Genomic DNA, 57,671 nt, shown 5'->3' with positions numbered 1-57,671 from the left:
AAAATTGGCGCAGCACGCGGCGCACTTTTTTACTTTTTGCATCGACAAATTGCAAGACGTTCGCATGGACAAGATCGTGGAGCGGCAATTCAAACGTTCGGCTTGCCGCAGGGTTGGCGCGCAAAATGTTGCCACAATCATCGCAAATGAAAATCGCTTCGTGAGCTTGTTCAAAAATGGCACGAAACCGCTCTTCACTTCGCTGTAAGTTCATTTCCATATTTCGTTTTTCGGTGACGTCGCGCATAATCGCCATAAAAAAGCCGCTATGTACGTTCGCCGTAAGGGTAATTTCAAACAGCTTTTGCATGCCGTCCGCTAAAATAAACGGCAGTTCGCTCGATACTGTCCCTGTGCGCTTTAACGTCAGCAACAGTTGTTCGAACAAATGATGATATTCGATCGGGATAAATGTTTGAATGGAAAGCTTGCACAGCTCCTCTTTGTTTACGTTGACGCTCGCGCAAAAGGAAGGATTCGCATCAATAAATCGCCCTTGTACATCAAAAATGACGATGCCGTCGCCTGCGCGGTTAAACAAATCTTTAAATAACGTTTCGTTAATCGAACGTTCACGCTCAAGCACTTTTTTTGAGGAAATGTCGCGGATGATGTATAAATCAAATGATGGGTGGCGGCGCATAAACAATTGCACATGCTTCGTTTCGCCATCAGCTAAACGGATAACAAGCTCGTCATCGTATGACCCGAACTTATGAAGCATTTGTTTTTGAAATTGGAAAACATGTTCAGGAACAAGATGCAAATAGTCTTGAAAATGTTTTTGTAGCAGTTTTTCTTTTGACGCACGAAACAGGCGGCACGCCGCTTCATTCATGTCGATGAACGCACCGTCTTTATTCACTAACGCAATCGCATCTGTCGCTTGTTCAAAAATAAAACGATATTGACGAATTTTCTCCTCCATCGCTTCTTTTTCTTGTTTGGCCATGTGGATGGATTGTGGTTTTTCAATCATATTTCCTTTCGCACTCAAATGGTTTCCCTCCCCGACTAACTCCCTCTCTACTATATTTTTGATTATATTCGCTACATTTTTTGCTATTCCTTCTTAACTTTCTGATAATTTCACTAATCTGATCGGAATAAAAAAGAGCAGCTTGTTCGCTGCTCATCGGTCGGTGATGACGATATATGTCGCTTTCACCGGTCCGTGCACGCCGACGACTAAATTCATTTCAATATCTGCGGAGTTGCTCGGACCTGTAATGAAGTTGATGCATGATGGTACGTGTCCTCGTTCGCGAATAGTGCGAGCCGCTTGCGTCATGCGCGGAACGATAGTACTTCTCGGGATGATCGCAACATACGTTTTTGGCAAAAAGCTAATCGTCCGCCCTTGATCGCGGTTGTTTAATAGCACAACCGTTCCTGATTCAGCTAATGTTATATCGCTAAAGGTGATGCCAATATTGGCTCGCTCAGCCGCTTCGATATTCGCCCGTCCGAGCGTATGATCCCATACGTGTACATCTTCGCGCGTGAAAAGCGAGCTTAATCCAAACTGCTCGTAACGCTCATCGTTGGCGACGACAATCGGGCCGCCGCCATGTGCCGCTATAACGTCGTCTATCGCGTCAACGAGACGACCCGCTGTCGTTTCGACAAGCGTCGTATGAATGCGCGTACATTGCTTTTTTAATTCATCAAGCAACTCGTCTTGGCTATACCCTTGAAATACGGTATGTTGCGGGGCATGTTTCCATTTCGGGCGTTCTACAGACGTACGCACATCGCGTCCAAGTCGTGAAGCAATTCGTTGTAAAAAAGCTTCCATTTATTCGTTCCCCCTTTGTTTCAACCAGTCGCGGAATCGCTCTTTTTCTGGCGCTGGAAACTCGCGAATGTCCGTCCACGCTTTTAACGGTCCAGGTCCTTTCGAAATGCGGTCGTTTGTCGTAAACGGATTGACGGCAGTCGGGGCAATTTTTGAACCAAGCTTATATAACAGCGATGATGCTGCACCTAATCCGAACGCTTTCATCGCTAATTTTTCCGAAATCGGCGCTTTTCCTTCGCGCTCGACGATCGTTTGGCGATGTTTTAATAGCAGTTCATGAAGCGGAATTTTAACCGGGCACGCTTCCGTACATGCCGCGCATAACGTGGACGCATACGGCAATTCTTTATAATCATCGTAACCGCCAAGAAGCGGGGACAATACCGCCCCGATCGGCCCGGAATAAATCGAACCGTATGAATGACCGCCGATATGGCGATATACCGGGCAGACGTTGACGCAAGCCGCGCAGCGAATGCATTGTAACACCGACTGAAATTCCGTTCCTAAAATGTCAGAACGCCCGTTATCGACAATGACGAGATGAAATTCTTCTGGTCCATCCACTTCCCCTTCCTCGCGCGGACCGGTTAATACGGTAATGTAGCTCGTCAACTTTTGCCCGACCGCACTCCTCGTCAGTAAACTAACGAGCACTTCCATTTCTTCAAACGTCGGTACGATGCGCTCCATTCCCATGACTGTAATTTGTGTTTTCGGCAATGCGGTGACTAAATCGGCGTTTCCTTCGTTCGTCACGAGCGTAATCGAACCGGACTCGGCAATCGCAAAATTGCATCCGGTAATGCCCACATCAGCTGTCATATATTCATGGCGAAGCATATGGCGCGCATGAAGGGCAAGCTCTTCCGGCTTTTCCGTTTTTGTGTACGCTAACTTTTCCTTAAATACGTCGCGAATTTGTTCTTTATTTTTATGAAGCGCCGGCGCAACGATATGAGACGGTGGATCGTGGTCGTCGACTTGCAAAATGTATTCGCCAAGATCCGTTTCAATGACTTCACAGCCAAGCTTCTCTAATGCGGCATTCATATGAATTTCTTCCGTCACCATCGACTTCGATTTCACAATTTTTTTCGCTTGTTTGCTTGCGACGACGCGGCAAATGTAGTCGTTTGCTTCTTCTGCCGTTTGCGCAAAAAACACATGGCCGCCGCGTTTTTTTACATTTTCGCTCAGTTGCATTAAATAATAGTCTAAGTTTTCAAGTGTATGTTGGCGAATTTCTTCTCCGAGCGCGCGCCATTCTTCCCAGTTGCCGAGTTCTTCGGCTGCTTCTAATCGGCGCGTGCGCAGTCGCTCTTGCGCCCCTGCCACTGCCCCGCGCATAAACGTATTATGAATCCCCTTTTCCACCCGTTCGTGAAACTCTCCCATGTTAATTTTCAATGCCATATAAATCCCCCCTTATCGACAGTTCAGCACTTCGGCAATATGCATGACGCGAATCGGCTTCCCTTTTCGTTCGATGCGCCCGCCGATGTTCATTAAACAGCCGCAATCGGCGCCAATTAAGTAGTCCGCTTCGACTTGTTCAATGCATTGAATTTTTTCATCGACCATTTGTTCTGAAATCGGCCCCATTTTTACGGAAAACGTGCCGCCAAATCCACAGCAATTGTGCGCGTTTGGCAAAGGGACAACTTCCAGCCCTTTCACGTGTTGTAATAACGTAAACGGCGCGTCTTTCACGCCGAGCAGGCGCGTCATATGACATGACGTATGGTACGTCGCCTTCCCTTCTAACCGCGCGCCAACATCTTCCACTTTTAGCACATCAACAATAAATTGCGTCAGTTCGTACGTTTTATCGGCGAGGCGTTGCGCGCGTTCTTCCCATTCCCCATCACCTTGAAAAATGTGCGGATATTCTTTAAACATCGTTGCACACGAACCGGATGGGGTCACGATATATTCTGCATGTTCAAACGTGCGAATCATATGTTTCATCGCTTCCTTCGCTTCTTTTACATACCCGCTATTGTACGCGGGCTGACCACAGCACGTTTGCCCTTCTGGAAAATGAATTGTGCATCCAAGCCGCTCTAACAGCTCTACTGTCGCTTTTCCGACATTGACGTGAAATAAATCGACTAAACATGTAACGAATAATGTGACGTTCATCCGAAATCCCCTCTCCAAGAAAACGTTTTCTTTTCCTTCACTTTACATGCAATTGCCAAATTAGTCAACCGGTCATCTGATGAGTATGTGTGGAGGGAGCCCCCCCATCATAAAGAAATGTAGTCAGAAAGCACTTTTTCTACGTGTCCTAAATGGTCTTTCATTCGCTCTTGCGCAAGTTCGATGTTTTGTTCGCGAATCGCTTCAAAAATGGCGATATGGTCTTCAAGCAGCTGCTCCGTCGTCGCTTGTTTCGCAAACAGCCAAATGCGTCGCGTTTCACGCATCGTTTCCATCATCATTCCCGACACGTTGTTCATTAAGCTAACTAATAACGGATTTTTCGTCGCCGCCGCAATCGCCATATGAAATAAAAAGTCGGCCTGTTCCCCAAGCTCTTCATCGCCGATCACCTCACGCATTTGCGTAAGGGCGCTTTGCATCGCGCGCAAATCTTCTTCCGTCCGTTTTCGCGCCGCCACTCCAGCTGCGCCAACTTCAAGCAGTTTGCGCACTTCTAATAAATGGGCAACGTCTTCTTTATTCATCAGCACAGCAGCAGAAATCGGAAACGATAACATCGCTGGGTCAAATTCGCGCACGTATGTGCCTTCCCCTTGTTTCATTTCAATAAGCCCCATCGCCCTAAGCGCCGTTAACGCTTCGCGAATGGCCGCGCGGCCGACTTGAAAGTTTTCGGCAAGCTGCTGGACGGAGTCGAGTTTATCTCCGGGCTTTAACTGTCCCGTTTGAATCATATGTAAGATGGCTTCGGCTACTTCTTCATATATTTTTTTCGGCTTAATTTGTTTGTACACATTGTCCACCCCATCATCTCTTGTTTACTCCCCCACACAAATAGAATATCATATCATATTTTTGTACAAAAGAAATGTGAAAAATTTTTAAATTTTTGTATTGAAAAATGATTGCGCTTACATTATGATATACTCATCAGATGATTGTATGACCTTATGAGGAGGGGATAAGGAATTACGTCATCACATATTGTTATATCATTCACATAAACAAAGGGGGATTTGTATGAGTATCGGTATGTTATCTTTTATCGCACTATTGCCAATTTTAACAGTTTTCTTATTTCTCGTCGTGCTGAAATGGCCAGCGAGCCGCGCGATGCCTGTTGCGCTCGTTGTCACCGCAGCTATTGCGCTATTTGTTTGGGGAACGAAAATGAACGTTGTCGCCGCCGCAAGCGTCAACGGTATAAAAACAGCGATTGAAATTATGTTTATCGTCTTCGGTGCGGTGTTGCTTTTAAATACGGTGAAAGAAAGCGGCGCAATTGAAACGATTCGTCAAGGGTTTATTCACATTTCGCCAGACCGCCGCATTCAAGCGATCATTATCGCTTGGTTGTTCGGTTCATTTATTGAAGGTGCAGCAGGTTTTGGTACGCCAGCAGCCATCGCTGCCCCGCTTCTTGTCGCAATCGGTTTTCCTGCGATGGCCGCCGTACTAGTTGCGCTTATTATTCAAAGTACGCCTGTTTCTTTCGGGGCAATCGGTACGCCAATTCTCGTTGGAGTTAATACAGGGCTTGCTAACCAAGAAGCGGTTATGAAAGCGATTGGCGATATGGAGTTTACGGATTATTTGTTGCAAATTGCCGCAAACGTCGGTCTCATTCATGCGTTAGTCGGAACGTTCATTCCGCTCATTATGGTCGGCATGATGACGCGCTTTTTCGGTAAAAATCGTTCATTCCGCGAAGGATTACGCGTATGGAAGTTTGCGTTGCTTGCCGGATTGGCGTTCACCGTTCCGTATGCGATAATCGCAAACGTGCTCGGACCAGAGTTTCCATCGTTAGTCGGGGCGTTAATCGGCCTGATGATCGTCGTACCAGCCGCAAAAGCAGGCTTGTTTATGCCAAAAGATACGTTTGACTTTGAAAAGCGGAGCGAATGGGAACAAGATTGGATCGGCCGCTTAAACAACGAACAAGTGAACTTGCAACAAGGGAACAAGCGCATTTCGCTTTTAAACGCATGGTTCCCATACGTATTAGTTGCGATTTTGCTCGTCATTACGCGCACAGTAACGGAAGTAAAAACATTTTTAACAGGAGAAAGCGTCACCATTTTAATCGACAACGTATTTAACTCCGGCATCGCGATTAAATCGACGCCACTTTACTTGCCGGGTACAATTTTCTTAGTCGTTTCGCTCATCACATACGTGTTACATCGCATGGATGCAAAAAGCTACAAAAAAGCGTTTAGCGATTCATTTAAAACGGCATTAAGCGCAGGTTCAGCGCTCATTTTCGCCGTACCAATGATCAACATTTTCATTAACTCAAAAACAGAAGAACTTGCAAGCATGCCGCTCGTTTTAGCAGAAGGGGTATCGTACATCGCTGGTTCAGCATGGCCGGTCGTTGCGCCGCTCATCGGTGCGCTCGGCGCGTTTATCGCTGGAAGTAACACATTTAGCAATATGATGTTCTCTCTCTTCCAGTTCGGTACGGCAGAAAGCATCGGCTTGTCAGCTTCAGGTGCTGCGGTCGTCGTTGCGCTGCAAGCTGTTGGTGGAGCAGCAGGAAATATGATTTGCGTCCATAACGTCGTCGCTGCTTCTGCAACAGTCGGCCTCGTCGGTCAAGAAGGAAATTTAATTCGTAAAGCACTCATTCCGATGACATATTACATTTTAGCTGCGGGTATGCTTGGCATGGGGCTTGTCGTTGGCGGCTTCAACATATGGTTCATTTTATACGCTGTCGTCGTCGCTTTCATCTTCTTTATGATGTCAAACCGCGGCAAAACGACAAAAGCAGAAAAACAAATTTCTGCATAACATAAAAGGGTGTCCTTTTTGTAGGGCACCCTTTTTTCCTTCCCTTCCGATATGATATAATAGTTTGTTGCAACCTACATATGAAGGAGTCGTTTGCAGTGAACATTATCTGTACAACGTTAAATGCGAAATATATTCATACAAACTTAGCGATCCGGTATTTGAAAGCATACGCCGCACCAGAGTTTCATGTGCAGCTCGTCGAATATACGATTAAAGACCCTGTGTTAAATATCGTCACCGATTTATACCGCCGCAAGCCAGATGTCGTTGGATTTAGCTGTTACATTTGGAACATTGAACAGACGATTGAAGTCGTTCAGCTATTAAAAAAAGTGCATCCGAACGTTACGATCGTCGTCGGTGGGCCGGAAGTGTCATACGATGTTGCTTATTGGCTTGAGAGCGTACCACAGTTTGATTATATCGTCATCGGCGAAGGAGAAGAAACGTTTAAACAGCTTCTGACAGCGCTTCATCGCGGTGAAGATGTCGCAACGATCGCTGGACTTGCCTTTCATAAAGACGGCAAACCGGTCATCAATCCGCAGCGAAATAAAATCAATTTAGCGAATATGCCGTCGCCGTTTCGCTTTCCAGAAGATATTCCGCATTTGTCCAAACGCGTCACATACGTCGAAACGAGCCGCGGCTGTCCGTTCAGCTGTCAATTTTGTTTGTCGTCCATTGAAGTTGGCGTGCGCTATTTTGACCGTGAAAAAATAAAAGAAGATTTACGCTACTTAATGAAACATGGCGCGAAAGTCATTAAATTTGTCGATCGCACGTTTAACATTAGCCGCAGCTATGCGATGGATATGTTTCAATTTTTAATTGACGAACACGTGCCGGGCGTCGTCTTTCAATTTGAAATTACAGCGGATATTATGCGTCCAGAAGTGATCGAGTTTTTAAACCGTGAAGCGCCGCCGGGACTGTTTCGCTTTGAAATTGGCGTGCAATCGACGAACGATGAAGTGAATAAACTCGTCATGCGGAAACAAAATTTTGATAAACTTACCCGAACGGTTACGATGGTAAAACAAGGTGGAAAAATTGCGCAACATCTCGATTTAATTGCCGGACTTCCTGAAGAAGATTACACATCGTTTCGAAAAACGTTTAACGACGTGTTTGCCCTTCGCCCTGAAGAATTGCAGCTCGGGTTTTTAAAAATGTTGCGCGGCACAGGACTGCGCCGTCAAGCAGACGAGTACGGCTACATCTTTATGGATCGGGCGCCGTATGAAATGTTGCGCAACCGCGTGCTATCATTTGACGACGTCATTCGCTTAAAACAAGTAGAAGATGTGCTTGAAAAATATTGGAACGACCATCGCATGGACGAGACGATTGAATATATCGTCACCCATTTATTTGACACACCGTTTGACTTTTTCCAATCGTTCGGCACGTATTGGGACGAACAAGGATGGGCGCGCATCGGACATCAGCTTGAAGATTTATTCCGCCGTCTCTATTCGTTTTTACAAACGACAAACACGCCCAACTTACCAATTGTCGAAGCGTTGATGAAATACGACTATTTGCGCAATCAAAAACAAAAACCGCGCAAACCGTGGTGGGACGAAAAAACGGACAAGAGTGCGCGCGCACGCGTATACGAAAAACTGTCCGAACAACCGCATCTTCTTTCCCTAAGCGAAAAAGAATTATTTAAACATACCGTCGTCGAAATGATTCCTTTCGACTTGCCGCATTATTTACAAACGAAACACATTCGCCGTTGCCATATGGCGATGATCGTATACTTTAACCAATCGACGTTGAAAGCAGAGACGTATTTTTTGGAAATGGAAAAGTAGGAGCCTCCACTCCTACTTTTTCTTCTTTGCCTCTTCCATTAACTCCATCACTTTATGCGCATTGATGTCGCCTTGTTCGCTCCCGAATTCTTCCTTTAATATATCGCCTGGAATTGGAATCGTTTTCCCTGCTTGTTTATTTTTCATTTTCCTTGCCGTCCTTTTTTCGAGTTTCGGTTCGCCCCTCGGCTCATATCTTCGCCACCGGCGTATTGCGCAGCAAATTCATCTTTCGGCATGCTTTCCGTCGGCGTTTGGTTATTTGTTTTTGCTGCATCATGTGTCACTTTTCTTTTCATCACGTTCCACTCCTTTGTATGCAATCAATATAATGTCTTCACCTGTTTGTTGCCGAAGCGTTTGTTCCCATTGTTGCACTTGGGCGATGTCGCGCTCATGCAACTGCGCAATTGGAAAACGCATATAAATCCCCCCTACAAGTAATGTCATGCAAAACGACATATTTTATACGTTGTTAAGCCACATTAATAGCGAGGTGATGATGGATGAAAAAAGATATCGAATCGCCAATTTTGGACGAAACACTGCCGCATCAAATACATGCTCCGTCGTTTAAAGGAACGGGCATGCGCATGCAGCCGCCGTTTGTGAACAAATATGGCGTCGTCATTGGCGACAGTAAATATAATTCGCCAAACTCGCCGCTTCATCAATGGAGCGATGAAACAGACCCGAGCATCATGGCTGGGGACGAATGGGTGCATCCGACGAACGACATCGGCTGGAACACGCCTGAAAATCGTGCGCAATTAGAAGAAAAACGAAGCGAAAACGCTCCGTTTATGCATCCAGACAAAGACGTCGGATATGGGGCGGATTGATACATTCGCCTCGCTTTCGTCATACATTGAAGGAGCAATACATGACGAGGTGACGTATATGAACCGCGAATGGATTCAACTTATGAAAGTAATTGGTGACGGGATATATTCTTTTATTTATAGACGAATATCGTGAGCTAGAAGAAATGAAACAAGGGGGATCATTTTCCCACCTGTAAACGAAATACCTTTGAGAAAGTAGCGATTAAAAAATGCATAAATGACTAACACAGGCATCGTAAACACCATCGACGCCGCCATAATGTAGTTCCAATAGCTAATGTATTGTCCTTGTTAATTTGAATTTCAACCGAACTTGAAACCGATTGCAACAAAAAATTTGTAACAAAATTCGTGGCATTTTGTCCAAAAATGTTCTCCCCTTCCCACGAACTGTCGTGCTATAATGATACAAAAAGTAAAGGAGGCTTCTTCATGAAAGCCCGATGGATGAGCCGTTTTCTGAAAAAAGCGAAAACGGATGAACTGAAAAACAAAACGACGATCGGGAGAAAGTACGGGATCGTTTTTAGCTTTACGACCGTTTTATTTGTCGGCGTTTTCATTTTTGTCGCCTTGCTTATTCATAACTTAACGAACGTCGTAAAACAAGTGGAGCAAAAAAGCGACCAAGCTATTTTAATTACCGACCTCGGCTCATTATTTAAACAAAAATATATCGTCATTACTGACTATATGACAAATCCCCGCCCTGAAACATTATGGAACTATGAAGATTTAACGAAGCAATTTAACGATAAAATGAAGCAGCTCGAACCGTATATGCAAACGGAAGAAGCGAAAACGATTTACCAATCAACGATTTCTATCGAAAACCAGCTGAACGAACTGCTTCATAAAACGATTCAACCGACCATCTTATCATATCGCGACCGTGGGGAAATTATAGACATTTTTCAAATTATGAGCTTCCAAAATAAAGCGGCGACGATTCGCGATATGAGCATTGAAAAGCTCGACATATTAAAGCAGCTCATTATTCGTGAACGGCATGACCTTGTCGCGCAAATGAACGATACGATCGCGAAAAATATGTTGATGATGGTTATAACGGTCGTTGTCGCCATCGCCTTATCGGTCGTTTCTCTTACCGTCGTTAGCCGTAAAATAAGCAACCGGTTAAAACGAGTTGTGCACATTTGCCATGAGCTTGCGCGCGGCAATTTGCGCGTTGAGCGTTTGACGGATACAAACAACGATGAAGTCGGACAAATCGCTCATGCGATGAATGAATTAATGGACGGACTAGCGCAATCTATCGCCCAAATTCAAGCGGCAGCAAAGTATGTAAACGATATGTCACAAACGTTGCGATTGAATGCAGAAACGACGACAGAAGCGAACGAGCAAATTACACAAGCCATTCTCGAAGTTGCCTCTGGTGCAGATGAACAAGTGAATGTATCGAAACAAACGAATGAAGCGGTACATGACGTATCTGATGCGCTAACGACTGTTATGACGAAAGTATCTGAAACGACGAAACGAACAAACGAAGCAACGAAACGCGTCAACGAAGGAACATCTTTAGTAGAGCAAACGGTTGCACAAATGAAGCTCATTCGCGAACAAATTGAACGGCTTGCGACAGTTATTGAATCGCTAAACGATAAATCGAAAGAAATTCATCAAATCGTCGGCTTTATTGCAAACATTTCCGATCAAACGAATTTGCTTGCGTTAAACGCCGCCATTGAAGCGGCGCGCGCCGGAGAACACGGAAAAGGATTCGGCGTCGTTGCGGAAGAAGTGCGCAAACTTGCGGAACAAACGGCCCATGCTGCAGGTAATATTCGCGCGCTTGCCGAACAGTCGCAAACGCAAACGGCGCACGCTGTACATGTGATGAATGAAAGCAGCGAATCGTTCCAAACAGGTCATTCGCTCGTCGAACAAGTCGGACATATTTTCCATTCCATTTCGACCGATATGGCGCGCGTCCAAGCAGAAAGCGATACAGTGCACGATACGATTCGTTCCGTAGAAGAAAAAGTGAAAACGATGACGGCATTCGCTGACCAAATTATTGATATTTCATCTCAATCCGCCCATAATATTGAACAAGTCGCCGCAACGACAGAAGAACAAAACGCAACGATGCAAGAGCTGCTCGCCTCGTCGCAAGAGCTCGCAAGCACAGCGGAGCAACTTCGTCAGGCGGTCGCACGCTTTCAAATGTAACAAATAGATAACCGTCCTTTCGCATCATCAAAAGGACGGTTTCTTCGTTTGTATTCACTCAGAAAGGAAGTGGACGCATGCTTTCCCCTCACCTTGCGAAAAAAATTGTGTCGGACGTCCGCCGCCTCATTCATGAAGATCTCATTATCGTCGACACGCATGGCATCATTATCGCCAGCACCGACCCGACGCGCATCGGGCAATTTCATGAAGGCGCGTTTCTCGTTTGCCAAGAAAAACAAAAACGAATCATTACGAAAGAAGACGAAGGAACGCTCAAAGGAGTAAAAGCTGGCATCAACTTACCTGTTTTTTTTCACGGTGACGTCATTGGCGTCATCGGCATTACAGGAGACCCAGCGAACGTATCACCATACGGTGAGCTATTAAAAAAAATGACCGAGCTTCTCATTCAAGAAAACTACTATACGGAACAGTTACAACTTGAAGCGCGTGCGCTTGAAACGTTCGTCTTCGATTGGCTGCAAGCGCGCGAATGGTCGCCATCCTTGCACGAGCGAGCCCAACTGTTTCATATCGACCTCGCTAGCTCGCGGCGCGTCATTATCGTTTCGTTAAATGAAACAAAACAAACGATTTCCGTTGACATGTGGAAATACGTTCAAACCGTTTGGAGCGATGCACGTGATGTCATCGTCCGTTGGGGAAACGATCGCTTACTTATTTTACAAACAGACGACGACAAAGAACGAACGATCGCTAAACTCAAAACGATGCAACGCGCATTATTAGACAAATACGATGTGACGCTTCATATCGGATGCGGAAAAATGGGAGATAGTAAACAGGTGTACCATTCGTATAAGCAAGCTGAACGTGCCCTTCATATCGCCAAACAAACAGGCGACATCGTTTTCGATGAAGATTTACGATTGGACATGTGTTTAGAAGACATTTCGCCTGCGACAAAACAAGAACTTATTAAACGAACGATTGAACCGCTCATACACGATGAAGAATTGTTGCATACGCTGCGGACGTTGTTCGCTAACGACTTATCGCTCAAACGAACGGCAGAGGCGCTTCACATTCACATTAATACACTTCATTATCGGCTAAAAAAAATACAAGATTATACGAAACTGAACGTGCGCCATCTCGAACATATCATCACCTTATACTTAGCTATTCGTTTTTTAGATGAAACAACAAAAAAATAATGTGTAAGCGTTTTATTTTTATATGTTTATACATAGCGGGTTTTCCCGCTTTTTTATATGCTTACAGTACAAACAAAGGAAAGAAGGTGGATGATATGATTACTGAACAGGTGAAACGACAGTTCATTCAAATTGTCGGCGCAGAAAACTACGACGATTCGAAAGCCGGACGGCTCGTTTATTCATACGATGCAACTCCAAACTTCCAATCGCTTCCTGACGCAGTTATCGCCCCGCGCAACACAAAAGAAGTGAGCGAAATTGTAAAGATTTGTAATGAGCACCGCATTCCGATCGTGCCGCGCGGCTCAGGAACAAATCTTTGTGCAGGAACATGTCCAACAGAAGGCGGCATCGTCATCATTTTTAAACATATGAATCGCATATTAGAAATTGACGAAGAAAATTTGACGGTGACCGTTCAACCGGGAGTCATTACGCTCGACCTCATTCAAGCGGTCGAAGCGAAAGGATTATTTTATCCACCTGATCCAAGCTCGATGAAAATTTCAACGATTGGTGGAAACATTAACGAAAATTCCGGCGGCTTGCGCGGTTTAAAGTACGGCGTGACGCGCGATTACGTCATGGCGCTTGAAGTCGTGCTCGCAAACGGTGACATCATTCGTACGGGCGGCAAGCTCGCGAAAGACGTCGCTGGCTACGATTTAACGCGCCTGTTTGTCGGCTCGGAAGGCACGCTCGGGATCATTACAGAAGCGACGTTAAAACTCATTCCGATGCCGGAGACGAAAAAAACGATGCTCGCGTTATATGAAGATTTAGAGGCGGCAGCACGCTCCGTTTCCGCCATTATCGCCAATAAAATCATTCCGACGACGCTTGAGTTTTTAGATCAACCGACGTTACAAGTCGTCGAGTCGTTCGTCAACATCGGCTTGCCGACAGACGTTAAAGCGGTATTGCTCATCGAACAAGATGGACCGAAAGAAGTCGTTGAGCGAGATATGAAAGCGATGGCGCGCATTTGCCGAGAGCAACACGCCATTTCCGTCCAAGTAGCCAAAACAGAAGAAGAAGCGAATAACTTGCGCACAGCGAGACGTTCGGCACTATCAGCACTCGCCCGTTTAAAGCCGACGACGATTTTAGAAGATGCGACCGTTCCACGTTCGCAAATTGCAAATATGGTGAAAGCGATTAACGATATTGCTAAAAAATATAACGTCAACATTTGCACGTTCGGTCACGCAGGTGACGGCAACCTTCATCCGACATGTCCGACCGATGTGCGCGACAAAGACGAACTGCATCGCGTCGAGCAAGCGTTCGAAGACATATTTGCAAAAGCGATTGAGCTTGGCGGCACGATTACTGGCGAGCATGGCGTCGGCGTGATGAAAGCGCCGTATTTAGAATGGAAGCTCGGTAAAGAAGGAATCGCTGCGATGCAGGCGATTAAACGAGCGCTCGATCCGAACAACATTATGAATCCAGGGAAAGTGTTCGCAAAAAGCACGCGCAAACGGGTGGTGGTGACGCGATGAAAAACGAACAGCTCATCCAACAACAATTTCAAGCGCGCATGAATGAAGACGAGTTATTAAACTGTATGCGCTGCGGCTTTTGTTTGCCGACATGTCCGACGTATATTGAGTCGGGCTTTCAAGAGTCACACTCGCCGCGCGGACGAATCGCATTAATGAAAGCCGTCGTTGATGGACTTATTGAACCGGACGAAGATGTCGAACGTTCGCTCCAATTGTGCCTCGGCTGCCGAGCGTGCGAACCCGTTTGCCCTTCTGGAGTGCGCTACGGCCATTTACTAGAAGAAGCGCGCGACATTATTGCGCAACATAAAACGTATTCACCGATCGTCCGTTTCATTCGCCATATTGTATTCAAACAGCTGTTTCCACATCCGAAACGGATGCGCATGTTGACGGCACTTATCGGTTTTTATCAACGTTCAGGGTTGCAAGCACTCGTTCGCAAACTCGGCTTATTGCGCGTGTTGCCAAATCATTTAGCCATGATGGAAAAAGTGCTGCCGAACGTGCCGACGTGGAAACAAATGAACGAACGACCAACGCACATCGAAGCGGAAACGAAACGAAAAAAACGGGTCGCCTTTTTTAGCGGCTGTTTAATGGATACGATGTTTATGGACACGAACGATGCGACGATGAAACTATTGCAGCTTGCCGGCTGCGACATCGTCATTCCACCGACCCAAACGTGTTGCGGTGCACTTCACGGGCATAGCGGCGAAAAAGCGGACGCGAAAACGCTCGCGAAACAAAACATTGAAGCGTTTGAAGCGCTCGATGTCGACTATATCGTCACAAACGCTGGCGGGTGCGGGGCGTTTTTAATCGAATACGACCATTTATTAAAAGACGATCCGATTTGGGCAGAGCGTGCCAAATCTTTCGTCGCCAAAATAAAAGACGTCTCCGTCATTTTAGTCGAACTCGGCTTTCATCTCGAAGGATGGCGCTTGCCTGAGCAAATCGTGACGTATCAAGATTCATGCCATTTACGCAACGTCATGAAAACAGCAAACGAGCCGCGCCTGTTGCTTCAATCCATTTCCGGCGTCGAGTTTCGCGAAATGAAAGATGCCGATCGATGCTGCGGTTCAGCAGGCATTTATAACATCATCGAGCCAGACATGTCGATGCAAGTGCTTGATTACAAAATGGCACAAGTGAAACAAACGAAAGCGACGACAATTGTAACCGCCAATCCCGGCTGTTTGCTGCAAATGAAGCTCGGCATTGAACGAGAAGGACTGACGAACGTGCGCGCCGTTCACCTTGTCGAGCTGCTTTTAGAAGCGGTAGAAGCGACAAAAGAAGCAAACGAGCCGGTGAAACAAACAGGGTAAGGGTATGGACGTTCATGCCCTTTTCCTTTTTTTTAAACGCTTTTCTAATTCAGCACGCTTTTGTTCGAGCTCCGCTTCACTACACACTTTTCGCTCATATCGGGAATAATCGATATGCAGCCACTCTGGAATCATTTCCGTCCGCACCGCTTTCCGCCTTTTTGAGCGCGCGTATCCATTTTTCTTCCAGTTACGTAACACACCTTCTGTATATGTCCACGTTCTCACTCCGTTCTGCAAGGCGACATTCAGCGCTGCAAGCACCCACTCCTCTGACGTTTCATTGACCCATAATGCGATTTTTTCTCCAATATAGCCACTTATCGTCCCAAAACCGTTTTGTTCATAAAATTGTATAATGTTTTGTAATGTATGTGTTGTTATTTCTGTTTGTCTGTTCATATAGCCATGTGCGTCTTGGCAAGTGGACATGTGCGATACGTCATGTTGCCCACTCGTTTCGTCATGTTGCCGTTTTTCGTCGCCATTCATAACGTTCGCTAGCACATCGTAGTCAATGCGATACCATTTCGTTTTATCCATCTGTGAGCGATAGCGCGAGACGACGATCCCTTTTTTCTCAAGCCGTACGATCGTGCGCCGAATCGTACTTTCCGACCAAAACGGAAATTGCTTTTTCCACCCTTCGTACGTGTTGTACACCCATACATGTCCATCATGCGTATGCGTGCTTTTTCCGAGCCAATAATGAAGCTGCTGTAAAAAAATGCTTTCGTTCAATCCGAGCTTCACCGCCACCGTCGGCAAAACGAATAACGGCTCATCATCGACTAACCACTTCTTCATCACAATCCCCCCTATATCCATTTATCGCCTCATACACGACATTTGGTTAGGGGGGAATAAAAAAGAGAATGCCTTCGCATTCCCTTTTATGGTTCTGGTGTGAATGTGCGCTGGGCAAGTTCGTTGTCGAGCATAAACAACGAATTGCTGTCGCCTTCGATGCGTTTCAGTTTTTGAATAAGCGTATCAAACATCGACTCTTCTTCTACTTGTTCGTCAATAAACCATTTTAAAAAGTTCATCGTCGCATGTTCGCGCTCGTCTAACGCTAAGTCAGATAGTTTATAAATGCGGCGCGTCACTTCTTTTTCATGGGCGAGCGCTTTTTCGAAGCAGTCGCGAACGGACGTAAATTCGTTGTTCGGCGAAGGAAAACCTGTCATAATGGCCCGTTCGCCGAGCGCGTTAATGAAGTTGTAAAACTTCATCGCATGAAAACGTTCTTCTTCTGCCTGCACTAAAAAGAAGTTCGCAAAACCGTCCAATCCTTCCGCCGAGCAATAAGCAGCCATCGCCATATATGAATGAGCAGAATAAAATTCAAAATTCATCTGTTCATTCAATCCGTTTAACAATTTTTCACTTAACATACATCAACACTCCTCTCTTTCTTTATTATAACAAAAAGAGGAGGAACGTGCCTCCCCTTATTCGTTTTGCGCTTTTTTCAACGTTTGAATCGCATCTTCTTGTTGTTTCGTTTCTTTTCCAGAGAAAAACCAGCCGCCAGCAACAATCGCTAAAAGAACGATCCAGAAAATCGCTTTCCATAACGCCGAATGCGCGAAATGTTCGGAAACAACAGCTAAGCTCGGATGAGCAAGCGTATATACCGCCAACTTCACACCGACCCAGCCGACGATTAAAAATGCAGCTGACTCTAGGCTTGGACGCTTTCGCAACAGCTTGACGAACGCATTCGCCGCAAAACGCATAATAATGACACCGATCAATCCACCAGCGAAGATGACTAAAAACTTTCCGCCGTCCAGGCCTCCAATAGGCGGTAAGTTCGTATTTGGCAACGTCATCGCTAAAGCGACTGCCGCTAAAATCGAATCGATCGCAAACGCTAAATCAGCAAGCTCGACTTTTAATACCGTCATCCAAAAACCTGACTTCTTTTTCTCTGTTTTATGCGAGCCATCGCGATTTTTATTGATAAAATGATGCACCGCAATAAACATTAAATACAACGCACCGAGTGCTTGAATTTGCCAAATATTTACTAAATACGAAATGACGAAAAGTGCAGCGAAGCGAAGAATAAACGCTCCAGCAAGCCCGTAGAAGAGCGCCCGTTTTTGTTGTTTTTCTGGCAAATGTTTGACCATCACAGCCATGACGACAGCGTTATCGGCCGCTAAAATTCCCTCCAATCCAATTAAAACGAGAAGCACCCAACCATACTCTAACAACAATGATACATCCATCAATGATCCCTCCTGTAATATGTAGTTTTCCCTCGCCCGTCGGCAAAAATCATGAAAACGCAAAAAAGACCTTTGCCGAACGGCAAAGGTCTCGCTAGACACACATTGTGCCAACAAAGCCGATGGACAATGCCATGAATTGACGACTTTGTTTTCAGGCGAACGCCTGAACGCTACTCCCCTTTAAAAAGGAAAAATATAGTTGAACTGTATTTTTATTATAAAAACATGAACGCATTTTGTCAACCCGTCAACTCACTTGTTTTTGTTCGGCATGCGCCTCGTTTAATTTGCTATGCTTGCGACCATACAAAAAGTAAATGACGAGACCTACCGCGAGCCAGCCGCCAAAGCTAAGCCATGTCGTCGCAGGAAGCTGAAGCGCTAAATACGTACAAAACGCTACCGCAAGCAACGGAATGACCGGCACAAACGGCACCATAAAGCTTCGTTTTAAATTCGGTTCCGTTTTTCGCAACACTAAAATGCCGATCGCAACAGTCGTAAACGCAAACAACGTTCCGATATTCGTTAAATGCGCCAATTTATTTAACGGAATAACACCGGCGAAAATGGAAACGGCAATGCCTGTTACCCATGAGTTCACAAGCGGCACTTGCTTGCGCTCGCTCACTTTCGCAAATAACGATGGAAGCAAGCCATCGCGACTAATCGCATAAAAGAGGCGCGTTTGCGCATAAAGCATAACGAGAAGCACCGTCGTAATTCCTGTAATCGCCCCAAGCGAAATAAATCCAGCAACCCAATCTTGGTTAATGTAATTTAACGCGAAAGCAACTGGATTTTTCACACCTAATTGATCGTACGGTACAATTCCCGTTAAAATGAGCGACACCGCAATATACAACAACGTACAAACAACAAGCGAAGCGATAATACCGATCGGCATGTTGCGCTGCGGATTGCGCACTTCCTCTGCCGCTGTCGATACGGCATCAAACCCTAAATATGCGAAAAACACCGTCGCAGCTCCTGCGCAACGCCTGAAAAGCCAAACGGCATAAAAGGCGTCCAGTTTTCTGGCTTCACATACCATACACCAACGGCGATAAACAATAAAATGACTGCCACTTTAATAACAACCATCACCGCATTAAAGCGCGCTGATTTTCTCACACCTTGCGTCAATAAAAACGTAATAAGTAAAACAATAATGATGGCTGGCACATCAATAAACGTCCCTTTGGATGGATCGTATGCGCTTGTGAGGGCATGCGGAAGCTCAATGCCAAAACCGGCAAGCAACCCTTGGAAATAGCCCGACCATCCGGCCGCTACCGCCGATGCAGCCACACCGTATTCTAAAATTAAATCCCAGCCGAGCAGCCATGCCATCATCTCGCCAAACGTCGCATAGCTGTACGTATACGCGCTTCCCGATACGGGCACGCTCGAGGCAAATTCCGCATAACAAAGCGCCGCAAACACGCACGCTAATCCGGATAAAATAAACGAAAGAACAAGCGCTGGTCCCGCATGCTCTGCCGCCGCCACGCCCGTCAAGACGAAAATGCCCGTCCCGATAATCGCTCCGATGCCAAGCATCGTTAAATCGAGTGCACCTAATTCTTTTTTTAGTGCAGCGCCGTTTTTTCCTGACTCGCTCATAAGCGCGTCAATCGACTTTTTTCTGAATAAACTCATCGCTGTAAACTCCCCTTTTGAAAAATAACACGCCTTGTTTTATACTTTAACGCCCAAAACTGTTAAAGACAATACAATTTTACTATTTCGAAATATTTTTATTTTTCTAATAACAAAGGGAGTGTCACTGTCATCGTCGTTCCAGATCCGACTTCGCTTTTTATCGTCCACGTGCCGTTCATCATTTCAATGATGCGAACTGCTACCATCGCCCCAAGACCTGTCCCTTTTTGTTTCGTGCTGAAATACGGTTCTCCGAAGCGCGCGATTTCCTCTTTCGTCATTCCGGCTCCTTCATCGCGTACAACGATCGTCACCGTTCGTTCATCGACGTGCATATGCACATATACCGCACCGACATTCTGTATCGCTTCTATTCCATTTTTTATTATATTTAAAAAACATTGTCTAAAATATTGGGCGTTGCCACTTACTTTCGCAGGCATGAGCGCTGACACGATGTCTACTCCCGACATGTTCGCTAACGGACGCAACATATCAATGACTTTCGTTAACTCGTGATGTACGTCAAGCGGCTCTATTTTTTCTGGAAACGGCTTCGCAAACGTTAAATAATCGTCAATAATAGCGCAGGCGCGGTTTAATTCTTCAAGGGCGATATTGATATATTGTTCTCTCGTTTCCGCTAATATGTCTTTTGATTTCATGAGCTGCAAAAATCCTTTGACGACGGTTAACGGATTGCGTATTTCATGAGAAATGCTTGCGGCAAGCTGGCTGACGACTTCCATTTTTTCAAGCTTAATCGCTTTCGAGCGAACGAGCAACGCTTCACGCAACGTTTCAACGATAAGCACAACGAACGATACGGCAAAAGGAGGAACGAGAATAAAGTGAATGATGTACGACTCTGTCACTTGAAAATCAGAAATGACGATCGCCAAAATCGTAGCAACAATCGCTAATATAAACGTCATTACTGCCGAAGCGAATAATCGTTGCTTTCTCGACAATCGTTGGAAAATAGGAGAAAACAAACTACCGAAAACGAACATCATGACATAAACAGCGACGGTAATGAATTGATAGCCGTACATCACCCAGCGCGCGAGCAGCAAAATAAGCAAGAGGGGAAAACTGACCGTCCATCCGCCGTAAAACGTGCCAAGCAAAAACGGAACTTGCCGCAAATCGTGCACGCAATCAGGGGCGATGTAAATCGGATATTTCATACATAAGATGATCGGAACGCTTAAACACGCGATAAGCAACAATCGTTGATGCGCCTTTTTTCGCTGGAAAAACCGAACGTGATCGTATAAAAAATAAAAGAAAAAAATGCTCACTAGCATGTAAAATAAATTGTTTAACACGTGCTCGTTTATATATGTCATCTCTCAACTCTCCCACGGTCATTCATACACGTTCAGTTTCGCTAAAATTTTTTCTGTTGTCAACGCATCGACATCTTTGAAAAATTGTATCGTTTCCATTATGATAAAAATGCAAACTACATAATGGAGATGGTCATATGAACGAACGGCGTTACTTGCCGCTTTTATTTGTTGTTATGTTTTTCGTCATGGTCGGGTTTGGCATTATTATTCCCGTCCTTCCGTTTTTCGCTGAAAACATCGGTGCAACCCCAACAGAGCTCGGTTGGCTCATGGCTGTGTATTCTTTTATGCAATTTTTGTTCGCACCGATGTGGGGAAACTTATCTGACCGATACGGGCGAAAGCCGATGATACTTATCGGTATTTCCGGCTTGGCGCTGTCGTTTTTCTTATTCGCCATGGCGACGAAGTTGTGGATGTTGTTTGCGGCCCGCATCATTGGCGGCTTCTTATCTGCCGCGACGATGCCGGCAGCGATGGCATATGTAGCTGATGTAACGACAGAAGAAAACCGCGGAAAAGGAATGGGCATGATCGGGGCGGCTGTCGGACTCGGATTTATTTTCGGACCAGCGATCGGCGGCATCTTTTCCGCTACAAGCTTAACGGTCCCGTTTTGGATCGCCGGCTGTTTATCGCTCTTGACTGCCGTGTTCGTTTTCTTTTTCTTACAAGAGTCACTTCCGAAAGAAAAGCGTTCGATCGGACAAGCGAAACGGCCATCGCTTTCCTCCGCCCTTCAAGGACCTTTGGCGCGCTTATATATGTTGCAGCTGATCGTCACATTTTCCCTCGCTGGTCTTGAAGCGACGTTCGCTTATTTTGCCGCAAAACGCGCAGGTCTTACGTCAAAAGAGCTCGGCTACATTTTTATGATTATGGGACTTGCTGGTGCGATCGTTCAAGGAGGAATGCTCGGAAAACTGATCGCATCGTTCGGTGAAAGAACGGTCATTCGCGGCGGCTTATTTTTATCAGCGCTCGGCTTTTTTCTTATTTTGTTCATCAATCATTTTTGGACAGCGGCGCTTTACTTAACGATTTTCGGCATTGGTAACGGCGTCATTCGCCCATGTGTATCGTCCTTGCTTACGAAATATACAACGGGCGGACAAGGAAGCGCGACAGGCGTATTATCATCGTTCGATTCGCTCGGGCGCATCGGCGGGCCGGCAATCGCAGGTTGGCTATTTACGTTAAAACCGAGTTTGCCGTATGTGACAGGCATATTGCTGACGTTCGTTTCGTTCGCCCTATTCCAGTCGTTTCAACGAGCAATGATGCAAAAAGGCTCCGTCTAGTTCGGAGCCTTAGCTTATGACTTGTTCCTCATCGCGCCGGGCAACGACCGGCCAATTGAACAAATCGATATCTACGATGTAGCGCGGTCGTTGTTTCGTTTCTTTATATACTTTTCCGATGTATTCGCCAACTAAGCCGATCGCAATCAACTGCAACCCACCGACGAGCCAAATGGACATGATGAGCGACGTCCAGCCCGTTTCTGTGTGTCCTGTTATTTTTAAAAAGAGCACGTATAGCGCAAACAAGACGCTAATGAAAAATGAACAAAAACCGAGAAGGGAAACGAACCGAATGGGCATCATGCTGAATGACGTGAGTCCATCGAAGGCAAAGCGTATCATTTTCATAAGCGGATATTTCGTCACGCCTGCTTTTCGCTCTTTTCGGTCATAATATACGGTCGTAGAAGGGAAACCAAGGAGCGGGACAACTCCGCGCAAAAACATGTTTACTTCCCGAAATTGCTGCAACGCTTCTACCGCGCGCCGGCTCATGAGACGATAGTCTGCATGATTGTATATAAGCTTCACCCCGATGCGATTCATCATGCGGTAAAATGTTTCGGCCGTCCACCGCTTCATGTACGAATCAACGTCGCGCTTTCTTCTCACCCCATAAACGATATCGTATCCGTCATGAAATTTTCGTACAAACTCGCGCACGACATATATATCATCTTGCAAGTCAGCATCCATCGTTACGATGCAATGCGCCACGTCTTTAACGGCAAACATGCCTGCTAAAAGGGCGTTTTGATGCCCTGCATTGCCTGCCAGTTTTATTCCTTTCACTTCCTCATGTCGCAAACATGCTTTATAAATGATCGTCCACGTTTGATCGCGACTTCCGTCATCGACAAATACAATTTTGCTTTCTTTCGAAATAAGTTGTTCATCTACGAGCTGTTGCCTTAACGAAAGCAGTTGTTTAATCGTTTCTGGCAATATATCTTGCTCGTTATAACAAGGTACAACGATCGCTAAAACGGTCATGTCGTTTTCTCCCTTTCCACTTCGTATAAGTAAATGTTCCATGCGGATTCATCGTGTTCAAACGTGCGCAATAGCTTTAAGTTGTTTTCCTTTGCGTTGTCAATCGGCAAGGCGGAAAACACGTATCGTCCGCCCATGTCGTACAATACGTCAGTATGAAGCTTGACATGGCGTATGCGCTTGTTCGATTGCTTCGTAAACATGTAGTGCTTTCCTAGCTCATCGACAAATATGTAACAGCGACCGCCCCATTCATCGAAATATTGTTTTAGTTTTTTATTTTTCGCAAGCTCACTCGCAATAATTTTCCGAAACTGATGCTTATACGACAGCGGATAAAAATTGTTGTACGTATCAAGCGTATAAAAGCCGTTATATTGCGCGATCGCCGGATGCATGCCGATGCTGACGACGCGATACGTATGAAGCGGCTTGCCGATGTAGCGCTTCACTTGTTCAAACTGCTTTTCGGCATAAAACGCGCGAAACGTCGGCTTGTCGCGATATACAATTTGTTCATGAAACAACATCGCTACAACGAGTTGAGAGGCAATCGCAAACGAGACGACACCTCGATCCCACGCGCGCCATATAATGCGAAGCGATAGCGCAAACAGCACATAAATGACCATCGGTCGCAAAAAATGATAGCGCGCAAAATTAAACCGATCTAAAAACGGAAACGCTTCTGTTGCAGGCAACCATCCTTTGTAAAACCAAAACGCATACCACGCGGAAAGCGCAACGTTCACAATATGAAGCTGCCAAAACAGCCGCTCTTGTTGCCACCATGTTTTTCGCCATACGATATATAAAGCGATCAACGTGATCGGTAAAATAATGAGCGTATGAATCGTCATGACATGCGTATGGCCGAACATATAGTTTTTGAGCGTCAGGCGAAGCGATCGCCATAACGGTAGGCGAGCATGCACATATTCATCGCGGCTCGTCGGCTCTGTCGCAAATAAAAACGAATGAACGAGCCGATATTCAATCGCTAAATAAAGAACAGTCATATATATGAGCGCCAACAAAAGAGGCACGTTCGGACGGCGTCGCCACGCATCGAACGCCCAAAATATAAACATCGCGCTTAAAAAAAAGAAAAAGCCGAGCACAAAGCTAGAGTAGAACGGTAACAACGTCAGCACGACGTAATTTTTCAGCGAGCGATCGCCGGCGCGAATGTTTAACAGCGCCCATAACGCGAGCGGCATACCGAGCGTGCTAAGCATACCTGACGGCCAAAACGGCGTAAGGGCGAACGCAAGCGCGACCCCGACGCGAATCCACTCCGCTTCTTTTTCCTTTAATACGTGCGTCTTCAATAATAAGTACATGCCGATAAACGCAAACAGGCGCGTAAGAAGCTGGCTCAACCCATAGGCGTAAACGGACGGAAAGAGCGCATGAAGCCAAACGATGCCGCTAAACTCCGTCCCGTACGCGTTGCGCGGCAAGCCGCCGATGATTTGCGGAATTGTCGCATGAACGGAGCCGAACAGCTCGCCACTTTGTACGAGCACGCGATACCAAGCAATATTAGAGTCTAAATTATCGTGCACGCGCATGTGTGCATCTTCCCCAAGTAAAAAATACGGCAAGGCATGTAAACAAACGATGATGATGCCACATGTGAACAGTCTCATAACGCCCCTCCATTCGCTATTATTTTTTAACAACAAATGAAAAATATGCATAAAAAATCCCCTGCGAATCGCAGGGGTTAAACAATGATCGCATCGTATCCTTTTTTTCTTAACTCTTCGACGAGACGTTCTGCATTTTTTTTATCGCGAAATGCTCCGACTTGCACGCGGTATAACTTTCCATCGTCTTTCGGTGGAGCAGGCGGTTTCTTTTGCAATCCGAACGCTTTCGCTATTCCTTCCACATGACCGCGGGCAATTTGCGAAAGAAATTCGTCTGATTTCAGCTTTGCGGCATCTCCTGCGTTGTCGATAAATAAGTTTTCCGTCAATAAAGCTGGCATATTCGTTTGACGAAGCACCGCATAGTTGGCACGTTTTTTTCCGCGATCGCGCACATCTCCAATCGCTTTCATCACTTCATCATGAATGATGTTTTGATATGAAACAGTTTCTTTGCTCACATTTCCATTGAATATATATGATTCAAATCCTGTTCCACCACCTGCGTTCACATGAACGGATAAAAAGAAGTCCGCACCGATCCGATTCGCCATCGCTGCCCGTTCCGAGAGTTCAATAAACTGGTCGTCTGTCCGCGTATAGTGTACATCGACACGTTCATACTCTTTCAACATCTCCCCTATTTTCGTCACAATCGTTAACGTTACATCTTTTTCACGAAGTCCGTTTCCAACCGCCCCCGGATCACGTCCTCCGTGTCCTGCATCTAAAACAATTTTTACCATCATATCCTCACACCTTTCTAACAAATTTTCTCTCTGCTAATAACATATACATGATCTTGGACAAAGGATACGGCCTTTTCCTATTTATCTATTTTTTTCTTTCGCTCGCACATGAAAAAAGCCTAAGCTATGCTAGCTCAGGCCAAAGCTGTTTACAACATTTGCGGATGAGATGCGGAACGACATGATCACGCCTATACACGAGCGTATGAACGAGTTGCTTTCGTTCTTCTTCCGTCATCGGCCAATCGTCAGGCATATGTTTCGTCATTTCTTCAAGTAAAAGTGTCGGCATCGTTTGCATAACGGCAATCGCTTCCTCCAATTGTTGAACGGTCATAAACGACGCCATCATGCGATGCGTAGCGCTTTCGATAAGCGTTCGCGGCAGCTGTTTTAACTGTTCAACCGTCCACGCAAATGAACCGCATATGTCAGCGTGATCAATGATCCATAACGTCTGATGCTCACCATTTTGTTCGATGATGACGTTTTTTCGCGTTCGGTCGCGATTGTACAACCAATAATCAAAAACGATCACCCCCGCAAGCTGATCGGCGTTGGCGATGCGATGAAGCGTCGTTTCGTGGGCGTTTTTCCCATCAATATACGCGCTAGCAAACTGCGTTTTCGTTTTCACAATCGTTGTGTCATCTGGAATCGGTACGAGCGTGTCAGGTAAAGAAACGAGTCGGGCGTGCGGAATCGGAAGGTTCATATATTTCGCAATTTGGTATGCGAGCCATTCGTTAATGAGTGCTTTCGGCTTTTTCGCGTCATAAAATTTGACGACGTACCGTTTCCCATCATGAAACGTGACGAGATGGGAGTTATGTTTATGGCTTGCGAACGTCATTTCATAGTTCATGTTTGTTCACCTACATATGTTGTAGTAAATCGACATACGTTTCGGCACAACGTTCAATCGTAAATTGCGCTAGCACGCGCGCCCTGCTGGCTTCGCTCATCTCTTCATATCGCCTCTGATCGTCGATGATTGCTTCAATCGCTCGAACAGCACCGCGCGTATGATGTTCGCGAAATAAGTATCCTGTTTTTCCGTGAGCGATCACTTCCGGCATGGCAGATACGCGCGGGGCAACGACCGGCACGCCACACGCCATCGCTTCAATAAACGTATTGCCGAACGATTCGACTTTCGTTGTCGCTAGTAAGCATCCTCCTGATTGACGAATGCGGGCGTATATGTGAGGCATTTGTTGGTACGGAACGACGGGAAACCATTTGACGAACGGATCGAGCTTCTTTTCTTTCCATTCCGTTTCAAACGTTTGTTTATCGACACTATGCGCCCCACCGATCATCCAACATTCGATATCATCCCGCTCTTCTTGTAATAGCGAGACGATGCGTAAAAACGCTCGCCAATTTTTTCTTCCGTCTAACCGTCCGACATAAGCAATAATTTTTTTGTTCGGTACATCATCGCATACAGATGGCTGAAAAAAAGACGCATCTAATCCGTTATAAATGACGGTAATCGGTGCTTGATCGTTAACGAGGACGGAAAGAAGTCGTTTTTGGTAATAAGACGGAACGATAAACTGACGCGGGGCAATCGTCTCAACCCCTTGCAAGTTCCGCTTTAGCTTCAACAACTCCGGCGTGCGCGCCTCGACAATAATCGGACCTGCATAGCCAACGTCGTTCAACCACTCGTACGCTTGGCTCGTATCAACAACAATGATCGCATCATACCCTTTTCGTAAAATGTCATGAACATCTCGCTTCTTTTTCGCTACATATACGTTTGCGACATCTTCCATCATATGCATGCCGCCCAAATCTTTCGTATATAAAAAATCGGTCGTGATGCCATACTTTTTAAAATATAACGCCCGATTGCGCCATCCGGCATTCACCCCACCAACCGTCAACAACCGCCAAATGACTAAAATGTTCACCCCCTCAGCCCCCTTCACATTTGCTCTTTTATTAATATATGTGTCAAGGGCTTGTCGCTTGATTAGTGCCAAGCACTGTTCTTATGAAATACATGCCCTGTCATGAATCATCCGTCCTTTTATTTTTATACCTACATATGTATCTTGCCTATTCCTTCGCTGTTTATCATCTAATCAGCAATCTTTTTACTTTACAAAAGTAAGTAACAAACTATATTATAGTTATAGCTTTTTATATCAAAGCGAAATATAAGTAAGTATAAACTTACATCAAGGAGGATCTGTTATGGCAAAAGTATTGTATATTACCGCAAATCCAAAACAAGAACATGAATCGTTTAGCTTGTCAGTCGGTCGCGCGTTTGTCAATGCCTACAAACAACATCATCCAGAAGATGAAATCGTTGAACTACACTTGTACGATATCGACGTCCCTTACATTGATGCTGATGTATTTAGCGGCTGGGGCAAACTTCAACAAGGACAAGCATTTGACCAATTAAACAAAGATGAACAACAAAAAGTAGCGCGCATCAACGAATTATGTGAACAATTTATGGAAGCTGACAAATATGTATTCGTCACACCGATGTGGAACTTTAGCTTCCCTCCAAAATTGAAGGCATATATTGATACGTTTTGTATCGCCGGAAAAACGTTTAAATATACAGAAGAAGGACCTGTTGGACTACTAAAAGGGAAAAAAGCGCTCCACATTCAAGCGCGAGGAGGTATATATTCTGAAGGTCCGGCGAAAGAATTGGAGTTTGGTGACCGCTATTTAAGAGCTGTTCTCGCTTTTGTCGGCATAACAGACGTTCAAACGATTGCGGTCGAAGGTATGAACGCTTTTCCAAACGAAGCAGAAAGCATTAAGCAACAGGCGATCGAACGAGCAAAAGAAGCAGCGAAACAGTTTTAATAACAAACAGGGCGTCCAGAAAGTCAAAATAACTGACTTTTTGGACGCCCTTTATTGCTGCAATATGTTGTTTTCACATGTTTAGCCATTTCCCTAAGAGCATTCGCCAAGTCCAGAGGTAAGTTTTTCTTCAGTAACTCCCGATACTTCTTACAGCTCTTCAAGCATCGGCTATACTGCTTTATTCGTCTCACCCCTGCCGATATTTTCTGAATAACAGACGATCTCTTTTACAGAGTTAGATAAACCAACTAATTACAAATACAACAGAAAAACCGACCAGCGCAATTATTGTTTCCATTACTGTCCATGATTTCAACGTATCTTTCACTTCCAAACCAAAGTAGCGATTCACAAGCCAAAATCCTGAGTCGTTTACATGTGAAAGAATCGTCGCTCCTGCCGCAATCGCAATAGTAATTAGCCCCAATATTGGACCTGTCAGCTGCAATGTCTCTATAAATGGAGCCATTAACCCTGCAGATGTCACCATCGCAACTGTAGCTGAACCTTGTGAAACGCGAACGAGCGCCGCAATAATAAATGCAAGAACGATTGGTGGTAACGAAGATGTTGCCATCATATCAGCAAGCACTTTGCCGACGCCTGAATCGACTAAAATTTGCTTAAACACTCCACCGGCACCTGTGACAAGAATGATAATTCCCGCTGGTTCTAACGCCTTTGTCGCAATATCTTGTACTTGTTGTTTAGAAAGACCGCGTTTCCGTCCTAAGAAATAAAAAGCGAGCAACGTAGCGATCGTTAAAGCAACAAACGGATGTCCTAAAAACGTGAAAAACGATCGAAGCGTACTTTTTTCTGGCAACACAACACCTGAAACCGTGTTCATTAAAATGAGCAACAACGGAATAAGAATGATCGTCGCAATTAAACTGAAGCTTGGCAAATCTTTTTCATCCTCATGTTCTTTCCATTCCATGTATGGCGGAATGGAAGCATGAATTTTTTGTGAAATATATTTTCCAAATAGCGGTCCTGCTACAATCATCGCAGGAATACCTGCAATAAATCCAAATAAAATGACCCAACCTAAATCAGCCCCGATTAAATTCGCCACCGCAATCGGCCCAGGCGTTGGAGGGATAAAACTATGCGTCACCGCCAAACCGGCGAGCAAAGGAATGCCATAATACAAAAGCGAACGACCTGTCTTTTTCGCCAACCCGTAAACGATCGGCACAAGAATAATAAATCCAACGTCGAAAAATACAGGGATCGCAACGAAAAATCCCGTAATTCCAAGCGCCCACTGCGCTTTACTTTCGCCAAACTTTTTCATTAACGTTTGTGCTAAACGCTCTGCTCCCCCTGATGCTTCAAGCATCTGACCAAACATTGCACCTAATCCGACGACGACCGCAACAAATCCAAGCGTTCCCCCCATTCCGTTTTGAATGGACTCGATCACATTTTTTAATGGCATCCCTGCCGCCATGCCAACGAGTAAGCTAACGAGCAATAGCGCAACAAACGCATGCAACTTCGAGCGAATAATTAGAAATAATAACAAACTAATTCCAGCGATAACAATTAAAATTAACGAAGACGATGCCATATTCTCCGCTCCTTATTGTTTTTTTATTGTTCAGTAAACGCTTACAATTACTAAACCGATTTAGTTATGAAGTAAATCACCCCCTTAGTTACACATATTTCCTTTGAAACGAAGAGATGATTGGAAACTCATCTTTTAACTTCATATATAATCTTGTATACAAATCAAATAGTTCCGCATAAATCGCTGTATGCTGTCCATTTGGCTCGTGACGTGATGAAATACGTAGCCACGACTTTACTTCTTGTAGTGAAACAATGTCTCCCGTCGCATAAAGAGCCAATGCTGCAGCCCCTAGCGCGGAGGCCTCATGCGTCTCCGGGACGAGCAACTCTTTCCCCATCATATCGCACAACATTTGGCGCCAAAATGGCGATTTCGCAAATCCGCCCGACACCCGAATTTCTGATAACGGTCCGATGACATCCCGAACCGCAAGGGCAACGGAAAAGACGCTCATACAAACCCCTTCCATGACAGCACGAATAAAATGCTCACGCTTATGTTGCAAACTAATGCCGAAAAATGTCCCACGTGCATGTGCATCCCAATAGGGCGCTCGCTCCCCTGATAAAAACGGTAAAAATAACAACCCTTCTGCCCCTGCGGGTACACGTGCCGCATATTGCGTCAATAAATCGTACGGATCGATCCCGAGCCGTTTTGCGACTTCTTTTTCTTGCGCCCCAAATTCATCGCGCAACCATCGAAGTAAAATGCCGCCATTATTTGTCGGCCCGCCAACGACCCATTCATTTTCCGTCAACACATAACAAAACGTCCTCCCTCTTTCGTCCGTTTTTGGAACGGATGAAATCGTTCGTACCGCACCGCTTGTTCCAATCGTAATTGCCGCCTCATGAGGAAGTACTGCGCCGACCCCGACGTTTGCGAGCACACCATCACTTGCGCCGATGACAACAGGCGTATTTCGGGAAATTCCAAGCTGTTCCGCCCATTTTTTGTCCATCCCCTGTAGTGTATATGTCGTTGGGACAAGTTGCGATAGTTGCTGACGATCGATATGAAGGAATTGCAAAATTTCTTCATCCCAATCAAACGTCTGTAAAGAAAATAGGCCGGTTGCCGAGGCAATTGAATAATCGACAACATACTGATGAAACCACTGATGTAATACATATTCTTTAATCGAAATAAACTTATGGGCTCGTTCGAATACATGTGGCTCATGTTCTTTGAACCACATCAATTTCATAAGCGGCGACATCGGATGAATCGGTGTGCCTGTTTTTTTATATATCTCTATTCCGCTTTTTGTTTTTTGCAATTGCTCTGCCTGCTTACTGCTGCGATTATCTGTCCAAATAATGCAATTTGTCAACGGACGATGATGCTCGTCGACTAAAATTAATGAATGCATCGCTGCACTTATTCCAATCACTTTCACTTGTTCCGCTGAAACATTCCCTTTGTATATAGCTCCTTGTATGCTTTGTACGACGGCAGAAAAAAGAATATATGGGTCTTGTTCCGCCCATCCTGGTTGTGGGTGGAGCATCGGATATTCTACCGCATGCATTGCTCGAATACGTCCATCCTCTTCGAAAATAACCGCTTTTGTACTTGTCGTGCCAATATCTATTCCGATGACGACTTGGCTACTATTCACCTTTATCTCCTCTTTTCTTTGCTGAATCCCTTTCTATTAACTTTGGAGCAAGCCGAAACATTTGGGGAGAAATCTCGCCGCCCATTTGCATAAACAGCCGTTCCGTAGCTTTTTCCCCCATCTCAAAAGCTGGTTGGGCAATTGTTGTTAGTGAAGGAGTATAAATGGACGCAAACGGAACGTCGTCAATACTGATAAGTGCTATGTCATGTGGAATAGTTAGTTGACGCCTTTTGACAAACGTCAACACCTCCATCAATGTTAAATCGTTAATGGCGAATATCGCTTCAGGCAGTTTGTTCCGTTGCAAAAGCGCATCTAGTCGCCCCGAAATGTGCTTTACTTGCTCGGTAATGATCCATTCTTCTTTGATTGGAAGATTTGCTTCACGCAACGCATACCGAAATGCATTTATCCGTTCTGTGCGCGGAATGACGTGTGGCGCAAATGGTGGTGCTACGAGTCCAATATGTTTATATCCTTGCTCAATTAAATAATGCATCCCCAATTGGACAGCACGTTCGTTATCTAATAAAACAGCATCTACATCGATTCCTTCAACCGTTCGGTCAACGAATACAACTGGTAATCTTGCTTCAATCATTCTTTTATATAAATCGACATTTTTTCCTGTTGGAAAAATAATAAATCCATCCACTTGCTTCGCCCATAGCATATCAATATATTTTTTTTCCTTTTCAGGATCGTCATCTGTATTACAAACGATGACATGAAAATCATGTTGTTGACACATATCCTCAATCGCCCGCAACACTTGTGTCGTTAACATATGCAAAATGTTAAAGACGATTACACCAATCGTTGCTGTTGATTTTTGTTTTAAGCTTCGAGCAATGACGTTTGGGCGGTATTGTAGTTGCTCAATTGCCCCCGCGATACGTCTTCTCGTTTCCTCGCTCATGTACTCATATCTCTTGTTTAAATATTGCGATACTGTACTTTTTGACACGTTTGCTAGCTTCGCTACATCAGCCATCGTCACTTTCTGCAACGTATTCATTCTCCTTTACTAAATCGATTTAGTAAGTAAACCGGTTTAGTGGTATTATACACGAAAATGAAAGCGTTTTACAACATTTTTTAACAGTATATTCAAAAAAAATGATGCACAAATAAGAAACGGAGTTCAGCGAAGAGATATGGTTATATTCCTAACATTGTAAAAATAAACACAATATGGCTCTTCACCAAAAGTTGTACTTGATTTTTTTCTGAACATACCCTATTTACGATTGTGAGGAAAAATCAGTAAATCAATGGTTTTTGCACATCTTTGTACAAGAAACCGTATTGCTTGTCAAGTACATTTTGTGGTGATGAACCAAACAAATATCAAAATGGAACAAAATGGTTGTAAGGTAATTACCTTACAACCATTTTGTCAACAGTCTGAGACCCGTAAAGGTCTTTTATATCAACGAATATTTTTCTTCTGCATAGTGAATGAATTTTTCAACGGTCCATAATCTATCCTGATATTCTGCTGGATACAATGAGTGATAAGGTTTTGGCACAACTAGAATAACTTTTTCTTCAGCCATTTCATCCAACTGGTTTGGAGATATCCCTTGTTGAAGTGTTAATAAGTGCTTTTCTTTTATCCTGTTTGCTTCATTAAGTATCTGTCTCCATCTGTCCTTACAGGTGGTCTTTACTCCTAAAAAGATCAAATTGTTTTCAGGAAATGACATATCCGCATATGCAGCATTTGAAGGAAACAAGAAATCTGGTTTTTTATTTCCTTCAGATTTGCCGGGATGACTAAATGGGATATTGTATGAAGATAACAAGAAATCAACATGATGTTCTAAAGACTTTCCTGCACGACTTTTTCTTCTATTTATAACACTGTTTGCAATAGTAATTAATGTCTCTAAATCATTCAAAGGTTTTGTTAGATAGTCTTTATAAACATTTCTTTCAATCGATCTAAATACACTATATTCTGTTTTCACCCACTCTAAAATAATATTGTCTGGTGAAAATTGCTTTTTCTTGTATACATGTTGATGTATTCTTCTTGCTATTTCTGCAAGTTGAATAGTTTCAGGGAAATCATGAAATTGAGCAGCAACATCTTCAATTTCTTTTTCCAACTTTGCTGATAAGTCAATATCTTTTACTTTACCTCCATTGTATACTGCATTATTATCCATAAGAGATAAAGAGAATGTATCTATAAATATTTCAATCTCTTCTTCTGTGTCTAAGATATAAACTTTATAATTCTCCATGTCCATTGGAATAAAGATAATTAAGTTTCCTACCTGCTCTGTTTTATCAAAAGGCGAATTACTCCAAAACCTAGTAATTCGATATTCATTTCGTGTTCTTCTTCCATAATAAATCACACGGCTTTCAAAAGGATGATAACCGTCAATATGTACTTTTATAAACTTATCTTTATTTTCCCCTTTTACTCCTTTCTCCTCAAAAAAGATATTCCAAGCCTGTTTTGCAATGTAAAGTCCTACTTGATGTGCTCCTGTCAAATCAACATCATTAGCAGAAATAAACTTACAATAAAAGCGACCAAATTTCTTGGCCGCCTCAATAGCATTAGTCAGTTTTTCAGAATTATTTTGTTGCATACTCGGCCCGACCCTCTTCCAGATTGTCTTCAATTGTTTCATCCCGTTCTATGGCTTGTATCATCTTTTCTGCTATCAATTTAACAACGGGAACAGCAACACTGTTGCCAAATTGCTTATATGCAGCAGTGTTACTAACTACAATCTTAAAAGAATCTGGAAATCCTTGCAAGCGCGCACATTCGCGTGGAGTTAATTTTCTCGGATTTTTCCCTTCTTGCGGGATCAGAATTTCTGAACCGTCCTTATAGTATCTGGCAGAAAGAGTACGGGAATATGAATCTAAATTGGCTAACCCATAACCGAAACCATTTCCTTTTTTAGCATGTTTTTCTTTGTATGCTTGTAGGTATTCCCAAAGTTTGTCGCTTAATGTGTATTTATCATCTACATTCTCTTCCAAGATGCTTCTTAGTGGTGGTCCCTGTTCAGGTATTTTCGGAAACTCAAATTTAAGGGGCTTTTTAAAGCCTACAATATATATACGCTCACGATTTTGAGGAACAAGCCCTTTTGCATTTAATATCGCATCGTAAACCGTATAACCTAAGTCGTTTTCCAAGACATTTTTTATTACTTTGTATGTTCTACCTTTATCATGACTTTTAAGGTTTTTTACATTTTCCAATAGGAAAGCCTGTGGCTGTTTTCCCTGTAAAATACGAGCGATATCAAAAAATAAAGTTCCTTGAGTTTCGTCGAGAAATCCATGTGGTCTTCCCAAAGATTTTTTTTTGCTTACACCTGCAATAGAAAATGGCTGACATGGGAAGCCAGCGAGCAAAATATCATGATCGGGAATATCCTTAGCATCAATCTGTCTAATATCACCATGTGGTTTCTCACCAAAGTTAGCCATATAGGTTTCCTGTGCTTTTACATCCCATTCAGATGAGAACACACAAATACCGTACAGTTCGAAGGCAAGCCGCATACCTCCAATTCCTGCAAAAAGATCAATAAAACGATATAGCAAATTTGACACCTCCTTCGAACACTAGTCCTAATTCAATTGTAGCAAATTTTGTTGTTTAATGGTCGTTTAAATGATAAAATATCATAGTTGCCTTTTACAATACCCTAAAAGAAAGGGTTGATACAAGTGGCAAACGTCGTAATTTATTACCAAACAAAAAAAACAGAAAAGACGGAAGAAGCAATTGAATTTATAAATAACTTAATACAACAATTAGAAACAAACTATGTTATAAAAGGAGTATTTATAGATAATCTCAACGAGAGAAATGAATTTTATGAATTACTTAATTCCCCATTAAATGAAATCGATATTATCTTTCTTGAAAAACCGTTGGAAGACGAGTTTGATAAAAAATTATTGTTTGAAGTAGCAAAAATGGAAAATATACATATAAAATATTTTGGACAGATATAACCTTCTTTTTGGTTATAAAAGAGGGGTTCTTTCGGAAATCTGAATTTGCATATGACGAACATTTTGATTGTTACCTTTGTCCAAATAACCAAGTGTTATCTTATTCAACAACGAATCGGGAAGGTTATCGGGAATATAAATCCAATCCATCTGTGTGCAAGACGTGTCTTTATCTAGAAAAATGCACAGAAAGCAAAAGCCACACGAAAGTGGTCACACGCCATGTTTGGCAAGATTACGAGCACTTACGATATGTGCCGGAGCATCGAGAATTGTATGAGAGGAGAAAAGAGACAATCGAACGAAATTTTGCAGATTTGAAAGAGAAGCATGGTCTGCGCTGGACGAATTACCGTGGATTGGAAAGAAACCAGATGCAGGCGATGCTTGTTTGTGCTGCGATGAATTTAAAGAAATTAGCAAACTACCTATGGAGAATGGGCATCTCCCCTCTTTTTCACTTATGTATGTCGTTATTTTCGTCGGTTCATCGAGGAAAACAAATATCAAAATGGAACAAAATGGTTGTGAGGCAGTTGCCTTACAACCATTTTGTCAACAGTCTGAAGCCAGCGCCGAACACGCTAGCTTTTTACGCCGATGTTTTTGTCGGGAAACGTCCGTTTTTTTCATCTGTTTGTACATACGTTTTTTGAACGTGCGGGGACGTCATGAGCGAAATCATCGCGCCGTAGTCGACCGCAAAGCGAATATGGTCGCCGACTTGAATGTCGGTACGTGTGGCATCAATAATCATATGATCGCTGCTTGAGCCAATGATTTGAACGGGCGCAAGCGGCGTTAATCCATTGACGTTTACATCTTGGCGGCCGATGCCGACAATGGCGCGCTTCATCATGCCTCGTTCTTGAAATATCGGCGTTTCGCCAAATGCATTGCGGCTTTGTACACCATATGGGACAGACGGTTTCGTTTTTACTTCAATCACTTCTGCGACGAAACAAAACGCATCTTCGTATAAACCTTGAATTGCAGCGCCACGAATCGTCTCCCGTCCTAAAAAAATCGCCTCGCCTAATCGCAAATGGTTAATACACCCGACGTCTTTCGTCTGTTTCAGCCAATAGTAGTTCGCGGAGTTTCCACCAGATACGTACGGCAAAAACAACGAATATTGTTTTTGAATATGCTTCGCGAGCGAGGAAAGTTCACGCATTTTTTGATCGGTCGGAATAATGCCGCCAAAGCAGGCAAAGTTCGCCCCAATGCCGACAATTTCAATATTCGGCAACTGCACCGCCTGTTCAATAAATAGCGGCAAATCGCTCGGCATGACGCCTTCGCGCAAATCGCCCATCTCGACCATCACAATGATCGCATGCGTTTTGTTTTGTTTGACTGCTTCTGCCGAAATGGCACGCACGACGTCCATTTCCGATTGAACGCTCACATCGACATGTTGAACGACTTGACTCACTTCGCTCAACGCTGAGGTGCGAATGAGCATATACGTCGCTGGAACTTGCGCCGATTTTAGTTTGGCGATTCGTTCCACTTTCGTATCAGCTAAACTCGTTATACCGCTCTCAACAAGAGCGCGGGCAATTTCAACATCGCCGTTTATCCCTTTCACGACAGCTGTCACTTGTATTCCTTTTTCCTCACACCATTTTTTCAACGTTGCGGCATTATGACGGATTTTCCGTAAGTCAATTTCGACTTTCGCCGTCATGACACCGCCACCTCACGTTTTTGTAACGATGGGAAATAGTCAATGAGACGATCAACGACTTTGTCGGCTCCGTATTTTAATACATCAGTCACAGGCATATGGAATGTTCGTTCATATTCATCAATCGTTCGCTTCAGTTCGTCATCTGTCATTCCTTCATGGTTTAATGTGATCGCTACAACTTTCGTCTTTCCAAAATGTTCAATTAATGCGATTTCGCTTTCGACCGTAGGCATGTCGACAAACGGAAAATCGCCGAGCACTTTTCGTTTCGGTGGATGTTGTAAAATAACGGCTTGCGGCCGCGCGCCTTTTAAAATACCAGCCGAGCTGACGTAAGCCGGATGGCTAAGCGCCCCTTGTCCTTCGACGATAATAATGTCCGGTCGTTCTGTTTCATATGCGCGCACAACTTCTCGTTCAAGTTCGCCGATCATATATTGAAGCGGAAACGCATCCATCGCAAAGCCGTATGAAGCTCCTTGAATTAAGCCCGTTTGCCCTGTGGCAACAAATGCTGTCTTATAGCCGCGCTTTTGCATTTCTTTTGCGACGATCATCGCTGTCGTCCGCTTTCCGCACGCGCCGTCTGTCCCAAGCACCGCCACAATCGGTGTTTTCACTTGCAAAATACGTCCGGTAAACAACGTCCATTCTTTTTTCGGACGCGGCTTGCGAACGTCGCGAATCGTGACTCCGTAGCGCTTCGCTAGCGCCATCATTTCTTCATCTTCTGTTAAAAACTCTTGAAGGGGATTCACGATATGCATCCCTGCTTCCATTGCTTCGATAATCACTTGACGTTCCTCTTTTTGAAGAAAAGCGTTCGCTGGAGCAATTCCTAAGATGAAGTAGTTCGGTTTTTCTTTTGCGGAGGCGATTGCATCTTGAAGATTTTTACAAATTGGAATGCCATTTTTCTTTTGATCAAGTACCTCTCCAGCATCTTGACCAGCTTTTGTCGAATCAATGACCGCAACAATGTCATACAGCCCTGAATCGCGCACAAGCCCATTCGCTGTTTTTCCATCCATGGAACCAAATTGATGTTCACAATACACAATGGCGTATTTCTTCACGAGAAATCCCTCCATTTCTTTGTGAAATCAATATTTCCACGAAAAAAACATCTTACTTTACCATAATCGGAAAGAAAGATGTCCTCTACTTTATATTATAACAAATTTTAAAGAAAAAGTAAAATGGTATATACAAAAAAATCCAGATCCTAACGTGCTATTGTTTTTTCCTATAAAAATCTTGACTCAAACTAAGCAGGACAAATAATTGACCAAAAAGAAAAATATGTGCTACAATTTTGTTTAGTAAAAATGAAAAGCGTTCTCAATAAAATGTTTTCCACTTGGGAATCGGCACATGTTGGAGGGGTACGATGAGCTTCATACAGCTACAACAAGTCACAAAAATATATCACCGTTCATTAAAGCCAGCTGTCGATAATATGAATCTTGAAATTGAAAAAGGAGAAATTGTTACGCTACTCGGACCGAGCGGCTGTGGCAAAACGACAACTTTGCGCATGATTGCTGGGTTTGAACAACCGACAGCCGGAATGATCCGCATCGGTGACCAAATCGTTTACAATCACCACTTTTCGCTGCCACCAGAAAAGCGCGGCGTCGGCATGGTGTTTCAAGATTATGCTCTTTTCCCTCACTTAACGATTGAAAAAAATATTATGTTCGGATTGAATAAATGGTCGGCAAAAGAGCGGAAAGAACGGGCGCAGGAAGTATTGGAGCTTGTTGGCTTAGGCAATTTCGCCAATCGTTATCCTCATGAACTTTCAGGCGGTCAACAACAGCGAGTAGCTCTCGCCAGAGCTTTAGCTCCGTTTCCGAACGTCGTGCTTATGGATGAGCCTTTTAGCAGCCTCGACGCCGGTTTGCGCGAGAAAATGCGCCATGAAATAACAGCCATTTTGCGCCAAACGAATACGACAGCGATTCTCGTCACTCACGATCAAAAAGATGCTTTTGCTGTGTCTGATCGAATTGTTGTTATGAATGAGGGAATTATTCAACAAGTCGCCACTCCAAAAGAAATGTACCGTTGTCCGAAAAACTGCTTTGTCGCCCAATTTGTCGGGAAAACAAATTTGTTAGATGGAACAATTTGCCCCGACTTAAAACACGTCAATACGCATATTGGTCGAGTTTGTCTACCAAGACGGCTGGAAAGACGTATGGAGAATGTGAAAGTGTCTATTCGTCCTGAAGGCTGTAGACTTTCGAAAGACGGAAAATATTGTGGCATCGTCGAGCGCATCACGTACAGTGGCGAGTATCAAGAATTATTTGTTCGCCTTTCAACTCAAACAAATGATGAAGATCCACTCATTATTTACGCACCGATCGATCAAGACGTTGAAATTGGGTCGGTTGTATCGTTCGACATTACCCCTGAACTCGTCGCACTAGTCGATTAACAGTCTCCTTCGCCTCTTACCAAAATGGCTGGAGGCTTTTTTTTTTTGAAATCTATTGACAATGATTCTCACTGTCTGTATACTTCATATTGTGTTGATAATGATTATCATATTAATCAAGTTAAAGGGGGACATACATAATGAAAAAGCCATTTAAACTGATGCTATCTGTCATCACTTCACTCTTGCTCGTGTTCTCAGCCGCATGCGGCAGTTCAAATGAGCAAACTTCACAACCGGAACGAGATACAGAAAATGAACAAAAACTTACTGGAAAACTCGTTGTCTACTCATCTCGTAATGAAAACTTTGTTGATCCGTTGCTTAATAAGTTTAAAGAAGAAACAGGTGTAGAAGTATTAGCCTTACATGGAGTAGAGCCATTGCAGTTAATCGAAGAAGCTGGAAATGTCCAAGCAGATATTTTTATTTCAAACGACGTTGGTGCTCTCGAATATTTACGCATGAAAGGCATATTGGAAGGATTTGATGCAAAAGGAGCTGAAACGATTGACGCACAGTTCCGCGCCGAAGACAATGCGTGGATTGCTTTATCTGTTCGAGCACGCGGATTTATTTACAATAAAGATTTAATTTCTGAAGAAGAAATGCCGAAAACAATGGAAGAGCTAATGGATCCGAAATGGGCTGGACAGTTTGCGATCACTCGTGGTGGAAACGGCAGCATGATCGCAAACGTATCTGCTCTTCGTCGTGAGTGGGGCGATGAAAAGACGTCTCAATGGGTTACAGCAATTAAGAATAATGCAGGGGCCATTATGCAAGGTCACGGAGATATCCGTCGTGCCGTTGGAGCTGGAGAATTTAAATTCGGTCTTGTAAACAACTACTACTACCATCAACAATTAGAAGAGCCAACAGACAATAACGTTGGATTTATCTATCCAGATCAAGGCGAAGGTGAAATGGGTGTCATTTTAAACGCTGCTGGTGTTGGGCTTGTTAAGGGCGGTCCGAACTCCGCAAACGCAAAAGCGTTCATTGAGTGGCTCTTAAAAGAAGAAAATCAATTAGCATTTGTTGGTGAGTCTCTTGAGTTGCCAATTAATCCAAAATTGGATCCACCATATAAACATGCTACTAAAATTAGCGACTTAAAAGTTCAAAGCATGCCATTGAAAGAACTTGGTCAATACTTTGAAGATACAAAAGCATTAATTGAGAAGGCGGGTCTTGATCTCGAACTGAAATAACGGTAGAGCGTGAGGAGAAGACATGATGAACAATAAAAATAATCACGTACCACAGCAACAAGATGTCCAGGTTAGGGAACGTATGTCCCTAACCTTCCGCCGTTTATCGCAAAAAAAATGGATGGATATTTGGCACGGAAATCCCCCGGGGATTATTCTTTTCGTATTCGGTCTCATCGTCGCCTTAATTATGTCGATTCCGATCGTCTATGTCATTTGGCGATCGCTATTTGCAGGGGCAGATCGATGGGCTCGTCTACTCGATGAACGAATTCCGCAATTATTATGGAACACGTTATCATTAACGGTCGCTGTCACAGCCTGTGCGCTTGCGATTGGTGTTTCGCTCGCATGGATTGTCGTTCGGACAGACTTACCCGGAAGAAAAGTATGGCAATGGCTATTGGCGTTACCTTTAGTCATTCCTCCTTATGTGGGAGCAGTCACATACATTATCGTTTTTGGACCGACGGGATGGGCGCGTGACGTGTGGCGAGATACGCCTTGGCTCGTTCGGACATTTGGGGAGTACCCTTTAAATATATATTCGTTTTGGGGCGTCTTTTTCGTGTTAACGATGTTTACGTACCCATACGTCTTTTTAATTGCTAGCGCATCGCTTCGCAAAATGAATCGAAACTTTGAAGAAATCGCTCGCTCACAAGGGTTAAGTACATGGCAAATTTTTTGGAAAGTCAACTTACCTTTCCTTCGCCCTGCTATCGGCGCGGGTGCTATTTTGATTTCTTTGTACGTGTTATCAGATTTTGGTGCGATCGCCATGTTACGCTATGTTACTTTTACAGCCGCTATTTATTTTCAGAGAGCTAGCTTTGACACTGCTTCGGCATCTATTTTAAGCTTAGTGCTTATCGTGTTAACCGTTCTTATTTTGTGGGTGGAATCGTGGACGAGAAGGAAAAATAAGTATTATCAAACGTCTAACTCTTTTAAAGAGCCAGACATATTGTCATTAGGCAAATGGAAGCCAGTAGCTATTTTTTTCGTTTTTGTCATCTTCTCTTTAGCAATCGTCTTACCTATTGCAGTTTTAACTTATTGGTCGATCATTGGTATTCGGATGGGCGCTTTAAACGAACGCTTTTTCATTTTTGCTTTCAATAGTTTAAAGGTATCTGGATTTGCTTCCCTTCTTTGTATGGTGCTTGCATTGCCGGTCATTTATTTAAAATCGCGCTATCCTTCCGTCATATCTAGCGCCATTGATAAATTGAGCTATGCAGGTTATGCGTTGCCAGGGGTCATTGTCGCTCTCGGGTTCATCTTTATTTTTAACAATCATATTCCGATGCTATATAACACGTTCTATATGTTAGCTCTTGCTTTCGTCGTTCGTTTTCTCCCTCAAGCGATGCAAGCAGGAGAAGCTTCATTGAGCCTTGTTTCGCCTAGAATGGATGAAGCAGCTCGAAGTCTCGGCTATCCGCCATGGAAAGTCATGTTTACAGTTATTCTTCCTAACATATTGCCGGGAATCCTTGCTGGTGGTGCCCTCGTTTTCGTCAGTTCAATCAAAGAACTACCAGCAACCCTTATGCTTCGCCCACCAGGTTTTGATACGTTAGCAGTAAGAATTTGGGTAGACGCATCTGAAGCACTTTATCATCTCGCTGCCCCTGCAGCATTGCTCATTATTTTCATCTCTATCATTCCTCTCCGCTACATGTTGAGGAAATACTAATATAGTGCCTATAGTAAAAAAAGTCAGCGCTTCACACGCTGACTTTTTGATGTGAAAAAAATGCAAAAAACATGGCGCGATGACGCCATGTTTTACTTGAACATCATATCGTCTTTGCGGGCGACGCCGGTTTTGTATGCCGCTTTCATGACGGCTTCGCGCACTTTTTCTGCCACTTTATTGTTGAACACGCTCGGGATAATGTATGTTTGCTTAGTTCTTCGTCTGTGACGACCGAGGCGATCGCTTCGGCTGCAGCGAGCTTCATTTCTTCGTTAATTTCAATGGCGCGGCAATCTAGCGCCCCGCGGAAAATGCCCGGGAAGCAAAGAACATTATTAATTTGGTTTGGATAGTCAGATCGGCCTGTCGCCATGACACGAACGTACGGTTCCGCCACTTCTGGATCAATTTCTGGAACAGGGTTGGCCATCGCAAAAACGATCGGATCTTTCGCCATTTTTTTCACATCTTCTACCGTTAAAATGCCTGGTGCGGATACGCCAATAAATACGTCCGCCCCAGCGATAACGTCTGAAAGCGAACCGCTTATATTTTCTGGATTTGTCATGTTTGCATATTCGTTCCAATACGGATTGTCATATTGGACGCCGCGATGAATCGCCCCTTGTCGATCTACGCCGATAATGTTTTTCACACCGGCCGCCAACAATATTTTCGTGCAAGCGATGCCTGCTGCTCCGATGCCTGTTAATACGACTTTAATATTTTCAATCTTTTTATCTACAATTTTTAACGCATTAAGTAAACCTGCAAGCAAGACGACAGCTGTACCGTGTTGGTCATCATGAAATACAGGAATATCCAACTCTTGTTTTAACCGCTCTTCAATTTCAAAACAACGTGGGGCAGCGATATCTTCTAAATTAATACCACCAAACGCCGGGGCGATCGCTTTGACGATTTGCACAATTTCATCTGTATCTTTCGTATCTAAACAAATCGGGAACGCATCAACGCCGGCGAGCTGTTTAAATAACATCGCTTTTCCTTCCATGACAGGCATCGCCGCATACGGTCCAACGTCCCCAAGTCCTAATACTGCCGTTCCGTCTGAAATGACCGCCACCGTATTTCGTTTAATCGTTAACGAATACGCTTTTGTTGGATCTTCGGCAATCGCCGTACATATGCGCGCCACCCCCGGCGTGTACACGCGCGCTAAATCATCGCGCGTTTTAATCGGAATTTTCGATTTTACTTCAATTTTTCCACCGATATGCATTAAAAACGTCCGATCTGAAACGTGAATGACTTTCACGCCAGACGTTTTGCGCAACGTATCGACGACGACATCCGCATGTTTCGAGTCGAGGACGCTTACTGTAATATCGCGCACTGTATGCGTTTTGCTGGAGGAAATGACGTCGATGCCGACAATATCACCGCCAGCTTGTCCAATCGCCGTGGCGATGTCGCTAAAAGAGGCGACGTTTTTCGCAAATTGTAACCGAACTGTGATGTGCATGTTTGCTCCGCTTGACATGTCGTTACCTTCCTTTTCATCATTTTCTTCAATGTTTACCTGCGATACCCGGACTTGTCATCGCATACGGGTCTAAAATATCATTTAATTGCTTTTCGTTCAACAAACCGTACTCGATACATAATTCACGCACCGATTTCCCTGTTTGTAGCGCTTCTTTCGCCACGCGCGACGCCGCTTCATAACCGATGTACGGATTGACTGCCGTAATGACGCCGATGCTGTTTTCGACATGTTGTTTTAACCGTTCTTCATTCGCTTCAATGCCGGCTAAACAGTAGTCTGTAAACACGCGGAATACGTTGTCCATCATATGAAGCGACTGAAGCAAATTAAAAACGAGCACAGGCTCCATGACGTTTAATTCTAACTGACCAGCTTCTGACGCTAAACAAATTGTATGATCGTTTCCGATGACTTGAAATGCCACTTGATTGACGACTTCTGCCATGACCGGATTCACTTTCCCCGGCATAATGGACGACCCCGACTGGCGGGCAGGCAACGTAATTTCCCCTAACCCTGCGTGCGGGCCAGACGCCATAAGACGAAGATCGTTCGCGATTTTCGACATGTTGATCATACATACTTTTAACGCAGCTGATACTTCCGTATAAGCATCTGTATTTTGCGTCGCATCGACGAGATGTGCTGCACGCACGAGCGGTAAGCGCGTCAACTGAACGAGATGAAAAATGACGCGTTCAATATAGGCAGGATCAGCATTTAAGCCCGTTCCGACTGCCGTCGCCCCGATATTCACTTCATACAAATGTTGGCGCGACTGAGCGATGCGCTTCATATCGCGAGCGACGACGCGGCGGTATGCTTCAAACTCTTGCCCGAGCCGAATGGGAACAGCATCTTGTAAATGCGTTCGTCCCATTTTAATGATGTGTTTAATGATGTGGTCAAACCGTTTCTCCTGATCGGCGAACACGTCCTGCATATGTTTCATCGTTTGAAGCAGTTGATCGATCATCTTCAGCACTGCAATATGAATGGCAGTCGGAAACACATCGTTTGTCGATTGTGACATGTTGACGTGCGTGTTTGGGCTAATGATATGGTAACTTCCTTTTCGCTCTCCCAGCCATTCAAGTGCGCGATTCGCGATCACTTCGTTTGTGTTCATGTTGATGGACGTTCCTGCGCCACCTTGAATCGGGTCGACGATAAATTGATCGTGCCATTGTCCTGCGATAATTTCATCTGCCGCTTTTACGATCGCTTCACCGATGCGCCGCGGAAGTTGACCTGTTTCCATATTCGCGAGCGCCGCCGCTTTTTTTACGGTCGCCATCGCTTGAATGAGCTCGCGGTGAAGACGATACCCTGTAATCGGAAAATTTTCGGCCGCACGCATCGTTTGAATGCCATAATAAGCATCGTACGGAATTTCTTTTTCACCAAGCAAATCGCGTTCGATTCGTACTGCTTTCGTTTGCATCATTTATGCATCCCAACTTTCCCCTTCTTTTTCTGTCATATCATTGGCAATCGGTGTTTCCATTATCTTTTTTACGTCAAGCACATTCGTCGTTTTCCCTAACGCCCACATGAGCTTCGGTACAATCGCTTCCGTGTTCATATCGCCTGATAAAATAACTGTGTTTTGCGCCACTTTCCGCCCAACTTCATATAATGTTAAGTCTTCTCCTTCCTCTAAACATTGCGTCGTAATGACGACCGCTTTTCCGTCGTCGATCAATTCTTTGATTTTCGGCAGCAAGTTGCGCCCTTGAAACGGCACGCCCCCGCTTCCGAAACTTTCGATAATCACACCGCGGTATAAGTGGCGAATGTAATCAAATATTTCTGGCTTCGTGCCCGGATGAAGCTTCAGTAAAAACACGTCCGGGCAAAGCGACGTATCAAATTGCAACTCGCCGCTCGGCTTTGGCAGTTCGTATTGATAATTGATGCGATCGTGATGAATGTAAGCGACGTACGGATGGTTAATGCTTTCGAACGCATCATAGCTTTTCGTCCGCATTTTTACTGCCCGCGTACCTAAAATAACGCGCCCATCGAAAACGACAAACACCCCACTCACATCTTCGCACGCAAAACGAAGCGCATCGTGTATATTTTTTTTCGCATCCGTTTTCGGAAAGCCGATCGGCACTTGAGAGCCAGTCAATACAATCGGCTTATTCACGTTTTGAAGCATATATGATAACGCAGCTGCCGTATACGCCATCGTATCTGTCCCGTGTGTGACGACAAAGCCGTCATAACGATCGTATTGCTCATAAATCGCCTCCGCAATGTCTCGCCAATGTTCTGGCTGCATGTTCGTGCTGTCGATGTTCATTAAAATTTGGCTATCTAAATGATACGGCTGATTTTCAATCGTAATGTAGCTCGTCAGCTCCTGTGCCGTCAGCTTTGGTGTAAGCCCTTCTTCGCTCGGCACGGAAGCAATCGTACCACCTGTCGCAAGCAACAAAATGTTTTTCATTATCGTCACGAAACTTACGCAAGGAAGCCCCTGCCTTTAGGCACGGGGAGGAATTGCGCCTTATGCAAGTTCCGCTTCCTCCTTTCTATAAGCATATCCGTCAAATCGCTGAATGACTTGGACATATCTATAATTTATTCCTTGTGCGATACGTTTACCGTCCTTACCTCAAATATGGCGATTTTAAGTCATCTATTGTATTCTTTGTGTCGTGTATTGTAAACTATAAATACATTCGTTCGCGATTCGCGTACATTCACTTCAATTATATTCAGAAAAAAAGAAAATAACAAGTGTTTTTATTCATTTCGCGAACAACAATAAGGGGGAGAAACATGATGATTTCTAAACGATTATCGGAATTGCGAAAAAAGAGGCAATGGTCGTTGCAATATATTGCCGATCAACTCAATATCGCAAAAAGCACATACGCCGGCTATGAGTCCGGTTATCGCCAGCCGTCGCTCGAAGCGGTCAAGGAGCTGGCAACGTTGTTTGGCACAACGACAGACTACTTACTCGGGGCAACAGACGAGGAACAACCGTCGATTGAGCTCACTCGCCCGACGGTTCGACTGACAGTAGACGGTGAAGCCGTGACGGAAGACGAAATCATTCAACTCATCGCCTTCATCCGCGCAAAACGCGACATCGAAAATAAAAAATAGGCGCCATACAACGCCTATCCAATTACATATCCAACTGTAACATGCGGCGCAACACGTGACGTGCTTCCTCTGTGAGCACCAGTTCGTCTTCCTAGCTTTTTTCCTCTTCCTCTGTCGGTTCATATGAATCATGACGCATTCATCGTTTTTTTCATACTAATCATCTCGCCCTTGCAAAATAGAAAAAATTTTATGAAAATACAAAAGAAGGGGGGGATACATATGTTTCGGCACGGTATAAAATCAGGAGTCGCCATCGCGATCGGATATGCGCCTGTTGCGCTGACGTTCGGTTTATTAGCGAAATCAACAGGGCTATCACTTATGGACACGACGCTTATGAGCATGATTGTATTTGCGGGGGCGGCGCAGTACATTTCGCTCAACTTACTATCTCTTGGCACCGGTCCGTTTGAAATCATTTTAACGACGTTTATTTTAAACATTCGTCATTTTTTAATGTCCGCATCGCTCAATGAAAAAGCAGAAAACGATTCGCTATGGAAAAAAGCGCTATACGCATTTGGCATTACAGACGAAACGTTTTCGGTCGCCTCGATGAAACAAGGCACCGTTTCTGCTTCATACATGTTCGGACTCATTTTCATTTCCTACAGCAGTTGGGTAATCAACTCTGCGATCGGGCATATCGTCGGCGCTTATTTACCTGAAAGTGTGCAAGTGAGCTTATCTGTCGCCTTGTATGCGATGTTTGTCGGCTTGTTAGTTCCTGCCGTCAAAACAGAACGGAAAGCGCTATGGCTCGCCGTTTGCGCTGGTGCTATCAACTGCGTGCTTTTATTATGGCTCAACGTCCCGAAAGGATGGGCGATCGTCATCTCTACAATCATTTCCGCTATATGTATTCAATGGGTTGTAGAAAAAGGAAAGGAGACGGAATATGCACAGTAACATTTTTCTTATCATTCTCGGCATGGGGCTTGTGACATACATTCCGCGCATGTTGCCATTAACGTTGTTTCATCGCATCGAATTGCCGCCGTTTTGGCGCGGTGTATTGCGAAACGTCCCATACGCCACGCTTGGCGCATTAATCATTCCGGGTATATTTCTTATTCAAGACGATCCGTGGTTTGGCATCTTTGGTTTTACAAGCGCTGTCGTTGCTTCTTGGCTCGGCGTCAACATCACGGGCGTCGTCTTGATATCCGTCCTCGTGCTAACGGTATATACGACAGTGTGACATGAAAAAAGTCAGCGTGTGAGGCGCTGACTGTTTCTTTCTTTTTTCTCGAAAACAGCAATGACGACCCCGATGATAATGAACACCCCCCCAATCCAAAAAGATAGGCGCAATTGTTCATGTAAAAAAAGCCAACCGAATAAAGAACCGACAAGTGGCTGGAAAAAGAAAAAGAGTGAACCGACGCCCGCATCCATCATTTCCATCCCTTTATTCCAAAGAAAAAACGCTCCTGCCGTCGACACGATCCCGAGATAAAAAATCCCGAGCACGACCGAAAACGAAAACGTTTGTGACGTCCGTTCTAGCCATTCCCATACCATCATCGGCGTTGTGCCAATGAGGGCGACAAAAATCGCGTATGTCGTCATCACTAATACGGAAAGGCGCGCAGATGCCATTTTGACGAGCACAGACAAAAGCGCCCACGTCACCGCAGCTCCGACGAGTAGCACGTTCCCGAAAAACGACGTCGTCTCCCCTCCGCTCCAGCCAACGATCACAACAACTCCGACCGTTGCTAGTAAAAGGGCGCTTAGTTTTCGCGGCGTCACCGTTTCATTCAACAGCCAGCGAGCGAAAATGACGATAAACGCAGGGGTTGCTGACGTAATGAGCGACGCGGTGTGCGCATCCGACCATTTCGTCCCGACGAACTGGAGTGAAATCGAAACAACATATCCGACGATGCCGATACGTATGATCTGCTTCCAATCGTCTTTTCCTTTCGGCATCGGGATGCGCTTTAGCCGTAAAATCATCCATAATACAAAAAACGCGATCGCATAACGAAGCCATACGAGCGTAAAGGGTGGAACATAATCGAGCACATATTTACTCACGACATACATCCCACCCCAAATGCTAGCCGCGAGCGATAAATACAACGAACCGAGAAACGTTTGTCTCATCCTTCTTTCCCCTTCTTTTTCTACAAGTCGTTACCACCTTCTATTCATCTTTTATTTTACTTTATTTTCATCTTTCCAAATATGGCACATAGAAAAAGCTGCCGCCGATTGTTTCGACGACAGCTGACATATCATGATCGTTTAGACATCGTTTGTTGTTTGTTTTGCTTTTTTCGTTTTAAGTCAAAGCGGTCAGCGTTCATCACTTTCACCCAAGCTTGAATAAAATCGTTGACGAACTTTTCCTTTATTATGTTTTTGATTAAAAATAATGAATTTTATGTATATACTCTTGTTACTTCCAATCAATAGAAAAAGTCAGCGTACCATACGCTGACTTTCTGTTGTTTTCTTCAGTTGTAAGCTAGCTATTTTCGTTTCCAAACGAATTGTAAAACAAGTAAAATTACAAAACTGCCAAGACCGATGACATCTGACCAAACAGTCGGGTTAATGAGCATCACACCGCCGCCAACCGCAACGACTCGCTCAATCCAATGCAAACTGCGCATCCAATATCCAACCATCCCTGCACCGATCGAAACCATCCCTATGATAGCTGTAAAAACAACCCAAACTAACTCGGTCATCGTTGTATCAATCATAAGCAGCTGTGGGGATAAGACGAACATGTACGGAATAATGAACGCCGCAATCGCCAACTTCGCCGATTGAACTCCGGTACGGAGCGGTTCTCCCCCCGATACTCCCGCTGCCGCAAAAGCTGCGAGCGCCACCGGAGGAGTAATATCTGCAATAATCCCAAAATAAAACACGAATAAATGAGCCGATAAATCAGGAACACCGAGTAAAATAATTGCCGGTGCAGCAATCGTTGACGTAATGACATAGTTCGCTGTCGTTGGCGATCCCATTCCTAAAACGATCGCCGCAATCATCGTTAAAAATAACGTCGGCAATAAATGCCCTCCTGCAATATCAAGCAATCCGTTTGCGAGCTTTAACCCTAAACCTGTTTTTGTCACGATGCCGACAATAATTCCGGCAGCTGCAGTAGCGGCGGCGACCCCTAACGCTGTCCGCGCTCCGTCTACAAGCGCATAAACGATATCGACAAGTTTCATATTCGAGTCGCGGTTTATAAATCCGACGACGATGGCGATAGCGATGGAATATAGCGCCGCATGCGTAACAGTCACACCAGCCATCAACAAGACGATGACCGAAACAATCGGAATAAGTAAATATATTTTCTTAAACACTTCTTTTCGATTTGGCATTTCTTCTTTTGACAGTCCACTTAAACCGATGCGCTTCGCTTCAAAGTGCGTCATAATCCAAATGCCCGCAAAGTACAAAAGCGCAGGAATCGCAGCTGCCTTTGCGATATCCCAATAAGTGAGCCCGCCACCGATAAACTCGACCATAAGAAACGCTGCCGCTCCCATAATTGGCGGCATCAACTGCCCACCTGTTGACGCTGCGGCCTCAACCGCTCCGGCAAACTCTTTCTTATAGCCGAGCTTTTTCATCATCGGAATTGTAAAAGACCCTGACGTCACAACGTTTGCGACAGAACTTCCGCTAATCGTTCCTTGTAGCGCACTAGAGAAGATGGCTACTTTTGCCGGTCCTCCTGTGCTCCGACCGGCAATCGCCACTGCTAAATCGTTGAAATATTGCCCAACACCGGTTTTCACGAGGAACGAACCAAACAATAAGAAGAGGAAAATAAATGTCGACGATACACCTAATGGCGTTCCTAAAATTCCTTCCGTCGTAAAAAACATCGTTTGCACGAGACGCTGCAAACTCAAACCGCTATGACGCAAAAAGCCCGGCATCATTTCTCCAAAGTAACCGTACAGTAAAAATAAGGTCGCGATTATGGTAATCGGCAAACCGACCGCGCGACGCGTCGCTTCTAACACAAGCAAAACTGCCAAAACGCCTGTGTAAAAATCTTGATCGGATAACATGCCGACACGCATGACGATCTTATCAATATGGAGCGGCCAATATAAACCGACGTAAATACTTAATAAAGCGAGCACGATGTCGTACCATGCTACTTGAAGTTTCCCGCTCTTTCTTTTTCCGCGCCGAGCAGGAAATAAAAGAAAAATGAGGGCTAACGCAAATCCTAAGTGAATGGAACGTTGAATTTGCGCAGTAAAGACGCCAAAAATAGCCGTATACAACTGAAATAGTGAAAAAGCTAACAATCCCGCAAATACAACTTTTTGAAAAACCCCTGTCAATTTGCGCGTATTCGATTCAGGATCGTATTTTTCTAATATTTTTTGCTGTTCCTCAGCTGATAATACGTCAACCTTCTCATTCGTCAATGATGTTCACTCCTTTCAACTGTTGCCATAAACTGATTCGAGTTGGAACGATTCTCACCCACTTGCCATAACCGATTTTCTCACCGAGCACAACTTCTTTTCCTTTGTAGATGAGGCGATGATTGGCCCGAACTTGGCCGATGCGGAGATCAATCGTCTGAAAGCGACGGTTCATATTTGTAATGACGTACTTCCCGTCTCTTTGTTCGAACACTTCATCCCCTTCCGCATTCGATGGCATTCCAACCGCAAAGTTCTCATACATCAACTCTGTAAGTACGAGTTCTTTTTCGAATATCGTATATGTTTCGACAACATCGGTGAAATGAATTGAATGTGTATAAACGATTTGAAACGTTTGCGATTCAGCGATCGGAAAAAATGCGATAAGACGATCGGAATCTTCGAAATAAAACGCAATTACTTGCTTATAAGGAAAGAAGAACAAGCAAGCAAGGATGATGAACAGGGGCAAAAAAAAGAAACGTTTTAGCAAAGACATCACCATTCACCTTTAAACAAAACGAAACGATAGACCGAGCAACGTCGGTCTATCATCGCATTTCCGTTATTTTACGCCTTTTTCAGCAAAGTATTTTTCGGCTCCTGGATGCAACGGAATGTTGCCGATGCCATCAAGCGCTGTTTCAGCTTTAATTAGCTTTCCTTTCGCATGCGTAATTTTATCTGTGTTTTCAAAAATAGCTTTTGTAATATTGTATACTGTCTCTTCATCTAAGTCTTTGCGAGCAACAAGCATCGCTTTAACTGCCACAGTTGTAACGTCTGAATCAATTCCATACGTACCAGCAGGAATTGTATCTTCCGCGTAGAACGGATATTTTTCAATCAATTGTTTCACTTTCTCAGCAGAAATCGGTATAATTTTCACTTCTTTTTGAGCAGCTAACGCTTCAACTGCACCGGTTGGCGTACCAGCTGTAACGAACGCCGCATCGATGCTGCCTGATTGAATGCCGTCAACAGACTCATCAAAAGATAAGTTTTGTACTTTAATGTCGTTTAAAGAGATGCCGTGAATTTCTAAAATTTGTTGTGCGTTTGCGCTAACTCCAGACCCTGGGGCACCAATCGATACTTTCTTTCCTTTTAAATCTTCAACTGATTCGATGCCGCTACCTTTGAGCGTCACGATTTGAACTGTTTCTGGATAAAGCGTACCGATCGCTTGCACGTTTTCCACTTTATTTCCTTCAAACATTAATTCCCCATTCAATGCGTAAGAAGCGATATCTGTTTGTGCAAACGCCACCTCCGCTTCTCCTTGTTTTAACGTGTTCATATTTTCCGCAGAAGCACCTGAAGATTGAGCATTCGCGTTAATTCCTGTTTCCTCTTGAATGATGCTCGCCATCGCCCCACCGAGCGGATAATATGTACCACCTGTACCACCTGTTAAAATGCTAATGCTTTTGACTTTCTCCTTCTCTCCTCCGCTACTTCCTTGCTCGTTCCCCCCGTTACATGCCGTAACAATCATTGTAAATGCTAACAACACGACAAACAACATACTGCTACGTAACTTTCTCATCATAACCACCCCTTCTTTTCTATTTCAAAAGTCACAGCACTATCATATCATAAGCTACTAGAAACATGTCAAATCATTTTTTATTTTTTTCCAAATTATCGGAAATTTGGTTCATCACCAAAAGATGTACTTGCACCTGTCATGAAAGTATGTTAGCTGTTTCCAGCCGAACCCGCAGTGCAAAACGCTGGATATTTCGGTATCCGTATCCCCGACGTTTCATCAGCTTGATCTTGTTATTCGTTCCCTCCATCTTCCCATTCGAATAATGGGATAAAATGCACGATATCATTTCGTCTGTTCGTTTGACGAGTGATTTTGCGATGGCACGAACAACGGAACAAGGACAAAACAAATACCGATGAATCCAAGCCTTCAAGCGTCGTTTCGCCTGTTGCTCATCTTTGCTTTTGAACACATAGCGAACATGTTGGAGCGATTGGTAAACAGACTTTAAGTAATCGCTTTCCTTACACCATTCTCGTATGATTTGACGTTCTTCCTCCGTCAATTTCTCTGGGCATTGGCTCAATAAACGGCAAACGGAACGAACATTTCCGTGTTTCTTGCCTCCTTTGCCCAAATATTTGCGACAACGTTCTAACGCATCGGTAAACAGCTGAATGACATGGATGTCGCCTCTGGGCAAACCCGTTGAATCGCTTTTTTCATCGCTGGAGCCAAGTCACTCACGACATACTGAACGGAACGAGATACATGAGCCAATGCACGCCCAATGGCTTCCTCGTTCTTTCCTGCTTCCATGGCATACACTTCTCCCGTTTCGGCATCCATGATCGCCACTCCATAGTCGTGCCCTTTTCGAAAAGCAAACTCATCGACACAAACCGCCTTTGGTTGGACGTCATTCGATAGGAAGGAAGGGGCATGGGTATAAAACCATCGTTCAACGGTCGTGTAAGGAAGCTTGAGCATACGAGCCACCGCCTGAATGGATGTTCCGATGCAAGATTGCGCGACCCATCGCTGAAAAGCATCCGTCGCCACACTTCGAGGAGAGATGGCTGGATACGACGTGCTGAACGTCACGCCACACGTGCTACAACGTCTGCGCTCGACAGGAAGTTCGATCCAAAAAATTCCGATTCGCTGAGCATAGCCATGCATCCATTGCTTCTTTTTGTCTGTCATTTTGATCGTGCGCTTCAAGCAGACAGGACATAACGGGCATTGTTCGGGTAGAGAAAGTTCGAAAATCCAACGTTCCCCTTCTTTTCGCACCTTTTGAATCAAAACATCTGGTCAATCGATGAGTTCTTTGATAAATTGAGAGTACATGCGAATTTCCCTCCATGGTTCGGTTTGGTCACCTTTACCATACAGGAAAATTCGCATTTTTTGTACCCTCTATGCACACCTACCTTAAATGATCAAGTACAACTTGTGGTGAAGAGCCTATTCTTTAACTTTTAGCAATCGCATGCTGTTTAATGTTACGAGTAATGTTGCTCCCATATCCGCAAATATCGCTAACCATAGCGTTAACCAACCAGGCACAATTAACAGTAATGACAATGCCTTAATCCCTAAAGAGAAAGTAATGTTTTGCTTAATAATCGCTAAAGCTTTGCGGCTCAATTTAATCGTATATGGCAATTTGCTTAAATCATCAGACATTAAGACAATATCGGCTGTTTCTAGGGCTGTATCGGTTCCAGCACCACCCATTGCCACACCAACGGTTGAAGCTGCAAGAGCTGGTGCATCGTTCACACCATCTCCAACCATCGCCACGCTTTGATGCTTGTCACGAAGCTCTTTGATGAAATTCAGTTTATCTTCTGGAAGTAAATCGGCTTTAATATCGGAAACGCCGACTTGTTTTCCGATGGCTTCGGCTGTTCTTTGGTTATCCCCTGTCAACATTACCGTTTTTTCAATACCGACTTGATGAAGTTTTCGAATAACCTCTTTGGATGATTCTCTTATTTCGTCTGCCACGGCAATTAACGCCAGAATTTCTTTTTCCGTCCCTAATATCATGACCGTTTTCCCTTGTGTTTGAAGGGTTGTAATTTGTTCTTTTATTTCTGATTGGATGCCATTTGGAAGAAGTTCTTCAAAAAGACCTGGACTTCCGACATAATACATTGCGTTATTTACTTTGGCTTTGACCCCTTTACCTGTAATGGATTGGAATTCTTCAACCGATACATCCTTAAAATTCAATCCATCTTCTTCTGCTTTTCTTATAATGGCGGAAGCAAGTGGATGTTGTGAGCCTTTTTCAATGGCTGCTGTAATGGTCATTAGTTCATTTTCATTGCCATTATAAGTGACCACATCGGTGACGGAAGGAATACCTTTTGTTAATGTTCCTGTTTTATCAAAAGCAATCACTTTTAAGTTTCCTGCTTCCTCTAAATAAATACCACCTTTAATTAGCACCCCGTTTTTCGCTGCATTTCCAATGGCAGTTACAATCGAAACAGGCGTGGAAATAACCAACGCACACGGACAACCAACCACTAATACAGCTAGACCTCGATAAATCCATTCGCTCCAATCAGCACCCATAAATAATGGAGGAATAACGGCTAGTAAAAGAGCAAAAATGATAATGGCTGGTGTATAGTATTTGGCAAAACGATCTACAAACGCTTGAGAAGGTGCCCGTTCTGCTTGAGCTTCTTCCACTAAATGGATGATTTTCGAAAGAGTTGTATCTTCCACTCGTTTTGTCACTTTTACTTCCAATAACCCTTCTTCATTCAATGTTCCTGCAAAGACTTCATCACCGACTGTTTTGGTTACTGGAACACTTTCTCCCGTAATGGCAGCCTGATTTAATGTAGATGTACCCTTGATGACGATTCCATCCATCGCTAATTTCTGACCAGGCTTTACGATCATAATATCTCCGACTTGAATATCGTCAACAGGGACCATCATTTCTTCATTTCCGCGACGAATTAATGCTTCTTTTGGAGCAATATCCATCAACGATTCAATGGATTGACGAGCTTTATCCATGGAATAACGCTCTAAGGCTTCGCTAATGGCGAATAGAATAACAACCGTTGCACCTTCTCCCCATTCACCAATCGCTGCAGCTCCTAAAATCGCCACTGTCATCAGCGTATTCATATCAAAATTCAATCGAACTAGGTTTTTGAAACCTTTTATAAATAACGAATATCCACCGATTAAAATTGCTGCAGCATATCCAATTGCCGCAAAGATATGCTCTTCTCCGTATTGCATCCCTAGAAACCAACTAATCACAAGCAAAACGGCGGAAATGTACACTTTAATATTCTCTTTTTGCTTCCAAAAAGGTTCACGCTTGACTGCTTTTTCTTTATCTTCCCGAACCTTTAAGTTTTCAAAGGCTCCTGCTTTTTCTAATTCTTCGATGGTTGTTGTACCCCAAACGGTAATTTTAGATGCTCCAAAGTTTACTTTAGCATCTCGAACACCTGGCAATGCTTTTACATTATTTTCAAACTTTGCCGCACAGTTTGCACAAGTAAATCCTTGAACACGGTAGGTTTTCATTTCTTTCTCAGATAATTTTGCTTGTTGTTCAGACACGGACTTTCACCTCTTTATCATGTACTAACGCAATCATGATTAACTGCTTAATATGGTCATCATCCAGCGAATAAAATCCTAGCTTTCCTTCTTTTCGATACTTTACAATCCCTTGTTTATAAAGGGTGCGTAAATGATGGGAAGTGGTTGCAACAGAAGCCCCGATGATATTAGCAATATCACATACACATAACTCTTCATCTTGGCAAAGTGAATAGACAATTTTTGCCCTATTTTCATCTGCCAGTGCTTTAAACAACAGGACAACACTGGATATATCTTCTTTTTGCAATTCCCCTTGTATTCGATTGACTTTTTCTTCGTCATAACAATAAATTTCACATGTATCTTTCTTACTCATTCATTATCCCCCCCTTTCATATTCAAATTTCCGTTTGAATATATTATACCCCATTTCTTTTATTATTCAAATATTTATTTGAATTAAAAACAAAAAAAGAATGGAATTTAAAAAAATCAACCCAATATTTACCGTGCGATTCATTTAATTAGCTACATCAAAAAATTCTATTGTAACTATTCACTCCGATAGTAGTATGTAAAGAAGCGCAACACAAATAGGGCATCCCCGTAATAGAAAATACCCTAAGTGGTAGAAAGAACACGATCGAGCTTTTCGCCTGTCAACAGAAGACATAACGAATCCCACACGTTTTTTTCGTGTTTCGTCAGTGTGGAAACGATGCTTCTTGTGATACAAAAAGACTGGGCGAATGTTTCTTCGCGAAA

At 44.0% G+C, this 57,671-nt stretch carries 50 protein-coding genes and 4 pseudogenes (1 of these 54 running past the window's edge); 17 read left to right on the top strand and 37 right to left on the bottom strand.

What is annotated here, in order from left to right:
* From BM213_RS03970 to BM213_RS03950, 5 genes are all read right to left on the bottom strand, one after another.
* On the bottom strand, positions 1 to 979 hold the beginning of the coding sequence (locus BM213_RS03970; RefSeq protein WP_091701169.1) for a PAS domain-containing sensor histidine kinase. 1,181 nt of this gene lie to the left of the window's left edge; the window shows 979 of its 2,160 coding nt (coding positions 1–979); the start codon lies at positions 977 to 979; the stop codon falls past the left edge of the window.
* 153 nt (positions 980 to 1,132) lie between these two features.
* Positions 1,133 to 1,798: a LutC/YkgG family protein gene (locus tag BM213_RS03965; RefSeq protein ID WP_091701147.1), complete on the bottom strand. Its 666-nt coding sequence runs from the start codon at positions 1,796 to 1,798 to the stop codon at positions 1,133 to 1,135.
* Positions 1,799 to 3,217: a LutB/LldF family L-lactate oxidation iron-sulfur protein gene (locus BM213_RS03960; RefSeq protein ID WP_091701144.1), complete on the bottom strand. Its 1,419-nt coding sequence runs from the start codon at positions 3,215 to 3,217 to the stop codon at positions 1,799 to 1,801. It abuts the gene before it with no gap.
* A 12-nt stretch (positions 3,218 to 3,229) separates the two neighbouring features.
* A complete protein-coding gene (locus BM213_RS03955; RefSeq protein ID WP_091701142.1) occupies positions 3,230 to 3,946 on the bottom strand; it encodes a (Fe-S)-binding protein in 717 nt (238 codons plus the stop codon).
* 107 nt (positions 3,947 to 4,053) lie between these two features.
* A complete protein-coding gene (locus BM213_RS03950; RefSeq protein WP_091701140.1) occupies positions 4,054 to 4,773 on the bottom strand; it encodes a FadR/GntR family transcriptional regulator in 720 nt (239 codons plus the stop codon).
* A 217-nt stretch (positions 4,774 to 4,990) separates the two neighbouring features.
* Here BM213_RS03950 and BM213_RS03945 point away from each other — a divergent pair, with 217 nt between their 5' ends.
* Together BM213_RS03945 and BM213_RS03940 are read left to right on the top strand one after the other, a co-directional pair.
* Positions 4,991 to 6,769: an L-lactate permease gene (locus tag BM213_RS03945; RefSeq protein WP_091701137.1), complete on the top strand. Its 1,779-nt coding sequence runs from the start codon at positions 4,991 to 4,993 to the stop codon at positions 6,767 to 6,769.
* A 98-nt stretch (positions 6,770 to 6,867) separates the two neighbouring features.
* Positions 6,868 to 8,595, top strand: a complete 1,728-nt coding sequence (locus tag BM213_RS03940) for a B12-binding domain-containing radical SAM protein (protein WP_091701135.1) — start codon at positions 6,868 to 6,870, stop codon at positions 8,593 to 8,595.
* Positions 8,596 to 8,607: 12 nt separating this feature from the next.
* On the opposite strand, the gene BM213_RS15135 is transcribed toward BM213_RS03940, so the two are convergent.
* From BM213_RS15135 to BM213_RS14615, 3 genes are read right to left on the bottom strand one after another with little or no spacing between them, the layout of a single operon-like run.
* Complete coding sequence (locus BM213_RS15135) at positions 8,608 to 8,742, bottom strand: hypothetical protein (RefSeq protein ID WP_279625314.1); 135 nt, start codon at positions 8,740 to 8,742, stop codon at positions 8,608 to 8,610.
* Positions 8,739 to 8,894 (bottom strand): hypothetical protein, encoded by a 156-nt coding sequence (locus BM213_RS14620; RefSeq protein ID WP_035018793.1) that lies wholly within the window; start codon positions 8,892 to 8,894, stop codon positions 8,739 to 8,741. Before BM213_RS14620 ends, BM213_RS15135 begins: the two co-directional genes overlap by 4 nt.
* Positions 8,872 to 9,018 carry a hypothetical protein gene (locus BM213_RS14615; RefSeq protein WP_003396832.1) on the bottom strand — a complete coding sequence of 49 codons (147 nt, stop codon included), beginning with the start codon at positions 9,016 to 9,018 and terminating at the stop codon, positions 8,872 to 8,874. Before BM213_RS14615 ends, BM213_RS14620 begins: the two co-directional genes overlap by 23 nt.
* Before the next feature lie 83 nt (positions 9,019 to 9,101).
* Here BM213_RS14615 and BM213_RS03930 point away from each other — a divergent pair, with 83 nt between their 5' ends.
* Positions 9,102 to 9,437, top strand: a complete 336-nt coding sequence (locus BM213_RS03930) for a DUF3905 domain-containing protein (protein ID WP_091701132.1) — start codon at positions 9,102 to 9,104, stop codon at positions 9,435 to 9,437.
* Positions 9,438 to 9,554: 117 nt separating this feature from the next.
* On the opposite strand, the gene BM213_RS03925 is transcribed toward BM213_RS03930, so the two are convergent.
* Entirely contained in the window at positions 9,555 to 9,698 is a 144-nt protein-coding gene (locus BM213_RS03925) for a hypothetical protein (RefSeq protein WP_425265908.1), read from the bottom strand.
* Positions 9,699 to 9,872: 174 nt separating this feature from the next.
* Between BM213_RS03925 and BM213_RS03920 the strand changes: the two genes are divergently transcribed.
* The 4 genes from BM213_RS03920 to BM213_RS03905 all read left to right on the top strand — a co-directional run bounded on the left by BM213_RS03920 (position 9,873) and on the right by BM213_RS03905 (position 15,671).
* Positions 9,873 to 11,639, top strand: a complete 1,767-nt coding sequence (locus BM213_RS03920) for a methyl-accepting chemotaxis protein (RefSeq protein WP_091701130.1) — start codon at positions 9,873 to 9,875, stop codon at positions 11,637 to 11,639.
* Positions 11,640 to 11,716: 77 nt separating this feature from the next.
* The gene (locus tag BM213_RS03915; protein ID WP_091701127.1) at positions 11,717 to 12,820 is read left to right on the top strand and encodes a CdaR family transcriptional regulator; all 1,104 of its coding nucleotides are present in this window, start codon (positions 11,717 to 11,719) and stop codon (positions 12,818 to 12,820) included.
* Between the two features lie 95 nt (positions 12,821 to 12,915).
* The gene (glcD, locus tag BM213_RS03910) at positions 12,916 to 14,328 is read left to right on the top strand and encodes a glycolate oxidase subunit GlcD (protein WP_091701125.1); all 1,413 of its coding nucleotides are present in this window, start codon (positions 12,916 to 12,918) and stop codon (positions 14,326 to 14,328) included.
* A complete protein-coding gene (locus BM213_RS03905) occupies positions 14,325 to 15,671 on the top strand; it encodes a (Fe-S)-binding protein (RefSeq protein ID WP_091701122.1) in 1,347 nt (448 codons plus the stop codon). Before glcD ends, BM213_RS03905 begins: the two co-directional genes overlap by 4 nt.
* Before the next feature lie 12 nt (positions 15,672 to 15,683).
* Here the strand turns inward: BM213_RS03905 and BM213_RS03900 are convergent, their stop codons facing one another.
* The 6 genes and pseudogenes from BM213_RS03900 to BM213_RS03880 form a co-directional block, all read right to left on the bottom strand.
* Entirely contained in the window at positions 15,684 to 16,478 is a 795-nt protein-coding gene (locus BM213_RS03900) for a DnaD domain-containing protein (protein WP_244149180.1), read from the bottom strand.
* Positions 16,479 to 16,564: 86 nt separating this feature from the next.
* Positions 16,565 to 17,068, bottom strand: a complete 504-nt coding sequence (locus BM213_RS03895) for a ferritin (protein WP_091701117.1) — start codon at positions 17,066 to 17,068, stop codon at positions 16,565 to 16,567.
* Positions 17,069 to 17,125: 57 nt separating this feature from the next.
* The gene (locus tag BM213_RS03890; RefSeq protein WP_091701114.1) at positions 17,126 to 17,911 is read right to left on the bottom strand and encodes a TerC family protein; all 786 of its coding nucleotides are present in this window, start codon (positions 17,909 to 17,911) and stop codon (positions 17,126 to 17,128) included.
* 250 nt (positions 17,912 to 18,161) lie between these two features.
* Positions 18,162 to 18,353, bottom strand: coding sequence for an amino acid permease C-terminal domain-containing protein (locus tag BM213_RS15270; RefSeq protein WP_244149183.1), 192 nt, complete (start codon positions 18,351 to 18,353; stop codon positions 18,162 to 18,164).
* A pseudogene (locus BM213_RS03885) lies at positions 18,351 to 19,477 on the bottom strand (amino acid permease); the annotation flags it as partial. The gene BM213_RS15270 and the pseudogene BM213_RS03885, both read right to left, overlap by 3 nt.
* A gap of 197 nt (positions 19,478 to 19,674) precedes the next feature.
* The gene (locus BM213_RS03880) at positions 19,675 to 20,931 is read right to left on the bottom strand and encodes a sensor histidine kinase (RefSeq protein WP_091701112.1); all 1,257 of its coding nucleotides are present in this window, start codon (positions 20,929 to 20,931) and stop codon (positions 19,675 to 19,677) included.
* A 137-nt stretch (positions 20,932 to 21,068) separates the two neighbouring features.
* On the opposite strand from BM213_RS03880, the gene BM213_RS03875 reads away from it, so the two are divergent.
* Complete coding sequence (locus tag BM213_RS03875) at positions 21,069 to 22,235, top strand: MFS transporter (RefSeq protein WP_091701109.1); 1,167 nt, start codon at positions 21,069 to 21,071, stop codon at positions 22,233 to 22,235.
* A 9-nt stretch (positions 22,236 to 22,244) separates the two neighbouring features.
* Here the strand turns inward: BM213_RS03875 and BM213_RS03870 are convergent, their stop codons facing one another.
* The 5 genes from BM213_RS03870 to BM213_RS03850 all read right to left on the bottom strand — a co-directional run bounded on the left by BM213_RS03870 (position 22,245) and on the right by BM213_RS03850 (position 27,557).
* Positions 22,245 to 23,231: a glycosyltransferase family 2 protein gene (locus tag BM213_RS03870; RefSeq protein WP_091701107.1), complete on the bottom strand. Its 987-nt coding sequence runs from the start codon at positions 23,229 to 23,231 to the stop codon at positions 22,245 to 22,247.
* Positions 23,228 to 24,934 carry a DUF6044 family protein gene (locus BM213_RS03865; protein WP_091701104.1) on the bottom strand — a complete coding sequence of 569 codons (1,707 nt, stop codon included), beginning with the start codon at positions 24,932 to 24,934 and terminating at the stop codon, positions 23,228 to 23,230. The genes BM213_RS03870 and BM213_RS03865 overlap by 4 nt, the downstream gene beginning before the upstream one ends.
* A 26-nt stretch (positions 24,935 to 24,960) precedes the next feature.
* A complete protein-coding gene (locus BM213_RS03860; protein WP_091701102.1) occupies positions 24,961 to 25,632 on the bottom strand; it encodes an N-acetylmuramoyl-L-alanine amidase in 672 nt (223 codons plus the stop codon).
* A gap of 127 nt (positions 25,633 to 25,759) precedes the next feature.
* A complete protein-coding gene (locus tag BM213_RS03855) occupies positions 25,760 to 26,500 on the bottom strand; it encodes a HipA family kinase (RefSeq protein WP_091701099.1) in 741 nt (246 codons plus the stop codon).
* 10 nt (positions 26,501 to 26,510) lie between these two features.
* Positions 26,511 to 27,557, bottom strand: coding sequence for a glycosyltransferase family 4 protein (locus BM213_RS03850; RefSeq protein ID WP_091701096.1), 1,047 nt, complete (start codon positions 27,555 to 27,557; stop codon positions 26,511 to 26,513).
* A 286-nt stretch (positions 27,558 to 27,843) separates the two neighbouring features.
* Between BM213_RS03850 and BM213_RS03845 the strand changes: the two genes are divergently transcribed.
* The gene (locus tag BM213_RS03845) at positions 27,844 to 28,479 is read left to right on the top strand and encodes an FMN-dependent NADH-azoreductase (protein WP_091701094.1); all 636 of its coding nucleotides are present in this window, start codon (positions 27,844 to 27,846) and stop codon (positions 28,477 to 28,479) included.
* Positions 28,480 to 28,717: 238 nt separating this feature from the next.
* Here the strand turns inward: BM213_RS03845 and BM213_RS03840 are convergent, their stop codons facing one another.
* The 5 genes from BM213_RS03840 to dcm form a co-directional block, all read right to left on the bottom strand.
* A complete protein-coding gene (locus BM213_RS03840) occupies positions 28,718 to 30,058 on the bottom strand; it encodes a GntT/GntP/DsdX family permease (RefSeq protein WP_091701092.1) in 1,341 nt (446 codons plus the stop codon).
* An 88-nt stretch (positions 30,059 to 30,146) separates the two neighbouring features.
* Positions 30,147 to 31,688: a gluconokinase gene (locus BM213_RS03835; RefSeq protein WP_091701089.1), complete on the bottom strand. Its 1,542-nt coding sequence runs from the start codon at positions 31,686 to 31,688 to the stop codon at positions 30,147 to 30,149.
* The gene (locus tag BM213_RS03830) at positions 31,681 to 32,700 is read right to left on the bottom strand and encodes a LacI family DNA-binding transcriptional regulator (protein WP_091701166.1); all 1,020 of its coding nucleotides are present in this window, start codon (positions 32,698 to 32,700) and stop codon (positions 31,681 to 31,683) included. The genes BM213_RS03835 and BM213_RS03830 overlap by 8 nt, the downstream gene beginning before the upstream one ends.
* Positions 32,701 to 33,118: 418 nt before the next feature.
* Positions 33,119 to 34,300, bottom strand: coding sequence for a type II restriction endonuclease (locus BM213_RS03825; protein WP_164970095.1), 1,182 nt, complete (start codon positions 34,298 to 34,300; stop codon positions 33,119 to 33,121).
* A complete protein-coding gene (dcm, locus tag BM213_RS03820; RefSeq protein WP_244149178.1) occupies positions 34,287 to 35,276 on the bottom strand; it encodes a DNA (cytosine-5-)-methyltransferase in 990 nt (329 codons plus the stop codon). Before dcm ends, BM213_RS03825 begins: the two co-directional genes overlap by 14 nt.
* 126 nt (positions 35,277 to 35,402) lie before the next feature.
* Between dcm and BM213_RS03815 the strand changes: the two genes are divergently transcribed.
* A complete protein-coding gene (locus BM213_RS03815) occupies positions 35,403 to 35,693 on the top strand; it encodes a hypothetical protein (protein ID WP_091701084.1) in 291 nt (96 codons plus the stop codon).
* Positions 35,694 to 35,710: 17 nt separating this feature from the next.
* A pseudogene (locus BM213_RS03810) lies at positions 35,711 to 36,349 on the top strand (transposase); the annotation flags it as partial.
* On the opposite strand, the gene BM213_RS03805 reads toward BM213_RS03810, so the two are convergent.
* Together BM213_RS03805 and BM213_RS03800 are read right to left on the bottom strand one after the other, a co-directional pair.
* Positions 36,286 to 37,386 carry an alanine/ornithine racemase family PLP-dependent enzyme gene (locus BM213_RS03805; RefSeq protein WP_091701082.1) on the bottom strand — a complete coding sequence of 367 codons (1,101 nt, stop codon included), beginning with the start codon at positions 37,384 to 37,386 and terminating at the stop codon, positions 36,286 to 36,288. The pseudogene BM213_RS03810 and the gene BM213_RS03805 overlap by 64 nt on opposite strands.
* Positions 37,383 to 38,465, bottom strand: a complete 1,083-nt coding sequence (locus tag BM213_RS03800) for an N-acetyltransferase DgcN family protein (RefSeq protein WP_244149177.1) — start codon at positions 38,463 to 38,465, stop codon at positions 37,383 to 37,385. Before BM213_RS03800 ends, BM213_RS03805 begins: the two co-directional genes overlap by 4 nt.
* Before the next feature lie 314 nt (positions 38,466 to 38,779).
* On the opposite strand from BM213_RS03800, the gene BM213_RS03795 reads away from it, so the two are divergent.
* From BM213_RS03795 to BM213_RS03785, 3 genes are all read left to right on the top strand, one after another.
* Positions 38,780 to 39,835 carry an ABC transporter ATP-binding protein gene (locus tag BM213_RS03795; protein WP_091701077.1) on the top strand — a complete coding sequence of 352 codons (1,056 nt, stop codon included), beginning with the start codon at positions 38,780 to 38,782 and terminating at the stop codon, positions 39,833 to 39,835.
* Between the two features lie 140 nt (positions 39,836 to 39,975).
* Complete coding sequence (locus BM213_RS03790; protein WP_091701074.1) at positions 39,976 to 41,049, top strand: extracellular solute-binding protein; 1,074 nt, start codon at positions 39,976 to 39,978, stop codon at positions 41,047 to 41,049.
* Between the two features lie 25 nt (positions 41,050 to 41,074).
* Positions 41,075 to 42,751, top strand: a complete 1,677-nt coding sequence (locus BM213_RS03785; RefSeq protein ID WP_425265907.1) for an ABC transporter permease — start codon at positions 41,075 to 41,077, stop codon at positions 42,749 to 42,751.
* Positions 42,752 to 42,843: 92 nt separating this feature from the next.
* On the opposite strand, the pseudogene BM213_RS03780 reads toward BM213_RS03785, so the two are convergent.
* The 3 genes and pseudogenes from BM213_RS03780 to BM213_RS03770 form a co-directional block, all read right to left on the bottom strand.
* Positions 42,844 to 44,258: pseudogene (locus BM213_RS03780) on the bottom strand (NAD-dependent malic enzyme).
* A 28-nt stretch (positions 44,259 to 44,286) separates the two neighbouring features.
* Entirely contained in the window at positions 44,287 to 45,711 is a 1,425-nt protein-coding gene (gene aspA, locus BM213_RS03775) for an aspartate ammonia-lyase (RefSeq protein ID WP_091701069.1), read from the bottom strand.
* Positions 45,712 to 46,722, bottom strand: a complete 1,011-nt coding sequence (locus BM213_RS03770; protein WP_143091170.1) for an asparaginase — start codon at positions 46,720 to 46,722, stop codon at positions 45,712 to 45,714.
* A gap of 338 nt (positions 46,723 to 47,060) precedes the next feature.
* On the opposite strand from BM213_RS03770, the gene BM213_RS03765 reads away from it, so the two are divergent.
* The 3 genes from BM213_RS03765 (at position 47,061) to BM213_RS03755 (ending at position 48,594) form a co-directional block, all read left to right on the top strand.
* Positions 47,061 to 47,390 carry a helix-turn-helix domain-containing protein gene (locus BM213_RS03765; RefSeq protein ID WP_091701161.1) on the top strand — a complete coding sequence of 110 codons (330 nt, stop codon included), beginning with the start codon at positions 47,061 to 47,063 and terminating at the stop codon, positions 47,388 to 47,390.
* Between the two features lie 222 nt (positions 47,391 to 47,612).
* Complete coding sequence (locus BM213_RS03760; RefSeq protein ID WP_091701064.1) at positions 47,613 to 48,302, top strand: AzlC family ABC transporter permease; 690 nt, start codon at positions 47,613 to 47,615, stop codon at positions 48,300 to 48,302.
* Positions 48,292 to 48,594, top strand: a complete 303-nt coding sequence (locus tag BM213_RS03755) for an AzlD domain-containing protein (protein ID WP_091701061.1) — start codon at positions 48,292 to 48,294, stop codon at positions 48,592 to 48,594. Before BM213_RS03760 ends, BM213_RS03755 begins: the two co-directional genes overlap by 11 nt.
* A gap of 11 nt (positions 48,595 to 48,605) precedes the next feature.
* On the opposite strand, the gene BM213_RS03750 is transcribed toward BM213_RS03755, so the two are convergent.
* The 7 genes and pseudogenes from BM213_RS03750 to BM213_RS03720 form a co-directional block, all read right to left on the bottom strand.
* Positions 48,606 to 49,505: a DMT family transporter gene (locus BM213_RS03750; RefSeq protein WP_091701058.1), complete on the bottom strand. Its 900-nt coding sequence runs from the start codon at positions 49,503 to 49,505 to the stop codon at positions 48,606 to 48,608.
* A gap of 368 nt (positions 49,506 to 49,873) precedes the next feature.
* Positions 49,874 to 51,814, bottom strand: coding sequence for a TRAP transporter permease (locus BM213_RS03745; RefSeq protein WP_091701055.1), 1,941 nt, complete (start codon positions 51,812 to 51,814; stop codon positions 49,874 to 49,876).
* A complete protein-coding gene (locus BM213_RS03740) occupies positions 51,804 to 52,316 on the bottom strand; it encodes a DUF1850 domain-containing protein (RefSeq protein ID WP_091701052.1) in 513 nt (170 codons plus the stop codon). The genes BM213_RS03745 and BM213_RS03740 overlap by 11 nt, the downstream gene beginning before the upstream one ends.
* Before the next feature lie 66 nt (positions 52,317 to 52,382).
* Positions 52,383 to 53,366, bottom strand: coding sequence for a TAXI family TRAP transporter solute-binding subunit (locus BM213_RS03735; protein WP_091701049.1), 984 nt, complete (start codon positions 53,364 to 53,366; stop codon positions 52,383 to 52,385).
* A 139-nt stretch (positions 53,367 to 53,505) separates the two neighbouring features.
* A pseudogene (locus BM213_RS03730) lies at positions 53,506 to 54,620 on the bottom strand (ISL3 family transposase).
* Between the two features lie 162 nt (positions 54,621 to 54,782).
* The gene (locus tag BM213_RS03725) at positions 54,783 to 56,921 is read right to left on the bottom strand and encodes a heavy metal translocating P-type ATPase (RefSeq protein ID WP_091701047.1); all 2,139 of its coding nucleotides are present in this window, start codon (positions 56,919 to 56,921) and stop codon (positions 54,783 to 54,785) included.
* Positions 56,914 to 57,282, bottom strand: a complete 369-nt coding sequence (locus BM213_RS03720; protein ID WP_091701044.1) for an ArsR/SmtB family transcription factor — start codon at positions 57,280 to 57,282, stop codon at positions 56,914 to 56,916. The genes BM213_RS03725 and BM213_RS03720 overlap by 8 nt, the downstream gene beginning before the upstream one ends.
* Positions 57,283 to 57,671: the final 389 nt, after the last annotated feature.

Origin of the sequence: Anoxybacillus pushchinoensis (genome assembly GCF_900111795.1) — a bacterium.
GTDB classification, from domain to species: domain Bacteria; phylum Bacillota; class Bacilli; order Bacillales; family Anoxybacillaceae; genus Anoxybacillus; species Anoxybacillus pushchinoensis.
Note: the sequence above shows the minus strand (reverse complement) of the source record. Positions and strands in the feature narration are given on the sequence as shown.

Excerpts from the sequence above, each read along its gene's own strand:
- BM213_RS15270 (WP_244149183.1), bottom strand. The coding sequence starts at position 18,353 with ATGGTGCCGTTTGTGCCGGTCATTCCGTTGCTTGCGGTAGCGTTTTGT.
- BM213_RS03930 (WP_091701132.1), top strand. The coding sequence starts at position 9,102 with ATGAAAAAAGATATCGAATCGCCAATTTTGGACGAAACACTGCCGCAT.
- BM213_RS03750 (WP_091701058.1), bottom strand. The coding sequence starts at position 49,505 with ATGAGACAAACGTTTCTCGGTTCGTTGTATTTATCGCTCGCGGCTAGC.
- BM213_RS03890 (WP_091701114.1), bottom strand. The coding sequence starts at position 17,911 with ATGGATGTATCATTGTTGTTAGAGTATGGTTGGGTGCTTCTCGTTTTA.
- BM213_RS03880 (WP_091701112.1), bottom strand. The coding sequence starts at position 20,931 with ATGACATATATAAACGAGCACGTGTTAAACAATTTATTTTACATGCTA.
- BM213_RS03955 (WP_091701142.1), bottom strand. The coding sequence starts at position 3,946 with ATGAACGTCACATTATTCGTTACATGTTTAGTCGATTTATTTCACGTC.
- BM213_RS03795 (WP_091701077.1), top strand. The coding sequence starts at position 38,780 with ATGAGCTTCATACAGCTACAACAAGTCACAAAAATATATCACCGTTCA.
- BM213_RS03925 (WP_425265908.1), bottom strand. The coding sequence starts at position 9,698 with ATGGCGGCGTCGATGGTGTTTACGATGCCTGTGTTAGTCATTTATGCA.
- BM213_RS03860 (WP_091701102.1), bottom strand. The coding sequence starts at position 25,632 with ATGGTAAAAATTGTTTTAGATGCAGGACACGGAGGACGTGATCCGGGG.
- BM213_RS03785 (WP_425265907.1), top strand. The coding sequence starts at position 41,075 with ATGAACAATAAAAATAATCACGTACCACAGCAACAAGATGTCCAGGTT.
- BM213_RS03960 (WP_091701144.1), bottom strand. The coding sequence starts at position 3,217 with ATGGCATTGAAAATTAACATGGGAGAGTTTCACGAACGGGTGGAAAAG.
- BM213_RS03855 (WP_091701099.1), bottom strand. The coding sequence starts at position 26,500 with ATGAACTATGAAATGACGTTCGCAAGCCATAAACATAACTCCCATCTC.
- BM213_RS03755 (WP_091701061.1), top strand. The coding sequence starts at position 48,292 with ATGCACAGTAACATTTTTCTTATCATTCTCGGCATGGGGCTTGTGACA.
- BM213_RS03905 (WP_091701122.1), top strand. The coding sequence starts at position 14,325 with ATGAAAAACGAACAGCTCATCCAACAACAATTTCAAGCGCGCATGAAT.
- BM213_RS03900 (WP_244149180.1), bottom strand. The coding sequence starts at position 16,478 with ATGAAGAAGTGGTTAGTCGATGATGAGCCGTTATTCGTTTTGCCGACG.
- BM213_RS03895 (WP_091701117.1), bottom strand. The coding sequence starts at position 17,068 with ATGTTAAGTGAAAAATTGTTAAACGGATTGAATGAACAGATGAATTTT.
- aspA (WP_091701069.1), bottom strand. The coding sequence starts at position 45,711 with ATGATGCAAACGAAAGCAGTACGAATCGAACGCGATTTGCTTGGTGAA.
- BM213_RS03770 (WP_143091170.1), bottom strand. The coding sequence starts at position 46,722 with ATGAAAAACATTTTGTTGCTTGCGACAGGTGGTACGATTGCTTCCGTG.
- BM213_RS03915 (WP_091701127.1), top strand. The coding sequence starts at position 11,717 with ATGCTTTCCCCTCACCTTGCGAAAAAAATTGTGTCGGACGTCCGCCGC.
- BM213_RS03765 (WP_091701161.1), top strand. The coding sequence starts at position 47,061 with ATGATTTCTAAACGATTATCGGAATTGCGAAAAAAGAGGCAATGGTCG.
- BM213_RS03740 (WP_091701052.1), bottom strand. The coding sequence starts at position 52,316 with ATGTCTTTGCTAAAACGTTTCTTTTTTTTGCCCCTGTTCATCATCCTT.
- BM213_RS03805 (WP_091701082.1), bottom strand. The coding sequence starts at position 37,386 with ATGACGGCGAAAGTCGAAATTGACTTACGGAAAATCCGTCATAATGCC.
- BM213_RS03840 (WP_091701092.1), bottom strand. The coding sequence starts at position 30,058 with ATGGCATCGTCTTCGTTAATTTTAATTGTTATCGCTGGAATTAGTTTG.
- BM213_RS03945 (WP_091701137.1), top strand. The coding sequence starts at position 4,991 with ATGAGTATCGGTATGTTATCTTTTATCGCACTATTGCCAATTTTAACA.
- BM213_RS03870 (WP_091701107.1), bottom strand. The coding sequence starts at position 23,231 with ATGACCGTTTTAGCGATCGTTGTACCTTGTTATAACGAGCAAGATATA.
- BM213_RS14620 (WP_035018793.1), bottom strand. The coding sequence starts at position 8,894 with ATGAAAAGAAAAGTGACACATGATGCAGCAAAAACAAATAACCAAACG.
- BM213_RS03760 (WP_091701064.1), top strand. The coding sequence starts at position 47,613 with ATGTTTCGGCACGGTATAAAATCAGGAGTCGCCATCGCGATCGGATAT.
- BM213_RS03825 (WP_164970095.1), bottom strand. The coding sequence starts at position 34,300 with ATGCAACAAAATAATTCTGAAAAACTGACTAATGCTATTGAGGCGGCC.
- BM213_RS03965 (WP_091701147.1), bottom strand. The coding sequence starts at position 1,798 with ATGGAAGCTTTTTTACAACGAATTGCTTCACGACTTGGACGCGATGTG.
- BM213_RS03875 (WP_091701109.1), top strand. The coding sequence starts at position 21,069 with ATGAACGAACGGCGTTACTTGCCGCTTTTATTTGTTGTTATGTTTTTC.
- BM213_RS03735 (WP_091701049.1), bottom strand. The coding sequence starts at position 53,366 with ATGAGAAAGTTACGTAGCAGTATGTTGTTTGTCGTGTTGTTAGCATTT.
- glcD (WP_091701125.1), top strand. The coding sequence starts at position 12,916 with ATGATTACTGAACAGGTGAAACGACAGTTCATTCAAATTGTCGGCGCA.
- BM213_RS03920 (WP_091701130.1), top strand. The coding sequence starts at position 9,873 with ATGAAAGCCCGATGGATGAGCCGTTTTCTGAAAAAAGCGAAAACGGAT.
- BM213_RS03845 (WP_091701094.1), top strand. The coding sequence starts at position 27,844 with ATGGCAAAAGTATTGTATATTACCGCAAATCCAAAACAAGAACATGAA.
- BM213_RS03790 (WP_091701074.1), top strand. The coding sequence starts at position 39,976 with ATGAAAAAGCCATTTAAACTGATGCTATCTGTCATCACTTCACTCTTG.
- BM213_RS15135 (WP_279625314.1), bottom strand. The coding sequence starts at position 8,742 with ATGAAAAATAAACAAGCAGGGAAAACGATTCCAATTCCAGGCGATATA.
- BM213_RS03865 (WP_091701104.1), bottom strand. The coding sequence starts at position 24,934 with ATGCATATTTTTCATTTGTTGTTAAAAAATAATAGCGAATGGAGGGGC.
- BM213_RS14615 (WP_003396832.1), bottom strand. The coding sequence starts at position 9,018 with ATGCGTTTTCCAATTGCGCAGTTGCATGAGCGCGACATCGCCCAAGTG.
- BM213_RS03720 (WP_091701044.1), bottom strand. The coding sequence starts at position 57,282 with ATGAGTAAGAAAGATACATGTGAAATTTATTGTTATGACGAAGAAAAA.